The 57,671-nt window shown below is 37.9% G+C and carries 57 protein-coding genes, 1 other RNA gene, 2 riboswitches and 1 other annotated feature (1 of these 61 running past the window's edge); of the genes, 39 read left to right on the top strand and 19 right to left on the bottom strand.

Features of this window, described 5'->3' with window-relative positions; all coding sequences use genetic code 11:
• Both P4V41_RS13375 and P4V41_RS13370 read left to right on the top strand, forming a co-directional pair.
• On the top strand, positions 1 to 40 hold the 3' end of the coding sequence (locus tag P4V41_RS13375; RefSeq protein WP_328085538.1) for an ABC transporter permease. It extends 1,211 nt beyond the left edge of the window; only the last 40 of its 1,251 coding nucleotides appear in the window; its start codon lies off the left edge, out of view; its stop codon occupies positions 38 to 40.
• A 55-nt stretch (positions 41 to 95) separates the two neighbouring features.
• On the top strand, positions 96 to 284 hold the full coding sequence (locus P4V41_RS13370) for a hypothetical protein (protein ID WP_328085537.1): 189 nt from the start codon (positions 96 to 98) through the stop codon (positions 282 to 284).
• A gap of 120 nt (positions 285 to 404) precedes the next feature.
• Here P4V41_RS13370 and P4V41_RS13365 read toward each other — a convergent pair whose 3' ends face one another.
• On the bottom strand, positions 405 to 1,340 hold the full coding sequence (locus tag P4V41_RS13365; RefSeq protein ID WP_328085535.1) for a sigma-70 family RNA polymerase sigma factor: 936 nt from the start codon (positions 1,338 to 1,340) through the stop codon (positions 405 to 407).
• Positions 1,341 to 1,493: 153 nt separating this feature from the next.
• Between P4V41_RS13365 and P4V41_RS13360 the strand changes: the two genes are divergently transcribed.
• Positions 1,494 to 2,270: a serine hydrolase gene (locus tag P4V41_RS13360; protein ID WP_328085533.1), complete on the top strand. Its 777-nt coding sequence runs from the start codon at positions 1,494 to 1,496 to the stop codon at positions 2,268 to 2,270.
• An 11-nt stretch (positions 2,271 to 2,281) separates the two neighbouring features.
• Positions 2,282 to 3,211: an aminoglycoside phosphotransferase family protein gene (locus tag P4V41_RS13355; protein WP_328085532.1), complete on the top strand. Its 930-nt coding sequence runs from the start codon at positions 2,282 to 2,284 to the stop codon at positions 3,209 to 3,211.
• A 21-nt stretch (positions 3,212 to 3,232) separates the two neighbouring features.
• On the opposite strand, the gene P4V41_RS13350 is transcribed toward P4V41_RS13355, so the two are convergent.
• Positions 3,233 to 4,144, bottom strand: a complete 912-nt coding sequence (locus P4V41_RS13350) for an NAD(P)-dependent alcohol dehydrogenase (RefSeq protein WP_328085530.1) — start codon at positions 4,142 to 4,144, stop codon at positions 3,233 to 3,235.
• 150 nt (positions 4,145 to 4,294) lie between these two features.
• Here P4V41_RS13350 and P4V41_RS13345 point away from each other — a divergent pair, with 150 nt between their 5' ends.
• From P4V41_RS13345 to P4V41_RS13325, 5 genes are all read left to right on the top strand, one after another.
• Positions 4,295 to 4,429, top strand: a complete 135-nt coding sequence (locus P4V41_RS13345; RefSeq protein WP_328085529.1) for a hypothetical protein — start codon at positions 4,295 to 4,297, stop codon at positions 4,427 to 4,429.
• A gap of 120 nt (positions 4,430 to 4,549) precedes the next feature.
• Positions 4,550 to 5,029, top strand: a complete 480-nt coding sequence (locus P4V41_RS13340; RefSeq protein ID WP_328085528.1) for a DUF5662 family protein — start codon at positions 4,550 to 4,552, stop codon at positions 5,027 to 5,029.
• Between the two features lie 81 nt (positions 5,030 to 5,110).
• A complete protein-coding gene (locus tag P4V41_RS13335) occupies positions 5,111 to 5,617 on the top strand; it encodes a sigma-70 family RNA polymerase sigma factor (RefSeq protein ID WP_328085526.1) in 507 nt (168 codons plus the stop codon).
• The gene (locus P4V41_RS13330; protein ID WP_328085525.1) at positions 5,601 to 6,644 is read left to right on the top strand and encodes an anti-sigma factor; all 1,044 of its coding nucleotides are present in this window, start codon (positions 5,601 to 5,603) and stop codon (positions 6,642 to 6,644) included. Before P4V41_RS13335 ends, P4V41_RS13330 begins: the two co-directional genes overlap by 17 nt.
• On the top strand, positions 6,629 to 6,934 hold the full coding sequence (locus P4V41_RS13325; protein WP_328085523.1) for a hypothetical protein: 306 nt from the start codon (positions 6,629 to 6,631) through the stop codon (positions 6,932 to 6,934). The genes P4V41_RS13330 and P4V41_RS13325 overlap by 16 nt, the downstream gene beginning before the upstream one ends.
• Positions 6,935 to 6,973: 39 nt before the next feature.
• Here the strand turns inward: P4V41_RS13325 and P4V41_RS13320 are convergent, their stop codons facing one another.
• The gene (locus P4V41_RS13320) at positions 6,974 to 8,629 is read right to left on the bottom strand and encodes an ABC transporter substrate-binding protein (RefSeq protein ID WP_328085522.1); all 1,656 of its coding nucleotides are present in this window, start codon (positions 8,627 to 8,629) and stop codon (positions 6,974 to 6,976) included.
• A gap of 100 nt (positions 8,630 to 8,729) precedes the next feature.
• Between P4V41_RS13320 and P4V41_RS13315 the strand changes: the two genes are divergently transcribed.
• Positions 8,730 to 9,995 (top strand): MFS transporter, encoded by a 1,266-nt coding sequence (locus tag P4V41_RS13315; RefSeq protein ID WP_328085520.1) that lies wholly within the window; start codon positions 8,730 to 8,732, stop codon positions 9,993 to 9,995.
• Positions 9,996 to 10,279: 284 nt separating this feature from the next.
• Here P4V41_RS13315 and P4V41_RS13310 read toward each other — a convergent pair whose 3' ends face one another.
• The gene (locus tag P4V41_RS13310) at positions 10,280 to 10,600 is read right to left on the bottom strand and encodes a hypothetical protein (protein WP_328085518.1); all 321 of its coding nucleotides are present in this window, start codon (positions 10,598 to 10,600) and stop codon (positions 10,280 to 10,282) included.
• A 209-nt stretch (positions 10,601 to 10,809) separates the two neighbouring features.
• On the opposite strand from P4V41_RS13310, the gene P4V41_RS13305 reads away from it, so the two are divergent.
• From P4V41_RS13305 to P4V41_RS13295, 3 genes are read left to right on the top strand one after another with little or no spacing between them, the layout of a single operon-like run.
• On the top strand, positions 10,810 to 11,052 hold the full coding sequence (locus P4V41_RS13305; RefSeq protein WP_328085517.1) for a zinc ribbon domain-containing protein: 243 nt from the start codon (positions 10,810 to 10,812) through the stop codon (positions 11,050 to 11,052).
• A 24-nt stretch (positions 11,053 to 11,076) separates the two neighbouring features.
• Complete coding sequence (locus tag P4V41_RS13300; RefSeq protein ID WP_328085516.1) at positions 11,077 to 11,367, top strand: hypothetical protein; 291 nt, start codon at positions 11,077 to 11,079, stop codon at positions 11,365 to 11,367.
• 24 nt (positions 11,368 to 11,391) lie between these two features.
• On the top strand, positions 11,392 to 12,009 hold the full coding sequence (locus P4V41_RS13295; RefSeq protein WP_328085559.1) for a pyridoxamine 5'-phosphate oxidase family protein: 618 nt from the start codon (positions 11,392 to 11,394) through the stop codon (positions 12,007 to 12,009).
• An 83-nt stretch (positions 12,010 to 12,092) separates the two neighbouring features.
• Here the strand turns inward: P4V41_RS13295 and P4V41_RS13290 are convergent, their stop codons facing one another.
• Both P4V41_RS13290 and P4V41_RS13285 read right to left on the bottom strand, forming a co-directional pair.
• Positions 12,093 to 12,878 (bottom strand): aminoglycoside 6-adenylyltransferase, encoded by a 786-nt coding sequence (locus P4V41_RS13290; RefSeq protein ID WP_328085514.1) that lies wholly within the window; start codon positions 12,876 to 12,878, stop codon positions 12,093 to 12,095.
• 212 nt (positions 12,879 to 13,090) lie between these two features.
• Positions 13,091 to 14,428 (bottom strand): FAD-binding oxidoreductase, encoded by a 1,338-nt coding sequence (locus P4V41_RS13285; RefSeq protein ID WP_328085512.1) that lies wholly within the window; start codon positions 14,426 to 14,428, stop codon positions 13,091 to 13,093.
• Between the two features lie 281 nt (positions 14,429 to 14,709).
• Here P4V41_RS13285 and P4V41_RS13280 point away from each other — a divergent pair, with 281 nt between their 5' ends.
• From P4V41_RS13280 to P4V41_RS13265, 4 genes are all read left to right on the top strand, one after another.
• Complete coding sequence (locus tag P4V41_RS13280; RefSeq protein ID WP_328085510.1) at positions 14,710 to 16,899, top strand: FUSC family protein; 2,190 nt, start codon at positions 14,710 to 14,712, stop codon at positions 16,897 to 16,899.
• 298 nt (positions 16,900 to 17,197) lie between these two features.
• A complete protein-coding gene (locus tag P4V41_RS13275; protein ID WP_328085508.1) occupies positions 17,198 to 17,686 on the top strand; it encodes a dihydrofolate reductase in 489 nt (162 codons plus the stop codon).
• Positions 17,687 to 17,761: 75 nt separating this feature from the next.
• Positions 17,762 to 17,978: a binding site (T-box leader), on the top strand.
• Positions 17,979 to 18,021: 43 nt separating this feature from the next.
• Positions 18,022 to 18,465 carry an HIT family protein gene (locus P4V41_RS13270; protein ID WP_328085507.1) on the top strand — a complete coding sequence of 148 codons (444 nt, stop codon included), beginning with the start codon at positions 18,022 to 18,024 and terminating at the stop codon, positions 18,463 to 18,465.
• A gap of 6 nt (positions 18,466 to 18,471) precedes the next feature.
• On the top strand, positions 18,472 to 19,275 hold the full coding sequence (locus P4V41_RS13265) for a protein phosphatase 2C domain-containing protein (RefSeq protein WP_328085506.1): 804 nt from the start codon (positions 18,472 to 18,474) through the stop codon (positions 19,273 to 19,275).
• A gap of 38 nt (positions 19,276 to 19,313) precedes the next feature.
• Here P4V41_RS13265 and P4V41_RS13260 read toward each other — a convergent pair whose 3' ends face one another.
• On the bottom strand, positions 19,314 to 19,685 hold the full coding sequence (locus P4V41_RS13260) for a cyclic-phosphate processing receiver domain-containing protein (RefSeq protein WP_328085504.1): 372 nt from the start codon (positions 19,683 to 19,685) through the stop codon (positions 19,314 to 19,316).
• A 368-nt stretch (positions 19,686 to 20,053) separates the two neighbouring features.
• Here P4V41_RS13260 and P4V41_RS13255 point away from each other — a divergent pair, with 368 nt between their 5' ends.
• The 17 genes from P4V41_RS13255 (at position 20,054) to P4V41_RS13175 (ending at position 39,309) form a co-directional block, all read left to right on the top strand.
• Positions 20,054 to 22,336: a DEAD/DEAH box helicase gene (locus tag P4V41_RS13255; RefSeq protein WP_328085502.1), complete on the top strand. Its 2,283-nt coding sequence runs from the start codon at positions 20,054 to 20,056 to the stop codon at positions 22,334 to 22,336.
• Positions 22,320 to 23,585, top strand: a complete 1,266-nt coding sequence (locus P4V41_RS13250) for a ribonuclease H-like domain-containing protein (protein WP_328085501.1) — start codon at positions 22,320 to 22,322, stop codon at positions 23,583 to 23,585. The genes P4V41_RS13255 and P4V41_RS13250 overlap by 17 nt, the downstream gene beginning before the upstream one ends.
• Before the next feature lie 410 nt (positions 23,586 to 23,995).
• Complete coding sequence (locus P4V41_RS13245) at positions 23,996 to 24,556, top strand: DUF1273 domain-containing protein (protein WP_328085500.1); 561 nt, start codon at positions 23,996 to 23,998, stop codon at positions 24,554 to 24,556.
• Between the two features lie 81 nt (positions 24,557 to 24,637).
• Positions 24,638 to 24,952, top strand: a complete 315-nt coding sequence (gene gpsB, locus P4V41_RS13240; protein ID WP_137789389.1) for a cell division regulator GpsB — start codon at positions 24,638 to 24,640, stop codon at positions 24,950 to 24,952.
• A 75-nt stretch (positions 24,953 to 25,027) separates the two neighbouring features.
• Positions 25,028 to 25,436, top strand: an RNA gene (gene rnpB, locus P4V41_RS13235) — RNase P RNA component class B.
• A gap of 133 nt (positions 25,437 to 25,569) precedes the next feature.
• Positions 25,570 to 26,718, top strand: a complete 1,149-nt coding sequence (locus P4V41_RS13230) for a class I SAM-dependent RNA methyltransferase (protein ID WP_328085499.1) — start codon at positions 25,570 to 25,572, stop codon at positions 26,716 to 26,718.
• Between the two features lie 456 nt (positions 26,719 to 27,174).
• Positions 27,175 to 27,354, top strand: coding sequence for a hypothetical protein (locus tag P4V41_RS13225; RefSeq protein ID WP_328085498.1), 180 nt, complete (start codon positions 27,175 to 27,177; stop codon positions 27,352 to 27,354).
• A gap of 95 nt (positions 27,355 to 27,449) precedes the next feature.
• Positions 27,450 to 28,970: a carboxypeptidase M32 gene (locus P4V41_RS13220; RefSeq protein ID WP_328085497.1), complete on the top strand. Its 1,521-nt coding sequence runs from the start codon at positions 27,450 to 27,452 to the stop codon at positions 28,968 to 28,970.
• A 232-nt stretch (positions 28,971 to 29,202) separates the two neighbouring features.
• Positions 29,203 to 29,616 carry a CoA-binding protein gene (locus P4V41_RS13215; RefSeq protein ID WP_419181315.1) on the top strand — a complete coding sequence of 138 codons (414 nt, stop codon included), beginning with the start codon at positions 29,203 to 29,205 and terminating at the stop codon, positions 29,614 to 29,616.
• Between the two features lie 226 nt (positions 29,617 to 29,842).
• The gene (parE, locus tag P4V41_RS13210; protein ID WP_419181314.1) at positions 29,843 to 31,783 is read left to right on the top strand and encodes a DNA topoisomerase IV subunit B; all 1,941 of its coding nucleotides are present in this window, start codon (positions 29,843 to 29,845) and stop codon (positions 31,781 to 31,783) included.
• Between the two features lie 13 nt (positions 31,784 to 31,796).
• Positions 31,797 to 34,241 (top strand): DNA topoisomerase IV subunit A, encoded by a 2,445-nt coding sequence (gene parC / locus P4V41_RS13205; protein ID WP_328085494.1) that lies wholly within the window; start codon positions 31,797 to 31,799, stop codon positions 34,239 to 34,241.
• Positions 34,242 to 34,554: 313 nt separating this feature from the next.
• Positions 34,555 to 35,061, top strand: a complete 507-nt coding sequence (locus P4V41_RS13200) for a metal-dependent hydrolase (protein ID WP_328085493.1) — start codon at positions 34,555 to 34,557, stop codon at positions 35,059 to 35,061.
• 83 nt (positions 35,062 to 35,144) lie between these two features.
• On the top strand, positions 35,145 to 35,660 hold the full coding sequence (locus P4V41_RS13195; RefSeq protein ID WP_328085492.1) for a type 1 glutamine amidotransferase domain-containing protein: 516 nt from the start codon (positions 35,145 to 35,147) through the stop codon (positions 35,658 to 35,660).
• A 111-nt stretch (positions 35,661 to 35,771) separates the two neighbouring features.
• Positions 35,772 to 36,587, top strand: coding sequence for an EcsC family protein (locus P4V41_RS13190; RefSeq protein WP_328085490.1), 816 nt, complete (start codon positions 35,772 to 35,774; stop codon positions 36,585 to 36,587).
• Positions 36,588 to 36,787: 200 nt separating this feature from the next.
• Positions 36,788 to 37,021: a hypothetical protein gene (locus P4V41_RS13185; protein WP_328085488.1), complete on the top strand. Its 234-nt coding sequence runs from the start codon at positions 36,788 to 36,790 to the stop codon at positions 37,019 to 37,021.
• A gap of 84 nt (positions 37,022 to 37,105) precedes the next feature.
• Complete coding sequence (locus P4V41_RS13180; RefSeq protein WP_328085486.1) at positions 37,106 to 38,599, top strand: amidase; 1,494 nt, start codon at positions 37,106 to 37,108, stop codon at positions 38,597 to 38,599.
• A 155-nt stretch (positions 38,600 to 38,754) separates the two neighbouring features.
• A complete protein-coding gene (locus tag P4V41_RS13175) occupies positions 38,755 to 39,309 on the top strand; it encodes a cysteine dioxygenase family protein (protein ID WP_328085485.1) in 555 nt (184 codons plus the stop codon).
• Positions 39,310 to 39,361: 52 nt separating this feature from the next.
• On the opposite strand, the gene P4V41_RS13170 is transcribed toward P4V41_RS13175, so the two are convergent.
• Both P4V41_RS13170 and P4V41_RS13165 read right to left on the bottom strand, forming a co-directional pair.
• A complete protein-coding gene (locus P4V41_RS13170) occupies positions 39,362 to 39,985 on the bottom strand; it encodes a sterol desaturase family protein (protein WP_328085484.1) in 624 nt (207 codons plus the stop codon).
• Positions 39,975 to 40,673, bottom strand: coding sequence for a GntR family transcriptional regulator (locus P4V41_RS13165; protein ID WP_328085482.1), 699 nt, complete (start codon positions 40,671 to 40,673; stop codon positions 39,975 to 39,977). The genes P4V41_RS13170 and P4V41_RS13165 overlap by 11 nt, the downstream gene beginning before the upstream one ends.
• A gap of 223 nt (positions 40,674 to 40,896) precedes the next feature.
• On the opposite strand from P4V41_RS13165, the gene P4V41_RS13160 reads away from it, so the two are divergent.
• From P4V41_RS13160 to P4V41_RS13150, 3 genes are all read left to right on the top strand, one after another.
• Positions 40,897 to 42,396 (top strand): spore germination protein, encoded by a 1,500-nt coding sequence (locus P4V41_RS13160; protein ID WP_328085481.1) that lies wholly within the window; start codon positions 40,897 to 40,899, stop codon positions 42,394 to 42,396.
• Positions 42,393 to 43,604: a Ger(x)C family spore germination protein gene (locus P4V41_RS13155; RefSeq protein ID WP_328085479.1), complete on the top strand. Its 1,212-nt coding sequence runs from the start codon at positions 42,393 to 42,395 to the stop codon at positions 43,602 to 43,604. The genes P4V41_RS13160 and P4V41_RS13155 overlap by 4 nt, the downstream gene beginning before the upstream one ends.
• Positions 43,605 to 43,751: 147 nt before the next feature.
• Complete coding sequence (locus P4V41_RS13150; RefSeq protein ID WP_328085478.1) at positions 43,752 to 44,867, top strand: endospore germination permease; 1,116 nt, start codon at positions 43,752 to 43,754, stop codon at positions 44,865 to 44,867.
• Here the strand turns inward: P4V41_RS13150 and P4V41_RS13145 are convergent.
• Complete coding sequence (locus P4V41_RS13145; RefSeq protein ID WP_328085477.1) at positions 44,861 to 46,693, bottom strand: terpene cyclase/mutase family protein; 1,833 nt, start codon at positions 46,691 to 46,693, stop codon at positions 44,861 to 44,863. The genes P4V41_RS13150 and P4V41_RS13145 overlap by 7 nt on opposite strands.
• Before the next feature lie 149 nt (positions 46,694 to 46,842).
• Here P4V41_RS13145 and msrA point away from each other — a divergent pair, with 149 nt between their 5' ends.
• On the top strand, positions 46,843 to 47,367 hold the full coding sequence (msrA, locus tag P4V41_RS13140) for a peptide-methionine (S)-S-oxide reductase MsrA (protein WP_328085475.1): 525 nt from the start codon (positions 46,843 to 46,845) through the stop codon (positions 47,365 to 47,367).
• 84 nt (positions 47,368 to 47,451) lie between these two features.
• On the opposite strand, the gene P4V41_RS13135 is transcribed toward msrA, so the two are convergent.
• The 3 genes from P4V41_RS13135 to P4V41_RS13125 form a co-directional block, all read right to left on the bottom strand.
• Positions 47,452 to 48,159 carry a DUF421 domain-containing protein gene (locus P4V41_RS13135; RefSeq protein ID WP_328085474.1) on the bottom strand — a complete coding sequence of 236 codons (708 nt, stop codon included), beginning with the start codon at positions 48,157 to 48,159 and terminating at the stop codon, positions 47,452 to 47,454.
• A 135-nt stretch (positions 48,160 to 48,294) separates the two neighbouring features.
• Complete coding sequence (locus tag P4V41_RS13130; RefSeq protein WP_328085473.1) at positions 48,295 to 48,471, bottom strand: hypothetical protein; 177 nt, start codon at positions 48,469 to 48,471, stop codon at positions 48,295 to 48,297.
• Positions 48,472 to 48,540: 69 nt separating this feature from the next.
• The gene (locus P4V41_RS13125; RefSeq protein ID WP_328085472.1) at positions 48,541 to 49,302 is read right to left on the bottom strand and encodes an SDR family NAD(P)-dependent oxidoreductase; all 762 of its coding nucleotides are present in this window, start codon (positions 49,300 to 49,302) and stop codon (positions 48,541 to 48,543) included.
• A gap of 109 nt (positions 49,303 to 49,411) precedes the next feature.
• On the opposite strand from P4V41_RS13125, the gene P4V41_RS13120 reads away from it, so the two are divergent.
• Positions 49,412 to 49,780: a MerR family transcriptional regulator gene (locus P4V41_RS13120; protein ID WP_328085471.1), complete on the top strand. Its 369-nt coding sequence runs from the start codon at positions 49,412 to 49,414 to the stop codon at positions 49,778 to 49,780.
• Between the two features lie 75 nt (positions 49,781 to 49,855).
• On the opposite strand, the gene P4V41_RS13115 is transcribed toward P4V41_RS13120, so the two are convergent.
• From P4V41_RS13115 to P4V41_RS13090, 6 genes are all read right to left on the bottom strand, one after another.
• On the bottom strand, positions 49,856 to 51,202 hold the full coding sequence (locus tag P4V41_RS13115) for a GntP family permease (protein WP_328085470.1): 1,347 nt from the start codon (positions 51,200 to 51,202) through the stop codon (positions 49,856 to 49,858).
• 15 nt (positions 51,203 to 51,217) lie between these two features.
• Positions 51,218 to 52,756, bottom strand: coding sequence for a gluconokinase (gene gntK, locus P4V41_RS13110; protein WP_328085558.1), 1,539 nt, complete (start codon positions 52,754 to 52,756; stop codon positions 51,218 to 51,220).
• 43 nt (positions 52,757 to 52,799) lie between these two features.
• On the bottom strand, positions 52,800 to 53,534 hold the full coding sequence (locus tag P4V41_RS13105) for a GntR family transcriptional regulator (RefSeq protein WP_419181313.1): 735 nt from the start codon (positions 53,532 to 53,534) through the stop codon (positions 52,800 to 52,802).
• A 280-nt stretch (positions 53,535 to 53,814) separates the two neighbouring features.
• Entirely contained in the window at positions 53,815 to 54,600 is a 786-nt protein-coding gene (locus P4V41_RS13100; protein WP_328085468.1) for a polysaccharide deacetylase family protein, read from the bottom strand.
• A 131-nt stretch (positions 54,601 to 54,731) separates the two neighbouring features.
• Entirely contained in the window at positions 54,732 to 56,045 is a 1,314-nt protein-coding gene (locus tag P4V41_RS13095) for a homocysteine synthase (protein WP_328085467.1), read from the bottom strand.
• Positions 56,046 to 56,158: 113 nt separating this feature from the next.
• A riboswitch (SAM riboswitch) is annotated at positions 56,159 to 56,263 on the bottom strand.
• Between the two features lie 42 nt (positions 56,264 to 56,305).
• Entirely contained in the window at positions 56,306 to 57,205 is a 900-nt protein-coding gene (locus tag P4V41_RS13090) for a sulfite exporter TauE/SafE family protein (RefSeq protein ID WP_328085466.1), read from the bottom strand.
• Between the two features lie 212 nt (positions 57,206 to 57,417).
• Positions 57,418 to 57,523, top strand: a riboswitch (SAM riboswitch).
• Positions 57,524 to 57,671 lie beyond the last annotated feature (148 nt).

Below are 57,671 nucleotides of genomic sequence, written 5' to 3'. Positions count from 1 at the left end.
TGCGACACCAAGTGAGATCTGGAAGTGGCTGCGTTACTAAACAGATTATTTACGAAGACTCATTAAATTAACACAATAAGAAAGGAGTTATGGCGATGACAAAATTATCTTATAGCGGTTTGAAGTATGGTGAAACTAATGTTCAAATAAAGATATTGGTGGATATACAAAATGATTGGTGTGAAATTACACACACCAATCAAGTGTCACAAGTAATGAATAAAACAACAGGTGAATATATCCAAGTGAATCGAAATACTTTAAAGTGTAAGGTTGTTTCATAATTCAAATCTATTAAACTTTTTTGTGACTGAATATATCAGTCACATTTTTTTTGAATTTCAAGTGTCTTTATGGTTGCATATTTAGTCTTTTATCTAGAAGAGCATTTTTTACGAAATTTATCATTTCTCTTCCCAGTTAAGAGGAGGCTTAATTAATTGTGGCTTGTATCCCAATTCTTTTGAGGCAGCCACAATGAACTCTTTTCTAAAGAAGAAGCTTCTGTGGTAAACAATCTTGTTATTTTCGACTTCTTGATATTGAATATCGTGTACAAGCTGACCTTGATCTGACTCAGCCAACACCACAATAACACGTTTACCCCATAGCTCACATTCGATAGCATGATGTCCCGGTAATCCAAATGCAAGTGAACCGTTTCTGATTTCTTCCTTACTCACTTCTAAAAATCCTAATGACGCTTCATAATGTGCTTGGTCACTGATCAGTGAAAGCATTCCTTCTAGATCACCATGATTAAAAGCTTTTAGATAAGCTTGAATAATCTTTGACCTTTGAGGTGAAGCTGTATATTTCGATTTAATAGATTGATGTTTAGTATTTTGTATTTTGCGTTTCATTCTTCGTACTGATGCATACACAGCACCAGGTGTTGTTTTTACAATACTAGCTATTTCGTTCCCATGAAAACGAAAAACTTCTAATAAAAGAAACACTGCTGTTTGTCTAGGGGTAAAAAGCTCATCTAACTGTTGAAGAGCTTCTTCTAACTCCAGATTGTCCGACAATTCTTCAAATGCTTCATTTTCTTCCGATAAAACGCCAAGTGTTCGTTTTTCTTTTCTGCAGAGGTCGATCCATGTATTGGTTGCAATGCGAAATATATATGATTTTAAATTGGTAGGATGCCATCTTGTATAAAGTCCTCCTAATACTTTAAGCAGTGTTTCTTGATACAAATCCTCACCATCCCAAGGTGAACCTGTGAGGTATCTGCAATAGTTCCATAAAGGTTCACTAAAATCACATATTTCTTCATCAAGTCTTTGTCTTATTTCATTTGATTGCTCTTGAAGTGTTTTTGTTGTTTGAAACATTTAAGAAAATTCCCTCCTTTTTTACCGTTCACTATGTATAACGAATTTGATATAGAAAATTATACGCTTCTTTGGAATTTTTTACAGAAAAATTCAATTATGGTATGGTTCAATTGGATAGAAATTACAAATGTAATGGAAGGAGTAATAGATATGGAAAGAGTTGTAACATCACTAAAGACTGTTGAATCCGATCAAGTAGGCATAATCATCTATTCAACGAAACTGCAAGAAGTTGTATGTTCATTTAATTCTAACTTGATCGTTCCCCTAGCTTCAGCTGCAAAAGTAGTTATTGGATATTGTGTAACAAAATGGGTCGAGAACGGATTGTTTCATTGGAACGACTTGATCGAGGATTTTCAACTCGATAAAGAGGAGAACAGCACCGTTTTATTTCCTCATTTTCAAGGTAGAGCTTCTTTGTCCTTAGGAAATCTTGTTGAAGTGATGATTGCTTGTCACGATAGTAAAGCTGCTGATAGCGTTGTGAAGTTTTGTGGAGGATGGGAGAAGCTAAATAGAGAGCTAAGTAGAGTGTATAATCACATAAATGTAACCTCTAATCCACGAGATGTTGAAAATCGTGGAGAACTTGGTGAAGTGCTTCAAGTTTTGAAAACGGTCTATAAAGCGTATCAAACTGAACCCCATTTATGGTTACCTGTTATGAACGGTCTAGTTCGTCCTCAAGATCACCTTGACGGAATACCAAACCATATGTTGAATCACATGAGCGGTGGTTTAGAGAACTTAGTAGTGGATATAGGAATTTTAGGAGTATTTCATCAATATCCGTTGCTCTATGTACTAGGAGTCAATAATATTCCGAATCGTTATTCAAGCACCTTATCTGATGAAAGAATAGTAGAGTCTATGAAGTTGTTGTACCACGAATATAACAAACAAAAAAAAGAACAGATGACATAAGGAGAGATGTGATGAGTTACAAATTTCCTGATACATTCATTAAACAGATTACAAGTGTTCATGGAGAAAAGGCTAGTGAATGGTTAAGTCATTTTGACGAGATACTCGCAGACTGCGAAAAAAACTATGATCTTCACATCCAACAGCCTTTCAATCTTTCATACAATTTCGTCGCTCCCGCCTCGAGGAGTGATGGAAGTGAAGTGGTTTTAAAAATTGTGGTTGATCAGAAAGAATTTGAAGCCGAGCTACGCTCACTTCAGCTTTTATTAGGTGAAAGTACAGTTAAACTATTAGCGTTTGAGAGGGAACGAGGCATTATGATTCTTGAACGAATACAGCCAGGGCAAACTTTAGCAGAAATAGAAGATGATGATAAGGCTACTTTAATTGCTGCCAATGTGATGAAGAAGTTAATGATACCTGCCCCAGTTAATTCTAATGTTCCGAATGTTCTTGATCGTGAAAATAGTTTGAAACGAATCTATCAAAATTACAACAGTTATCAACCTGTTTCAAAAGCAACCATAGAAGAGGCATTATTCATTACTGAAGGATTAAACACTTCTATAGAGAAGCCATATTTACTTCACGGTGATCTTCACCACTACAATATACTAGGAAATGGAGATTCTTGGACTGTCATCGATCCAAAGGGTTTGATAGGAGACCGCGAATATGAGGTTGTTCAGTATTTACTGAATAAGTTACCTGAACATGGAGTGGAAGAGATAACAGAGATAACAGAAAAACGAATTGATATTTTTGTAGATGTACTAAATTTGAATAAAGAACGAGTTTTGTTACGAGCCTATTCACATGCTGTGTTAGCAACCTGTTGGACAATTGAAGATGGTCAAGTGCATAACAACTTTTTCAATACTATTCAAGTTTTCAATAACTTAGTGAGAAAATATATACATAAAGGCGCACTTCTCTAGATTGAGAAGTGCGTTTTTTGATTAAACCACTCTTATAACAACGCTACCTTTCTTACGGCCAGTTTCAACATATTCATGGGCTTCTGACACTTGATCTAGCATATAATAACGATCGATGACGGGTTTCATTTGACCTGATTCAATTCGTTTTCTTAAGAATTCCAGATCCTCTGTACGCTCTTTAGCTATACCCTGGCCATCAACTGTTACAAATTTCCCGTTTTCTTTTAATGCTTTCTGACACTTAAAAGTTGATATCTTGCCTACAGCATCAAAAATGATGTCGTATTTTTTATGTGATTTTGTAAAATCCTCGTTTGTATAATCTACGACATGATCAGCTCCTAATGATTTAACCAGCTCTAGATTGGTTGGACCGCACACTGCTGTTACTTCAGTATCAAAAAACTTTGCAAGTTGGACAGCGGCTGATCCTACAGCTCCAGAGGCACCATAAACCAAAACCTTTTGTCCGCTTTGAATCTTTCCTTTTCTTAAGAAATGCAGCGCTGTAGTCCCTCCAAAGGGAATGGCAGCGGCTTCTTCAAAAGTTACATTCTGAGGTTTATGTGTGACAATTCCGTCTTCACGTAAACATGTGTACTCTGCGTGTGCGCCAAAACTCATCCCAGTCATTGCATAAACTTTATCTCCTTTTTGAAAACGTGTAACGTTCTGACCGATTTCTTCTACAACACCTGCTAATTCAACACCTAAAATCGGTTTTCTAGGTTTTCTTATACCAAGGAATAATCGCATCGGCACCCAATACAATAGAGGACTCTTAAAGCCACGAACTCTGACGTCCCCAGTTGTTACTGTAGTAGCATATATTTTGATGAGTATCTCGTTCTCTTTGGGAGTTGGTTTTGTAACTTGTTGTAGGCTAAGTACTTGTGGCGTACCATACTTCAGACATAATACAGCTTTCATAGTGAGCCTCCTGTTAAATTCGTTTATACATCTTATGTTGATGATTGAATTAAAAATGCTTTAGAAGTTAGAAGGTATAGGAAGGAAATATAAGTTTTTTAAGGAATGAAATATGAATCATAGATTTAAGACATAAATGGAGGACAACTTATGAATAGTCTAAAGAGTTTTTTCTTTAAACGATCCAAAAACAATGTCGGAGAGCTTTGTGGACTTATTGTGATCCTAACGATCATTCAATTTGTGGATTTTACTGCAATTGCTAATGTTTTCATATCTGTTTGAACGAATGAAATACAAAGAAACACCATTGAAACGAACTGGACTACTAATGTATTGAAATAATCATTTTTACGTTGATTCTGTTTTATGGAAGTAAAATATTTAATTAGTGGGTGAAGAATTATGCCAGCATACGGAAAATATCTACTATATATTTTAGAACATAAGTTAAATGTGTTTATAGAATGCTGGAAGGTAGGACTTTATGTTCAAGCGTTTACACATGATCTATCTAAGTTTCATCCTGCTGAGTTTTTTACATATGCAAAGAAATTTTATTCAAATGAGAATCCCAGTGAAGTGGAATGGCAATATGCTTGGCTTCATCATCAACATCACAATAAACATCATTGGAATTATTGGGTAGTTGATCAGCTTAAAAAAGAAGCGGTACCGATTCCCCGAAAGTATGTACTCGAAATGATCTGTGATTATAAATCTTTTTCAAGAAGATGGGGAAAGAAACGATCCGGACCACAAATTTCAGATCGTTTGATCGCCAATCTTCTAACGGATCGTGTAATTCTGCATCTTGACACAAGGAAAGAATGTGCACAATTAATTGAACAGATGGAACCCGAGAATGCTCAGAAATCAATCTGAGTATTTTTTTTGAAAATAATTGTAAAATATTGCAACTTTTCGTACGGTTAAAACGTGGTTGATATGAAAGGGGGAGCGGTTGTGCAACTGGAGGATGTATATAAACACTATATGAATGATCTGTACCGCTATTTGTATTCTCTTTCGAAAAATCACCATGTTGCGGAGGATTTGGTGCAAGAAGCATTTTACCGAGCATATCTAATTTTGGCAGACTATGAGATTAACAACATTAAAGCTTGGTTGTTTAAAGTTGCGTACCATGCATTTATAGATCATCAAAGAAAGAATAAAAAATCAATTCTTACTGATGAGATTAAAGAAAATGTAGATATGAGAGAAAATACACCGGAAAGTAAGATGTTAGAAAAGGAGTCATTTTTATTATTAATTGAGGATTTAAAGTGTTTAAAAGAAATCGAAAAACAAGCTGTTTTGCTGTGCGATTTGAATGAACTTAGTTATCAAGAAGCAGCTGAGATTTTAAATATAAAGTTGAACACATTAAAAAGTCATATTTCAAGGGGTAGAAAAAAGCTAGTGGAACGTGTTAAGGAAAGGATGAACCTAGATGAGCGACGAGCATAAACAGGATCAAAATAATGATGAAAATCTATATAAAGCTTACATGATGAAAACGAAGAACGACATACATACCTCACCATCTCTTTCTGAAGAAGAACAAAGAGAGATCATTCGAGTGGGATCAAATACAGCTCGAAATGCAACCGTTATGATTAGCTTGGCGATCTTACTTCTAATGTTACCCATCATGACATTAATCACTTATTTGTATTATGGCATTGGTGGTAAAGCAAACACGATGATCGATGTAGTAGGAAAGACGATCTATGTAACTGAACCGAATGTAAGTTTAGAAGAGATGGAAATAGAAAATGAGATTGGTTTGTTTTCCATGAATGTGACCTTTGATACGTTTAAGCGTATCGGTAGTGAAGATTATCTAGCTGAGAAGGTGGATGTTTATTTCGGATTAGATGAGCCAAAATTCCCTGAAAAAATATCATTTTTAGAGCAGCTTCCTCCGATGGGTTATGGAATTGATGTGGTGAAAGATGGCCAGAAGATGTATCATCCCGATGCAATGATTCCATTCAATACAATTGAAGCAGAAGATGTGTTGAATAACCTTCCCGACGGTACAGTTGCCGAAGCTTACCTTTCGTTTTCAGAATTAATGAAGCCTAATGAAATTGAAAAGGCTTTACCGAAAGAAATGGAGGTAAGATGGTTAGCTGTTGATACAGGATTAGAAGCAAAGCAACTGGACAAAGAAGGTGTTCCGATCACTCCAATTGGCTATCCGGCACAGGTGGATCCTACAACTTGGTCACCTTTTGACGGGGATCAAACGAATGAGGAAGTATTTCTTGATATATTAAAATTTTTAGAGAAAAATGAACAAACGGCTGAAATTGTATCACAGATAAAATCTCTTGAAATACAAGATCGCCGTAAATATGTGGAAGACAATGGGATCCAGGTTTATGGAGCAGTTGTAACAGGACCTGTTCCAGAGTTGAGAAAATTAGAACAAGTGAAAGAAGTCCGAGCAATAAATGTAGGGGAGGTAAAATTATGGAATTGGAAATAAAGAAAAAAAGTAAAAGAAAACTGCAGACTTTAACAGGATTTATTTCTTTTATCATTGGCTTACTCGCACTTACTGTATTAAATATAGGGCTATTAATAGAAACGGTGGATATTCCTGAGTTGTTTCTTTTTCCATTGCCTTTTCTTGGTGTTTTCTTAGGGGTGATAGGGGTGTTTACGAAGAATCGTTCCAAACAATTCGCTTGGTGGGGAATAGGCGTAAATGTATTTATCCCGATTTTTTTCGTGCTCATGATGGGCCTGTCATGGACAATAAACGCTAAACCCTAAGGTGGGGAAAGGATCTGGTATATCAGATCCTTTTTTATTTTACTGATCAAGGGTAGGACGTAACCAAAGTTTAGAAAAGTCTACATATCCAAAATGCTTGATATTCACATTCATTAATTCAGTTGAAAAAGGAATATACCTTTTTTGATAATAAAGTGGAATCATAATAGCTTCATCAATAAGCTCTTTTTCGACTGCAACATTCAGATTCGTCCATTCTTCAAACGATGTGTGAACATATTGAGAAATTCGTTTTTGCCACCTCTTGTTTTTTCCTAAAATTAAAGGGAGTGGAGCAAACCCGTTTGTTAAGAAAAAATAGAAAGATAGATCTTGATTCAACTCGAAAATTTCACCATGTATAAACATGTCTGTTTGGTCAGTTAGTTGTTTATTAAAAATAGCGTCTTCAAAAGATACTTTTATAACTTTAACTGGAACGTCATATTGAGCAAATGTGTCGAGAAGCCATCTTGAGGCTTTTTCTGTATGTTCAGCTATCCTGATGATTAGAGGTTCTGTAAATTCGGGTCGGACTGCTGTCGGTATTGAATAGGGTAGGCGGTTTCCGATTATGCAACTGTTGTCGTTCGGTATGGCTCTTGACTCATACTCTGGTATTCTATGACGATTCATTGCGAGAATTTGGTGGATGTATTGGCGCACTTCTATTTTAGCTATCTGTGATCCTTTACGGTACGCATTCATGATTAGTACACCAAAGCCCGAATCGCTCTCTACTTGAAAGGTTTCATGATGATCTGGTTCTAAAGATGAATGATAAACGATCGGAAAATCTTTTGGAACTTTAACGAATTCAACAGCATCAAGCAATGGCCGCTCTTGGAAATGTTCTTTAAAAGCCGTAAGAGTAGTTTTTTGGTCGGTGTCTTCTTCTACCAAGAACCCTCCAGTCCCATATATTTTACCTTTGCTTTCTTTATAAACACTTGAAGTCATCATGCTTAACAAGGGAAGAATGTAGCTGCAGCCTCTGCTATACACAATATCAACCACGAGTGGAGCTTTTGAAACAATTTCATCGATCGGTGTCCATAAATCTTTGTTTTGCTCATGAAATCGCAATTTTTCTAAACAGTTAATAACATCTGTTGCTGTTAAAACAGATCCGTCGTGGAAACAAACGTCTTTTCTTAAATAAAGCCGTAGTTTTGTAGGTGAAACATCCCAGCTGTGAGCAAGTTCTGGCATGATCTCTCCTTGATCAGTTAACGAAACGAGTCGGTTAAAGACATTTGATACCATATTTGCACTATGTGCATCTGCTGCATCTAATGGATGAAGCGTCCTAAACGAATAACGTTTTGGCACGACGAGTTTGTCTTTCGCTTTTTGTACAAAACCAAATTGCGTATGAAATTTGTTCATCAACCTTAACTTTGTATCCGTTGACCAGTCATACATTAAGTATTTGCTGCTTATTTCAACTGGTTCGTGATCCAACATTAAAAGCACTTCATCTTCAAAGTTTTCTTCAATATTCTTTTGCCATTGAAGATGAGATACATTTCCTCGACCACGGCCCGGAGTAAAGGTTAACCATCCTTCATCATGCCATTTCTTTAAATATCGAGTAGTTTGTTTCTGGCTGATCTGAAGTGCTTCAGCAATCTCTTCTGTTCGAATATGACCCGACGGAAAGTATCTCCATAAAATGAGAAGTTTGTTATCCATGTTCTCCTCCAGTATAAAAGTAGACATGTTTTATTTAATTGTCCATTTTTATCATTTGTAGTCTAGTTTAATATTACAATACAAAGAAGGAGGGGACAACATGGGATGGAGAGAATACCCCCAAAATATTAAAGTACGGTTGATCACATCGTTCTTTAATCGTGCCGTTTCATCGGCCGTCATGCCATTTATGGCCTTATTTTTTGCTACTGAAAAGGGAAAAGTTTGGGCAGGAACATTTTTAATTTTAACGGTTGTCATCGGATTCGTTGTCAATTTGATCGGTGGCTACATATCCGATCGTTTTCCAAGAAAGAAAGTGTTGATGACGACTTCTTGTTTAAACGCAGTCATGTTTTTACTCATGACCGTTAGCTTGCTGCCGGAACAAAATTGGATCCTGCTCTTTGCATTCGCTTATATTGGATTCACTGTTACAAGCAGTCTAGGCAGACCTGCCATGCATGCGATCATTATGGATTCGACCACACCTGAAAACAGGAAAGAAGTATATACGCTTGATTATTGGATGATTAACTTGTCTATGGCGATCGGAGCTGCATTAGGTGGATTGCTGTACGTGAGTCATCAGATTGAACTTTTCGTGTTGCTAACGGTAACGTCAATCAGCATTCCCATTGCTTATGGAATATGGCTGCGTGATGAGTTCACTGGTTTTCTGGAAAAAACACACGAGAATGTGTTTCTGGACTTGTTTCAAAACTATAAAGTGGCTTTAAAAGATTCTGCATTCGTGAAAGTAGTTATTGGTGGAACATATATCTTTTCAGCAGAATTTACACTAAACAGTTATATCGGTATTCGTTTGGCTGAAACCTTTGAATCTTTCCATATTGGCAATTTCGAGATTACAGGAGTTCGGATGCTCAGTATGCTAAACATTCAAAACATGTTGATGGTCGTATGTTTCACGTTCTTGATCAATCGCGTTATGGATCGTTTTTCTAAGAAGAATGCTTTATTGATTGGGTTGTTGTTATATGGTATCGGTTATGTGACTGTTACTTCAGCAAACGCTTGGTATGTGTTACTTCTATTTAATGTTATCGCTACAATGGGTGAGTTGATCTACTCTCCGATTAAAGAAGCGGAAAAAGCTAACATGATTCCTAGCGATAAGAGAGGATCTTACTCTGCTTTTGCGAATGTTTCATTTAGTGGAGCAGATATGCTAGCTCGTTCAACGATCATCCTAGGCGCATTTTTAGTACCGGTGATGATGAGTGTATATATGGGTGTGGTTATCATGATCGGCGCGTTTTTCATGTATTCTGGACTCTTTTTGAGAGAAAAGGTATCGGAAAAAACTGTGAAGAAAGAGATAGTTGCTCAAGTCGTGAAGTAATCGTAGTTGGAATTGAAGAAGTTCGGGGTTGTGAATAGAATAGCGTCCACCTCAGACGAACGAATCTAACCTATGAATACTTGAAATGAACATCAATTATTAATTACGAGGTAACTTCCATTAATTACGTGGTAAATCTGATTAATTACGAGGTAAATCAAAATAATTCCGTAAATAAAAATATTTATCCGATTTTCGACAAACCTTGACAAACACGTGGAGCTTATACCAGCAATAAGAACAAAAAAGAAGCTTGGAATCATCTCCAAGCTTCAATTTCATTATTACGAATTTGATTCTTTTACAGAAGCGATCTCAATCTTTTCTACAAACATGTTGAAAACGCTGCGTTTTTCTTCGAGCTTTTTCAGCTGTTGCTTCAAATCATTGTACTTTTCCTCAAAAGGCTGTTGATATGTCTTCTTGATGTTCTTGATCATTTCTTCATTGATCGTTGATTGGATGACTTGTTTGGTGATTCCAAATTTATAAGAATAGAGTTGAAGCTCTGTTTTCACTTTTTCGTACTCTTCGTCTATTTTTTTCTTTTGTTGCTCAATCTCATCTTTCCATTCAAGTAGAGCATCCTTTACATACGGCTCCATGTTTTGCCTCCTTACAGTGTTCGTGCTTCTGTCATTTCTTTTTTATGTACTCTATACACTATTAAGAGAGAGGACTTTATTTATGGGGGTAATTTCATTCGTTGACTAAATTTTTCCATCATCATATGATTGAAACAATTAAGGGTAGAGCAGTGAATGCGTGGTATTAATACCCCTCTATCAACGATAATAAAAAGGAGATGTTTATCATGAGCAGAGTTGAAGAAGCAATTAAAAGTAAATTTAAATGTAACAAGTGCAGTCATTCACGGTGCAGAACGAAAGAACTTGCAATGACAGGTTCAGGTCTTAGTAAGTTTCTAGACATACAGCATAACCATTTTTTATTTGTGTCTTGTGAAAATTGTGGATTTGTAGAGATTTATGATCCGAATGTTCTTGAAGGAAAGAAAGGGCAGTTAGGCTCGGTACTTGATCTGTTATTTGGATAAAACACAAATGAGGTGTTGTGAAGCATGCCGGTATTTGGATGGCTTTTTGTTTTAATCGTTTTCTGCGGAATCATTATTGGCTCTTTGGTCCATAAGTATCGTTACCGCAATATGAATCTCATTTACACGGCATTTGGCCAAGAAAACTATTTCAATGTCATATCTAAACTCAACGCAGATGGTGTGCCATATAAAGTGAGGATTCCGGGTCAAGCATTTGGTGATAGAGAAAGATATGTAATCGACAACACGCAATACGATATTTATGTCAAAAAAGTTGATCTTCGTATAGCAGCGGATGCTCTTCGTAAATAAGGGGATGGAACGGTAGTGAAAACAATGAGTTATGTAGTAAGTCAAGAAGAACTAAGACAGATGCTTGGAACCCCAAGTCTAAGGGGACAGAATAAAGTCATTCCTAGAATGGATGAACATTGCAAAGACTTTATTTCCCATTCACCGTTTGTGATCATTGCTACTTCAGATCATGAAGGGAACTGTGATAGTTCTCCAAGGGGTGATGCTCCTGGATTTGTATACGTATTGGACGATTATCATCTCGTTATTCCAGATCGACCAGGTAATAAGCGAGTAGATTCGATGTTTAACATTCTATCAAACCCGAAAGTAGGATTGCTTTTTATTATTCCAGGTATGAATGAGACGCTTCGGATAAATGGAGAAGCTGCTATTATTAAAGACGAAGAGATACTCGAAAATATGGCTGTATCCGGCAAAATCCCTAGCCTTGGAATTTTTGTAAAAGTAGAACAATGCTACATGCACTGTGGTAAAGCGTTTAAGCGATCCGGACTTTGGGAACCTGAAAGTTGGGCAAAGAAAGAATCACTTCCGAATGCTGCTAAGATCTTAGCAGCTCACGTTAATCTGCCTGAAATGACAGAAGAAAGAATAGCAAGTGATCTCATTGAGGGCTATACAAACAAGCTGTACTGATTAATATTCTTATAAGAGATTTGACAAAAGCACTGTTTGCACAGTGCATTTTGTCATCTTCGGAATTGTAATAAACTTCTTCCTTACACAATATTCTTATCTTTCAACAGGAATATAAAATTATCATCCTTTGAATAGATAGAACTTTGCTTAGCGGTATCTAAAAATAGTTCTTTTAGTATAGAAGCAGATTCAACTAAACAATTACCCGTAATATCTTTCGGATAAGTTGAAAGATATTTCTTTAAAAAGTCACTTTTTAATGAGTCGTACGCTTTAAACTGATGAAGTTTCTTATCCTCATTTAATGCTTGTACGATTAACGTGTAATCTCTCATCGACTCTAGCATCTTAAGTGCATATACGAGATTATTGCGTTTCAACTCTTTGTCTAATCTTATGTAACAATAAACAAATTCGAAAACAGGATCTTCAAAAGTAGCATACTTTATAGGTTTGTTAGAAAACGCACGATTCTCTATTTCCATCATCTCTGAAACTAACCCTGTCTTATCCAAAACTACTTTCCACAACGGAGATCTTACACTTAATGAACTTCTTGAAAGAATTGAAATATTGAATTCCAACGAGTTTCCTAAAATAACAATCAATAGATAAATATTTTTTGAAAACTGCTTCTCTTTGATGACAACGGGATTCAAATCCTTGTAAAATTGTTGAATATTATCTCTCGCTCCAATGACTTCATCCTCAGTTGAAGTAGCTACCATTAAATCAATATCCGAGAATTCATCTTTGTATCCCGTTACACCAGAACCTAATTGAACAACTCCTTCAACCATAGGCAACACATTTAACATATCGATCGTACGCTGAAAATAGGAATCCCTTTCTTTTGGAGTATACATTAGTCACCTCATATTATTTATGATTATTAATTTTAACATTATTTGTAAAGTATCGTTGTGTTTTTTATGCAACCCACTTTTTAAAAGATTGTTGCTTTTCAATCCTGTGCCACTTTGATAGCTTATTGGAGAGTTTACGAAAGCAGTCTGTGTAAAATAACAATAGTTACCCGATTATCAAAATACCGGATAACTATTGCAATTATTAGTTCTTAATAAAGTGGTGGTACACTCTGAGGATGGTTAAATACATTCTCAGGATCATATTTTGTTTTTACTCTTTGAAGTCTAGCAAAGTTTGTTTCCCAATAAGCTTTCCCGAAGTTTTGAATGTTTTCATCTGGGACGTTTACATAAGAACCTATCGTATAAGGTTTTAACTTCTGACGCACAGACTCGACTGATGCAAGGCTACTCGCTTCCTCAGATTTATTGACCCACGTTGCGTTCCATTCTGTGTAAAACAACGGATCACGCCAATAGAAAGCTGTCTTGTCTTTTGGCACTCTGCTGATTGCACCGCCCCAGTTGGTAAAATAAAAATTGGATTCTGTTCCAGGTGCTTCTTCTAAAAATTGTTTCATTACCTTTATCGGTTCTTCTGGCCAAAGATTAGTAGCCCATGATGATGAGAATTTAAAGTTTTGATCAGCATAAGGTGGCTCAGGTGGATCAAGGAAATCAATACAGTCTGGGTAGAAGAGCGTTTCAATGACAACTTCGGAAGGTGACCCAGCTTTAAGTAAAGGTTGTATGATTTGAATCAGTTCAGGTCTTGAACCTAAGAAAAGGCCGGTTACCTGACATAATCCATTTACTTTGCTGTAGATCTCTATATAACTGCCTAATCGTGAATCTACAAACGGCATTAAATTTTGCCATGCTTCAAATACAGTTTCGAGCTGTTCCCAAGGCCAAATAATGTTAAAGACCGTTGCTGTTTCAGGTGCAAGATGAACTTTAAACGTATATTCGGTATTGTATCCAAACGTACCCCCACCGCCTCCTCTAGAGGCCCAAAACAAGTCTTCGTTGCAAGTTGGACTGGCTTTAAGAATCCGGCCATTCGCATCTACGACCTCTAGTGAAAGAAGGTTATCTGATATTACTCCAATTGTACGTGAAAGTAACCCGAATCCCCCGCCAGTTGTGATGCCTCCAATTCCAACGGTTGGACTATCGCCAAAGACAGCCATAAAGCCTTCTCGAGCAAGACCTTTTACAAGAGGTCCTACGCGAATTCCTGGTTGAACAGTAGCGATTCCCTTTTTCTTATCTAAGTGCACTTTATTCATATCACCTGTGTCGATAACTATGCCACCCTTTACAACATTGAACTCTTTATCTAGCGCATGTCTGCCACTTCTCACTCTTAAAGGAACATCGTTTTCTCGAGCCCACTTGATCGCATTACTAACATCACATGCATTTTGTGCAAAAACAAAAACAAGAGGATATGTGTTGACGTAAGGATTCCAGTTTCTGACGGCTTCATTGTAGCCAGGGTCACCTTTAAAGATTATTCTTCCTGTTAACTCTGTAGATCCCATCAATTTCCACTCCCGGCAAAGACGTATTTGTAGTCATATAAATGTATGCAGGGAATGAATAGTCGGTTAAAACCTTTTATAAAGCCGAGCTTAATTAGAAAAACACAGAAAAGGAGTGCCTTAGAAAAACTATGGATATTGAGTTAAAAAAAGTGGTGGATAAGGGAATGCTATAACTAAAAATACATATCTGAAAATGGTTTATATAAAGCAGTTCTTTTGGTGATAAACATCTCACATGATATCATTTTCAATTATAGTTTTAGAAATGGGGGAAAATCGTGCATCGATTATATAACAACCACCAGTGGTTGGCGAAAATGGTAGCAGCTGATCCTGGATATGTGCGATTGCAAAAAGCGGGAAGAGCGACTGCTAGTTTAATTCTTGCTGTATTCACTACCCTTCTAATCATGCGATTCACCGTTCACTCTGGAGGCATCACACCGGCTATTGTTTCCGGTATGCTTGGGTTGATGGGCATCATGATCGTAATGGATGATACAAAACAAGAGATGAGAGTAACCACGTTATGGCTAGGCGTTTCAGCTATGATGGGTATTACAATCGGTTCTCTTGTCGCTGGCAATACGTATTACATAGACGCAGTGTTAGTGTTAAGTGTGTTTAGCAGTTTTTATTTCTCAAGATTTGGTACACGTTATTTTTCCTTGTTCATGATCTTCTTTATGACGATTTATTTTTCCTCTGTTTTAAAGTTATCCAGTGACCAGTTGCCCTGGTTTTATGTTGGAATCTGGCTAGGTGTAGCTTATGCCTTTATTCTTAATTTCTTCTTGTTTCAAGATACAGCGAAGAATTTAAAAAGAAGCATCCATTCGTTTCACATACAAAGTAATCTGACTCTTAACCTCTTGATCGAAGCGATGCAAGATAAAGAATCAAGCCTTAAACGTAAGGAAGAATTAGAGAAGAATGTTTTGAAGTTAAGAGATTATGCTTTAATTGTATCCGGATATATCACCGAGAATGATGTTAAAAAAATATGGCCAGGCCTCTTGCCGAATCAACTTCGTCTATACGTGTTTGATACGGGAATGTTGATTGAAACATTAGTCGATTCAGTACGAGGGTTGAAGACGGCAGATGCTCTACAAGTTGAAGAGATCAAGCAATTGCTCATAGCTGTAACGGTTGCTGTTCGTGATGCTGAAGTACTCGCTCCACATGTGAAAGAACAAAATATTCTTCCGGCTGAAAAATCGGTTCAGCAACTTCGTATGTTAATCATGAAGCTTTTTGAACGAGAAGAACCTCCCCAAGGGTGGATCTATCTTATCCGCCGGATTGAATCGATCGCTAATCACGTAATAGAAGGTGCTGTAACGATACAGCAATCTCTTTATTCTCAGTCTGAGGATAAAAAAGAGGTAGAGATCGTTGATAAAGTTGGCGATAAAGATGAGAAATCTGAAGACAAAGCTCTAAAGCCCTCAACTAAAAAAGCGTATCAAGCACTTGTAGCAGGTATTCTATCTATTATTGTTGGTCTGATCATCTCACCTGCACAGCCTTATTGGGTTTTGCTTACCGCCTTTGTCGTCCTACTTGGAACGGAGTCCATCGGACGGATTTATACGAAAGGATATCAACGTTCTTTAGGCACGATCATTGGAGCTGTTATCGGTTTTGTCCTTGCTAAATTTCTTTCCGGACACACCGTTTTGGAAGTAATCTTTCTTTTTGTTGTTGTTTTTTTTGCGTTTTATTTAATGACCGTTTCCTACACGTTAATGAGTGTGTTCATTACTATGCTTATTGCTTTTATGTACGACCTTCTATTAGGTGGAATTACTTTTTCACTCATTGGAGCTAGAGTACTGGATACAATCGCAGGGGCATCGATTGCTTTAGCTGTTTCTTATCTGATCTTTCCTAAGAAAACAAAAGTGAAGGTAGCTGAATCTATTAACGAATTCTTAGAAGAACTGGCTCCTTTTGTCGCCGAATATGTTAGAGGATTTAGAGAGGATGTAAATGTTAAGGATTTATCAGAAAGTGCGTTTAAGCTGGATACGAAACTTCAGACGATCAGGGATGAAGCGCAATCCTTTCTCCAACGCCCAGGATCACCAATCTATGCTGATATGGTCAGTTGGATGACCAGGTTGGCTGCCATCAACTATTATGCAAAACATTTGGTTGCTTCTGCTTACAGAAAAGGTTTTGATTACCCAGAAGAATTACTAGAGGGATTTATTCAGATCGAGACGAAACTAAAGAACAACATAGATTCTTTATCTGCCCTTCTTACTGAGGTTGAAGGGGAGTATGTTTTACAATCATTAGAAGAAGAACGGGAGAAATTTGAACGCCTTGCTCCTAACCGAAAGCAATCTCAGCGTGATCTTATACATCACCTTTATTATGTATGGCGCATCAATCAATCCATAGTTGAGTTAGGGAAAGAGTTAGGAGGAATAATGGAGAACCACAATATTAATAAGTAATGGTTGTAAGATGGAGATAAAACAGACAATAAGACTGTGTTGATTAATCGTAATATGTATGAGTCAGGCAAGATGCAGTTAAGCTATAGAACGGTGTATAACGGAGCAGCAACTTTTAGATTAGAGTTGCTGCTCTTCATGATTTATGGGGTAAGTTGGAAGGATTTACATAAAACATAAAGAAGTTAGTTTGAGTATAAATAGGAGGTAGCTTTTTAATGAACTCATGGAAATCAATAGATATTAAAAAAGCATCTCAAGAAGTTTTGCAAACCTCAAAAGAAAGGTAAGGTCCGTAATGTATTTTTCGATGATAGCTGCGATGGACGAAAATAGAGTGATAGGTAAGGACAATGATCTGCCTTGGAGGTTACCGAAAGATTGGCAGTATGTTCAAAAGATTACAATGGGAAAAACCATTATTTTAGGTAGAAAAAACTTTGAATCTATTGGAAAGGCTCTGCCTGGCCGAAAGAACATTGTACTTACGAGGAAAAGAGATTTCTTACCTCAAGATTGTATGGTTGTCCATTCTATTGACGAGGTATTGAAGGCGTGTGCTGGTGATGAAGAAATCATAATCTTTGGAGGAGAGGAAATCTATAGGCAGTTTATGCCGATGGTAACTAAAATGTATCTTACAAAAATACACCATGCTTTTGAAGGGGATACTTTCTTTCCAGAATTTAATGAAAGTGATTGGAAAGAGGTTTCTAGAGTCAAAGGAATTCTGGATAAAGATAATCCTTACATCTATTATTTTCATCAATACATAAGGATAGTATGAGAGATTAAATATCAGAAAAAACAAACTTGACGGAAATTTCTAACTATCTTATCATTAGTAAAAGTTTTCCATCATTTAAACGTGATGATAAGGAGTAGTAGGGAGTGTTTGTTGTTTAGAGAGCTGCAGATCGGGTGCAATGCAGTCAACTAATATCCTGAACTTGCCTTGGAGTGGACAGACTAAAATAAAGTCTGTACGGTTAACCACCGTAATCAGGTTCTGAGGTTTGCATGGCTTTTTGCGAACGAAGAAGAGTGGTACCACGTTAGGATAGCCTATCGTCTCTTTGTGAGATGATGGGCTTTTTTATTTTGTTAAGGGAGAGATGAAAAATGAGTGAGGATTGTTTTATTTGCGACAAACATAAAGGCACAATTAATACAGCTGGTGTGAAAATCTTTGAAGATGAACTTGTTTATGTGAGTCATATTGATAAAGGTGTACGCCCATCGTACCTAGGTCATATTATGATCGATCTGAAGCGACACGCACCAAGTCTTGGTGATCTGACAATTGAAGAAGCAAATGCATTTGGTCAAATCATGGCACGAGTGAGCAAAGCAGTTAAAGTAACAGAGAATGCAGAGCACATTTATGCGCTAGTATCAGGAAATTCTGTTGCTCACCTGCATATGCATATCGTTCCGCGTTATCCCAATACACCAGAGGAGTATTGGGGACCTAATGAAGTATATAGTTGGGCAGATGCTCCTTTTGGAGAGAATGAAGATATAGTAAAAGTATGCGAACGTGTGAGAAATTATTTGGGGGAGTGAATGAATATGAAGAGTACTAATATGACTTGGGTTGGAAGCAATAAAACATTCATAGATGAATTAGATATAACACGAGTACAAAACGTTACCGTTGGCAGGTTTGGAGGCAATTCTGGAGCAGGTTCAAATAAAAATGAAGATGGATGCTTAGTATGGGGAAACGAAGCAGAAAACTGGGAGTTTACAATGGTGCTTGATGGTCATAAGACAGCCAAAAGTGTTGAACTGGTCATAAATCACTTTGAAAAGAATGCGATTGAAATTAAGTCTGTTCTCTCTAAATCTGCAAGTGTAGCTCTTAAAAAGCTAGATCATCTTATACTCGATATCTTTCAAGAACCTGACTTTATGGAATCTTGCCGAAAAACAACGGGTGAAACAGCTTGTTTAATCGTTGTTCGAAAAGAAAAATATTTGTGGTGGTTTTCAGTGGGGGATTGTATTCTTCATCTTTTCCATCCTGAGCTGATTGCGCTAGGTGAAAGACAGCTTGTACAGCGAAGTTTTTACGAGTGGGTTGGTGAAGTGAATACATTTGAACTTCCGGTACCTTGTTATAGTACGGGGAAAAAAGAATTGAGAAAGGGAGTTAACCAAATTTTCATGACTACTGATGGACTAACTGAATGTCCAGGTGTACCTTATGAAGATGCTGTAGAGGTTCAAAGGGTATTGAGCGAAATCCGATTGGATGAAGCTGTTCGATTCCTATTAGAAGACATAAGAAGAAACCAAGTAAGAGATAGCACGACCATCATCTCGTGGTCTGTTGATATAGAGGAAACAGCTAGTTTGCCAAGTGATTTGTAAAGCCGCTTCCTCCTATTCACGTTTTTGTTTGGGATCTACTATTTAATATCACTATAATGTTGAAGAACGCGTGGTGGGATGTATTTTAGTGGAAGTGGGCGTAAGGAAACAATAATTGTGTGGGGCATGATTAAATCTTTTTGCGCTTGTTTGAGGCAGTTGTACATGTTCTTGCCTCCAACAGAGTTGGCAGAGTGTATGGTTATTCGGTTCGCAAATAACTTTTCATTAACCATCATTTGTACGAGCATGAGACCATTTCTTGTTCTGCTCAATAAATCATGATCTAATGATAGATGCTCAATGTCATGGTTCCTGAGAAGTTTCATACATTCATCTATCGTTTCTACGAAGACATAACCTTCAGGGGGACTACGATAATCATCCAAAAATACACTGATCTTTTCCATTTTCTTGCACTCCCTTCCATTAACGGAGGGTGACTAAGAAAAGTCGAAGGCCCTAAGTTATTTTAATATATCAATTATAACACATTATTCCAAAGTAAGTTTTTCAAGAGATTTTATGGTAACTACAACACCTTCAATGATCAGTTGGAAGAATGGTGAATATTTGCTCAAATTAAATATTAAATCATTAAATTCTTCAACAATTTCCTTTTTCCTCCACGATTAGCATGTTTTTATCAAAAATTAACAAATGAAACTTACTATTGTTTGATTTTGTTGAAAGATCTCAATCAGGGCTTTAACATTCCGTAGAAGTCCTTGTTTCTTTACGAACAAATATTCGTTAAAATAGAAGCGAGGTGGTAATCATGTTTCAAAAAAAATCAATACAGCAAGTGATGGACGTATTGCGAGAGCCAGAGCTAGCTAAACAAATCGTTCATTGGAAAACGATCGAGCCACGAGAAGCGGTTTCTGTGCCACTTCCTGACTCTTTGCATCCAACTATTCAATCTGCTCTTATTCAAAGAGGGATTTCTTCCTTATATATTCACCAGTTGTCTGCCTATGAAGCAGCTTTACGGGGTGAGAGCTTTGTTGCTGTTACACCTACCGCCTCTGGAAAAACGCTCTGCTATAACCTTCCTGTTTTGCAAGAAGTCGCTAATAATCCAGAGGCAAGAGCTCTGTATTTATTTCCAACAAAAGCATTGGCGCAAGATCAGAAGTCTGAGATGAACGAACTGATCGAAGAGATGGGATTAAATATTAAAAGCTATACGTATGATGGAGATACACCTGCAAATATACGACAAGTCGTAAGAAAAGCCGGAAACATTGTTATGACGAATCCAGATATGCTTCATGCTGCTGTTCTCCCACATCATACCAAATGGGTATCGCTGTTTGAAAACTTGAAATATGTGGTGGTGGATGAGCTTCATACATATCGAGGGGTGTTCGGCAGTCATGTAGCTAATGTGATACGTCGTTTAAAGAGAATTTGTAACTTTTATGGCAGTAATCCCATTTTCATCTGTACATCCGCAACTATTGCGAATCCAAAAGAGCTCGCTGAGCAGCTTACTGGAAACCCGATGACTCTGATCAATAACAACGGAGCACCGGCCGGTCGTAAGCATTTTCTCTTTTATAATCCACCTGTTGTGAATAAACCGCTTAACGTAAGGCGAAGCGCTACACTTGAAGCTAGAAATCTTGCGAAGCTATTTTTGGAAAACCATATTCAAACAATCGTTTTCGCACGCAGTCGCGTTCGTGTAGAAATATTGCTTACTTACTTGCAAGAACTTGTAAAAAAAGAGTTTAGTACAAAGTCCATTCAAGGTTATAGAGGGGGATATCTTCCTAAACAGCGACGCGCCATTGAAAAAGGACTTCGTAACGGAGAGATCATGGGAGTCGTTTCAACAAACGCATTAGAACTTGGAGTTGACATAGGTCAGCTTCACGCTTGTATTTTGACAGGTTATCCAGGATCGATCGCTAGTGCGTGGCAACAAGCTGGACGTGCGGGACGTCGTCAGGATGAAAGTGTCGTGATCATGGTTGCTTCTTCATCACCACTCGACCAATATGTGATACAGAATCCAGATTACTTTTTTGAACGATCACCAGAATCTGCGCGAATGAATCCTGATAATCTCATTATTTTAGTCGATCATCTAAAATGTGCATCGTATGAACTCCCGTTTCAAGAGGATGAAAAATTTGGTGATCAAGAGATACAGGATGTTTTAGAATTTTTAGTTGATGAGCAAGTGCTCCATAAAAGAGGAAAGCATTTCTATTGGATGAATGATTCTTTTCCTGCTCATAACATTTCGCTTCGCTCTGCATCACAGGAAAACGTTGTTATCATCGATCAAAGTAATGTGGCTGACGTAAAAGTGATTGGCGAGATGGATCGTTTTAGTTCGATGACACTTCTTCACGAAGAAGCGATCTACCTCCATCAAGGCACACAATATCAGGTTGAAAAGCTCGATTACGAAGAAAAGAAAGCGTTCGTTCGGGAAGTGGATGTTGATTACTTTACAGATGCAAACCTTGCCGTCTCGCTAAATGTGCTAGAAGTAGACAAAGAAACGACTGATGAGAAAAATGGAAAAGCCTATGGTGATGTTATGGTTGTTGCAAAGGCAACCATCTTTAAAAAGATAAAATTTGAGACACATGACAATATTGGCTCAGGTCCGATCCATCTTCCGGAAGAAGAGCTGCACACTTCTGCAACTTGGCTAACATTTGAAAATAAGGATTTAAGTGAAGAGAAACTTGAAGCGGGTCTTCTAGGGATTGCTCACGTATTACGACATGTCGCGCCATTATTCGTTATGTGTGATGCAAATGATCTTCACGTGGTACCACAAGTTAAAGCGGTTCATAATCAACAGCCTACAATTTTTATTTACGACCGATACCCAGGGGGAATAGGTCTAAGTGAAAAAGTGTATGGCTCTTGGGATGTTGTTCTTGACCAAGCGCTCTCTATGATACAACGTTGTCCTTGTGAAAGTGGCTGTCCGTCTTGTACAGGAACCTTGGAAGAAGGAAATAACAGTAAAAGCCTAGCTGTAAAGCTGATTTCTCAAATTAAAGGAGCAACAGAGCATGTCGATTCAAAATAAGCTAAATCGACTAACAAAACATATGGTAAATCCGGTTTCAATCCCACCAGTTCAGAGCAAGCAATCCCTTGAAAATTCATCAGGTAAAAGAATTAATCATGCGGATTATTGGGAGAAATTTGGTGCTTCAGCTTATTTTTTCGAAGATGATTATTGTATCATTCGAAAAGTAAAATATCCTCTTGACACAAAGTGGGGTAGTTATCGGTTTTCAGATGTTTTGGACGCTGTGTCTCAATGGCAAAATATTGATGCTAAACATCCTTTACAGGCAAAAGATTTGGATGCCACTGACCTATTGTTCTTTGATACAGAAACTACTGGTTTGAGTGGTGGCGCAGGGAACACTATTTTTATGCTAGGGATGAGCCAGATCAAAGGTAATCACGTTTTAGTACACCAATTCTTTCTGCCAGGGCCAGGATCTGAAGTAGCTCTTTATCATTACTTTTTAAATCATGTGAAGGAACTTCGCAATTTAGTAACGTATAATGGTAAATCCTTTGATTGGCCGCAGGTAAGAACGCGGCACACTTTAATTCGAGATTATGTGCCCTCTTTGCCAGAGTTTGGTCACTTTGATCTGCTTCACGGAGCGAGGAGGCTTTGGAAAGACACGTTACCTGCTGTTAAGCTCTCTGTCGTTGAAAAAGAGATGCTAGGTGTGAACAGAATTCATGATACACCTGGTTATCTTGCGCCTATGCTCTATTTTCAATATTGCAATGAGGGAGATCCATCGCTTCTAGAAGGTGTCTTTCAACATAATGAGTGGGATGTTCTTTCTCTTATCACGCTTTATACTCATATGTCTGGTATTGTGACAGGCAATTGTTATCGAACAGAAAGAGAAACATATGAGACAGCAAGATGGTTTGAAGCATTGAATCAAAAAGAACAAGCGATATCTCTTTACCAAGAAGTGCTACAAACCGGTGATTCACTTGTATCCCAATCCAAAAAATCATTAGCTGCTTTATATAAAAAATGTAATGGTTTAGAGGTTTCTGTTCGATACTGGTTAGAATTACTTGATGAGAATGATATAGATGAAGAACCCGCTATAGAGCTTTCTAAATATTATGAGCACATCAAAAAAGATTATGAAAAAGCTCTTCATTTTGCAGGACTGGCTTATTCAAGATGGAAGGGTAAAAAACGTTTAACGAAAAGGAAAGAAGAACAGGAAAAACAGGCTCTTACAAAAAGAATCGAACGATTAGAACAACGCATCATCCAATATTCGTAAAAATTCGTCAAATTTATGAATTCTTGCAAAATATCTCTTCTCAATCGTCATTGTTTTTTGTAGAATATAAGAGGACATGAAAATGTTCTTAATAAAATAAATTCCTCCTTTTTTTATTGCCCGGGTAAGCGCAAGAAACGCCATAAAAACTTATATTTCTACTAGGTTTTCGTCAAATTTCTATGACGTTCGATTGTTTTCGCGCAATAACCGAAATTAAGAATAGGGAAATATATATTTTAAGCTATGGAGAGATGGTAAGTGAAGCAGTGGATTGTTGTTCTATTTTTTGTAATCGTCGGGTTAACAGTAATGATTGGCAATCAAATCAGTCACACAACACAAAACTTTTAATGAAGCCCCGGCTATGATAGAGCCGGGTGCTTTTCATTAATAGGAGGTATTTTCTCATGCTTCAAACACTGCTTGTCAGTGGCTACAAAGCTCATGAACTGGGCATTATTAGTGATAAACATGAAGGGGTATACTACATAAAGAAAGCGCTCGGGCAAAAGTTGATCTCTCTTGTTGATGAAGGTTTAGAATGGGTAATCATCAGTGGGCAGCCTGGTGTTGAAATGTGGGCTGCAGAAGTGGTTTTTGATCTTCAAGCGGATTACCCCGATCTAAAACTTGCTGTTCTTACACCGTTCTTAGAGCAAGAAACTCGTTGGAAAGAAAATGTTCAGGAAAAATATCATGAAATATTAGCTGGCGCCGATTTTGTTGATTCGGTAAGTCGCAAGCCATACGAGTCACCAGGGCAGCTTCGAGCTAAGAATCAATTTCTTGTGCAAAAAAGCGATGCTGTCTTGCTTCTATACGACGAAGAAAAAGATGGTTCACCGAAGTATTATTTAGATGCAGCCAAACAAAAGCAGGAAATGGACAATTCGTACGAAATATTTTATATTACTCCTTATGACTTGGATGTTCTTGTACAAGAGGAACAATACAATCGTAATGAATAAAAAATCTAAAGTCGAAAAAAATTGACATTTAGGTCATGTAGTGAAAAAATAATTTTAGAATCTTTGTGTGAGGTGATTCACATGAGTGAACAGCGATTTCATTTAACGGCGAAAGAAATTTTGGAAAAAGACTTTAAACAAGGCTTTCGTGGCTATGATCAAGACGAAGTAGACAAATTCTTAGATCTTATTATTAAGGATTATGAAAATTTCCAAAAAGAGTATGATGCAGTTGTGCAAGAAAACAATCGACTGCGTAAGGAAGCTCAAAATTCTACTGATCATCAGCAAACACGCAGAATGTCTGCAGTAACTTCAAGCACGACGAACTCTGATATTCTTCAACGTTTGTCTAACTTGGAAAAACATGTTTTTGGCAGTAAATTGTACGATTGATTCCAGTTATTATCCATTTGTTTTTATCCATTCAGCATGCTATAATGAATCTTGCTTTTAAAAATTAAATCAATAGCGTTCGGGTAATCGCTGGATCTATTTTTTAGGTTTAGAGGAAAGTCCATGCTCGCACGGATCTGAGATGACCGTAATGATCGTGCCTGGCCAAAAAATAAGCCAGGGTAGCTTGGTTCGCTCTTCTGAGCATACTGGGCTAACGGCAGGGAACGCACCTAAGTCCTTTGGATATGGTGTTAATACCTTGAAAGTGCCACAGTGACGTAGTCCCAATGGAAACAGAGGGAGTGGAACGCGGTAAACCCCACGAGCGAGAAACCCAAATTATGGTAGGGGAGTTTCCCATTTCGGAAGTGAACGATTGGGAGAACAAGAAGCTAAGGCTTTTTGTAGATAGATGATTACCACCGGTGTACGAGGCTACCAGCCGTTTGTAGTACTAAGGAACAGAACATGGCTTACAGAACGTTATTGGTACCTAAATTAAAGCTGAATGAGGGCCCCGTTTACCGGGGCTTTTTCTATTTACATAAAAAAGTGTCCTGAAATAAGGGTATACTTATAATTATAAGAATCGATGAAATTAAGGAGTTCATATTATGACACAATTAAGACTGTTGGCAACAGCAGCAATGGGATTAGAGGCTCTTGTTGCCAATGAGGTTCGCGCGCTAGGATTTGAAAATGTGAAAGTTGAAAACGGGAAAGTTTATTTCGATGGTGATGAGAAAACATTAGTAAAAGCTAACTTGTGGCTAAGAACAGCAGATCGAGTAAAATTAGTGGTTGGTGAGTTTAAAGCAGAGACGTTTGATGAACTTTTTGAGCAAACGAAGGCACTTCCTTGGGCTGATTTTATTCCTGAGGATGGAGAGTTTCCTGTAATCGGTCGATCTGTAAAATCAAAGTTATTTTCTGTATCTGACTGCCAAGCAATCGTGAAAAAAGCAGTAGTTGATAACTTAAAAACTGCTTATAACCGTAAAACGTGGTTCCCTGAAGATGGAGCATTGTATCGAATCGAAGTGGCGATTCATAAAGATATTGCTACATTAACCCTTGATACGAGTGGTACAGGTCTACACAAGCGTGGTTACCGTGAGTTGCATTCAGGAGCGCCTATTAAAGAAACGATGGCTGCAGCTTTAATCATGCTAACAAATTGGACACCAGACAAGCCTTTCGCAGATCCATTCTGTGGATCTGGAACATTGCCGATAGAAGCTGCGATGATTGGTCAAAATATTGCTCCAGGACTAAATCGTGAATTTGCTTCAGAAAAATGGAACTGGATCGATAAAAAGGTTTGGTATGAGGCAGTAGGAGAAGCTCAAGATGTTGCAAAATATGACCTGCCTCTTGAGATTCAAGGATCGGATATTGATCACAAAATGATTGAGCTATCTAAGAACAATGCAAACGAAGCTGGGTTCGAAGATTTTATCACCTTTAAACAGATGCAAGTCCGTGATTTCACGACTAGAAAAGATTACGGTTGCCTTGTGACGAACCCGCCATACGGAGAACGACTAGGTGAGAGGGAAGAAGTAGCACAAATGTATCGCGACCTAGGCATGGCGATGAAACCGTATGATACATGGAGTGTGTACGTGATTACTTCAAACGAAAAGTTTGAAGAATATTATGGCCGTTCAGCAACAAAAAAACGTAAGCTGTACAATGGAGATTTAAAGACGGACTATTATCAATACTTCGGAAAACGTCCGCTTAGACAGAAGCAGAGCTGATGAGTGCGTTTTGAATATGTGGCGTGGGAGCCAGTGAGTGTCGAAGCTTGTAGACTCGCGGATAAAAGCCCGAAATTTGTGGATTGAGAAGCAAAACTTGTGGATTGAGCTATAAAATTTGTGGATACAAGGAGAAAACTTTTGGATTCATCTCCCCATAACGATAAGGAAGGCTGACTTTTTGATTGAGTCAGCTTTTTTTATGTGAATCATACAACTAATAGAAACAAAAACCATAATAATTTCACGTACCGTACACATCTAAGATATTTCTATGCAAAAAACATAGGGAAATAGCAATTTTAACCCAAAATTTAATAAAACTACACATTCTCGTTGCTACATTAATTAATCAACAATTAAAAGCCCTCACCACCAATTACTGAAACAAAGTTTAAAGACCTAATAAACACGTACATACTATGCCTAACTATAAAATAAAGGCAGGTATTTATTATGTACTCTCAATTCAGCCATTTAGATAGCATTCGGAAGGCATATCAAAACATACATCCACACCTTGAGGATCATCATAAAGCTGAAATTCAAAATATCCTTCATCAATCGGTTGGTCACGTAAACAATATTGATCCGGCCTTTGCTACGTATGCAGAATTATTTAAAGAAGATTTTTAGAAAAAAATAAAATCGACCAGCAGGACTTTTTTATTGCGTCACGAATTCTTATAGCGGTATGTTTTTAATGAAACCGTGAAGGGATGGAAGAGTAAATGACACAAACAAAAGTAACTGTTGAAAAAGAATTCTTAGATTATGTGAAGAAAATGGTTCATATCAATGAAGCGATCGGCCTCATGTATTGGGATTTGCGTACAGGTGCACCAAAAAAAGGTGTTGAGCAACGTTCTGAAGTAATCGGAACATTATCTTCTGATGTATTTGCGATGTCTACTTCTGAGGAAATGAAGAGTTATATCGAAGAACTTTCTAAATCGGAAGTACAAGACTCACTATCTGATGTTACGAAGAAAACGCTTGAGGAAGTGAAAAAAGATTACGAGCGTAATGCTAAGATTCCTCCAGCAGAATTTAAAGAGTATGTTATTTTACAATCGAAAGCAGAAACTGTGTGGGAAGAAGCGAAGAACGCATCAGACTTCTCCTTATTCCAGCCATATTTAGAAAAGCTTGTTGATTTCAATAAGAAATTCATCGGCTATTGGGGCTATGAAGGAAATAAATATAACACTCTCTTAGATATGTATGAACCTGGTGTAACAGTTGAAATCTTAGATGAGACGTTTTCTAAACTTCGAGATCGAATCGTTCCTCTACTACAAAAAGTTACTGAAGCAGGACAGCCAGATACGAAGTTCTTATTTGAGCATTTTCCTAAAGAAAAGCAAAAAGAATTCAGTCTGCATGTTTTAAAAGATATGGGTTATGACTTTGATTCTGGTCGTTTAGATGAAACGGTTCATCCGTTCGCGATCGGATTGAACCCAGGTGACGTTCGTGTAACAACAAAGTATATGGAAAATGACTTCCGTACGGCTGTATTCGGAACCATCCACGAAGGTGGACATGCACTTTATGAGCAGAATATATCAGATGAACTTGTCGGCACACCACTTGCTACAGGTACATCTATGGGTATTCACGAGTCTCAGTCTCTTTTTTGGGAAAACTTCGTTGGTCGTCATTTTGGATTCTGGAAAAATCAATACAACATGTTAAAGACCGTTTCCGGTGCCCAGTTTAACGGAGTTGAACTTGAAGATTTCTACCGTTCAATTAACGTAGTAGAGCCTTCGCTCATTCGTATTGAAGCTGATGAGATGACATATCCATTGCATGTTATCGTTCGTTATGAAATCGAAAAAGGTTTGTTTAACGACGAAATCGAAGTAAAAGACCTTCCACGCATCTGGAATGAGAAAATGGAAGAATATATCGGTGTAACTCCGAAGAACGATGCGGAAGGTGTGCTTCAGGATGTTCACTGGTCAGGCGGAAGCTTTGGTTACTTCCCATCCTATGCCCTTGGCTATATTTATGCAGCACAGCTTAAAAATGCGATGCTAAAGGACATTCCAGATTTTGATGCTCTTATGGAGTCTGGTAACCTTCTGCCGATTAAAGAGTGGTTAACTACGAACGTTCATCAATATGGCAAGATGAAAAAACCGATTGAAATCTTAAAAGACGTAACAGGTGAGGGACTTAATCCAGATCATCTGATCGCTTATTTCGAAAAGAAGTACAGTGATATTTACCGCTTAAAGAACTAATCTCATCCAACCGGCGGACTCGAATATAGATATCGAGAATGCCGGTTTTTGACTCTATCAGAAAATGTAAATGTTTGTCACGTTGATTTATCTCTCGTTGCAATAAGTTTAATTTCTTAGTATAAGTTCAACTAAGGCTGTCTTAAATAGGTGTCTGCCAAGTTTTCTTTATGAAAATGTTTCATTTGTACATATTTTGTCTAAAACTATATAAAAAAGACACTAGGAGGAAATATCGATGGGAGCTGCAACGACACAAGATATCCAAAACCTGTTAAAATTAAGAAAGCGTATTGCTGTAGTTGGTCTATCTGATCAACCTTTTCGCACATCTTATATGGTTTCAGAATATATGCAGAATGCCGGTTACGAGATTATCCCTGTAAATCCTAATGTCAGAGAGGTTTTAGGGCAAAAGGCGTTTTCAACACTCGAGGAAATCGAGGGTCATGTTGATATTGTTAACGTGTTTAGGCGCAGTGAATATTTGCCTGAAGTTGCACGTTCTGCTGCGAAAATTAAAGCGGGTTTCTTTTGGGCACAATTAGGTCTTTATAGTGCTGAAGCAGAAGAGATTTTGCAAAGTGCGACGATTCCTTATATTATGGATAAGTGCATTAAAGTGGAACATGCTATGATACGGTAGTAATGAACCACCCGCAATCAAACGGGTGGTTTTCCCATGTTTATCATGTAACGTCACTTTTAAATTAGAAAATATTCTTTTCGACACTAAAGGTTTTCAGTTGATATACCGAGAAATAAGAGGAGAATATACAGACAACAGTAGTATAGAAACAAACGTTCTGCTATTATAGTAGTACTGCAGAACGTGAAAGGAGCAACACAACTTGGCTAGTAATAAGTCATTAATGGAGTATAACGATGATGCCATACAGGTGCTCGAAGGTTTAGAAGCCGTTCGAAAACGTCCAGGTATGTATATTGGTAGTACGGATGCTAGAGGATTGCATCACCTTGTATATGAGATTGTAGATAACGCCGTTGACGAAGCTTTAGGCGGATTCGGTGATTACATACATGTGAAAATTCACAAAGATAATAGTGTGTCGGTATCTGATGATGGTCGAGGAATGCCAACAGGTATGCACAAACTTGGAAAACCAACACCTGAAATCATATTTACTGTTCTTCACGCTGGTGGAAAGTTTGGTCAAGGGGGGTACAAAACATCTGGAGGATTGCATGGTGTAGGTGCTTCTGTTGTAAACGCACTTTCTGAGTGGTTGGAGGTAACGATTCATCGTGACGGTCAGACTTATCGTCAGCGTTTTGAAAATGGTGGAAAGCCTGTAACTACACTTGAAGTGATCGGGAATACACGTAAGTCTGGAACGACCGTACATTTTAAGCCAGACCCAACCATGTTTTCTACGATCAACTATAACTATGAAACATTAAGTGAACGTTTACGTGAAGCTGCTTTCTTGTTAAAAGGAATAAAGATTGTACTTGAAGATGCTCGTAACGGTGAAAAAGACGAATTTCAGTTTGATACAGGGCTTGAGGCATTCGTTAAATATTTGAACGAAGACAAAGATTCCCTGCACACTGTTGTGAGTTTTGAAGGCATACAAAACGAGATTGAAGTGGATTTTGCATTTCAATATAACGATGGTTATGCAGAAAACGTATTATCGTTCGTAAATAATGTTCGAACAAAAGACGGCGGAACGCACGAATCTGGTGCGAAAACGGCGATCACTCGAAGCATTAACGAGTATGCTCGAAAAACAAACATGTTAAAAGAAAAAGATAAAAACTTAGATGGATCTGATATCCGTGAAGGTTTAACAGCTGTTGTTTCCGTACGTATTCCCGAAGAATTTTTGCAATTTGAAGGGCAAACGAAGAGTAAACTAGGAACAAGTGAAGCACGTTCTGCTGTGGATGCGGTCGTAGCGGTTAAGCTAGCGTATTTCCTCGAGGAAAATCCTGCAATTAGTGAAATGCTCATCCGTAAAAGTATTAAAGCCGCACAAGCACGTGAAGCAGCACGTAAAGCACGTGAGGATGCTCGAAACGGTAAAAAGAACAAACGTAAGGATTCCATGTTAAGTGGAAAATTAACTCCAGCTACATCTAAAAACCCTGAACGTAACGAACTATATCTTGTTGAGGGTGATTCTGCAGGAGGTTCTGCTAAGCAAGGACGAGACCGTAAATTTCAGGCTATTCTTCCGCTTCGTGGAAAAGTAATCAACACGGAAAAAGCAAAGCTTGCTGATATCTTTAAGAACGAAGAAATCAACACAATCATCCATGCGATTGGAGCTGGAGTGGGCTCTGATTTTACTTTAAAAGATGTGAACTACGATAAGATCGTAATCATGACTGATGCGGATACAGATGGAGCGCATATCCAAGTTCTATTACTAACGTTCTTCTATCGCTACATGAAGCCGCTAATTGAAGAAGGAAAAGTGTTTATCGCACTTCCTCCTCTTTATAAAGTTAGTAAAGGGGCAGGTAAGAAAGAAGTCATCGAGTATGCTTGGGATGAGGACGAGCTTAGAGAAGCACAGAAAAAAGTCGGAAAAGGCTACATTATACAGCGTTATAAAGGACTAGGTGAGATGAACGCTGACCAGTTGTGGGAAACAACGATGGATCCCGACACACGTACGTTGATCCGAGTAAGAATTGATGACGCTGCCCGTGCTGAAAAACGTGTCTCTGTCCTAATGGGAGATAAAGTAGAACCACGACGAAAGTGGATTGAAGAACACGTTGCATTTGGCATAAACGAAGAAACTAACATACTAGATAACGAGAACTTGTCAGCATTCTGAGGAGGTTTAAAGATTGTCACTGCTTGAGAAATTTAGAGAGCTGCCGTTAGAAGACGTAATCGGCGACCGCTTCGGAAGATACAGTAAATACATCATTCAGGAGCGTGCATTACCTGATGCAAGAGACGGCCTGAAGCCCGTTCAGCGCCGTATTTTATATGCAATGTTCGCAGAAGGAAACACGAACGAAAAACCATACAGAAAATCAGCAAAAACGGTCGGTAACGTAATCGGTAACTATCACCCACATGGTGATTCTTCCGTTTATGAAGCAATGGTCCGTATGAGTCAGGACTGGAAAGTAAGAAATGTCCTGATTCAGATGCACGGTAACAACGGTAGTATTGATGGAGACCCTGCAGCTGCCATGCGTTATACAGAAGCTAGGCTATCTGCAATTGCTTCTGAACTGCTCCGTGATATTGATAAAGAGACAGTAGAATTCGCACCAAACTTTGATGATACAACTGAAGAGCCGGTCGTATTGCCAAGCCGTTATCCGAATCTATTAGTCAATGGATCAACAGGTATCTCTGCAGGTTATGCGACAGATATTCCACCACATCACCTTGGTGAAGTAATCGATGCGGTTACAATGCAGATCGATAACCCAGACGTTTCTCTTGAAGAATTAATGACTGTGATTAAAGGACCAGATTTCCCAACTGGCGGAATCGTTCAAGGTCTAGATGGCATTAAAAAGGCGTTTGAAACAGGAAAAGGCCGCTTTATCATTCGCGCAAAAACGGAGATCGAGAGCTTAAAAGGCGGACGTCAGCAAATCGTCATCACTGAAGTTCCTTTTGAAGTCAACAAAGCGAACCTTGTTAAGCGCATGGATGAGTTGCGTTTAGATAAAAAAGTAGATGGTATTGCGGAAATCCGAGATGAGACTGATCGCACGGGTCTACGAATCGTGATCGAGCTTCGTAAGGACGGTAATGCAGAGGGAATTCTAAACTATTTCTTCAAAAATACCGATCTTCAAGTCTCTTATAACTACAACATGGTAGCGATTCACAACAAGACACCTAAACTAATGGGTTTGAAGGCTATTCTTCATTCTTACATTCAGCATCAAAAGGAAGTTGTCACTCGCCGAACACGATATGATCTAAGAAAAGCAGAAGAACGTTCACACATCGTTGAAGGCTTGATTAAAGCTATTTCAATTTTAGATGAAGTAATCGAAACGATCCGTGCTTCTAAAGATAAGCGAAATGCAAAAGATAACATCATTGAAAAGTTTCAGTTTACAGAACCACAAGCTGAAGCGATTGTTACGTTACAGCTTTATCGTTTAACGAATACGGATATTACGACGCTTCAATCTGAAGCTGAGGAATTAGCGAAAAAAATTACGTATCTACGTTCCTTATTAGACAGCGAGAAGAAGCTGTTTAACGTTATTAAAAAAGAGATGGCTGAGGTTCAGAAGAAATACGCTGATCCACGCCGTACAATCATTGAAGCGGAAATTGAAGAAATCAAGATTGACATGGAAGTAATGATTCCGTCTGAAGATGTTATGGTGACTGTTACTGAAGACGGATACGTTAAACGTTCTAGTGTTCGTTCATACAGTGCTTCAAATGGAGAACCGCCAGGCATGAAGGATACCGATTCACTTCTAATGGCGTCTCAGCTTAACACAACAGAAACGCTTCTCATGTTTACGAACAAAGGTAACTACGTTTACCTGCCTGTGTACGAGATGCCTGAAATTCGCTGGAAAGACATGGGGCAGCACTTAGCGAGTCTAGTTGGTCTAGATAAAGATGAAAAACTGATCAAAGCATATCCGATTAAAGAGTTTGCAGAAAATCAATACCTCATCTTCTTTACTAAGCAAGGTATGGCGAAGAAAACAGAACTCAAATCTTACAAAGCAACACGTTATAATCGTCCACTGATGGCAGTTAAGCTAAAAGCAGATGATGAAGTCGTAGATGTATCGTTAACAAACGGAAAACAAGATGTTTTCATTACGACTCATTTTGGACTAGGATTATGGTTTGCTGAAGAAGAAATCTCGATCGTAGGACAAAGAGCGTCAGGTGTTAAAGGAATTAACTTGAAAGCTGGTGACCATGTAGTTAGCGGATTTGCGCTTCCCGAAGATCCAGAAAAAGCACAAGTTGTTATCGCTACACAACGTGGTGCACTTAAAAAGATGAAGATTTCAGAGTTTGAGAAAACAACACGTGCTAAACGAGGGCTTGTCATGGTGAGGGAGTTGAAATCAAACCCTCATCGAATTGTTGGTATGAAGTTAATTACAGAAGATGATATACAGTTTATTTTAGAAACAAGTTCAGGAAAAGTTGAGACAATTTCTCCATCGAATTACAAACCAGCTGATCGATATAACAATGGTTCGTTTGTTGTGGATACAGGGGAAACGGGATCTATAACTCGAATAAAAGCATTGGTTTCAACCGAACAATCAAAAGAGTAGCTCTTGCTGCTCTTTTCTTTTTTTAAAAAGTTGTTTTCTTAAACTTTGTTGCATTTGGAAGTGTTGATTTCCGTTCCAGGCTGCTCGCTTTCCACGGGGCAGGCGGTGAGCCACATTCGTACGTTTCACTTTTAAGTGTCTCACCTGCCCGCCTGTCCCGTAGGAGTCTCGCATCTTCCACTCCGATCAACTTATCGATGAAGAAAATAAAAATATCAAGATCAACAACCATTTAGAATAAGAGCCTGTTTTTACTTAAGAAAGAAAAAACAAGAGGAAAAGTACACAACTAGAGAAATGAGAGATACATAACATGAAGAGCAACACACATTTACTTGGAGGAGTTGTAGCAGGGGCTGTTTACAAGGCTTTTACAGATTTGCCTCCAGAAACTCTGCAGCATGAACTGACTTTTTTTGGTGCGGCTGTTCTTGGCAGCTTGCTTCCAGATCTTTGTCATCCAGGATCCTATTTAGGAAAGAAAACGGTATTTTTATCTAAAACAATTTCTAAGACTTTCGGGCATCGTACGATTACGCATAGCTGGTTTATGATTTTAGTATTATTCTTGTTGCCACAATGGATAGATTGGCGTTATGAACAAAGTTTAAGCACCGGATTGGTGGTAGGGGTACTTTCACATCTTATTTTGGATGCTGCTACATCCAGAGGTGTTCAGCTTCTTTATCCGCTACCCATTCGTTTTCGTTTTCCTGTTTACACGAAAACAGGTTCAAAAACAGAAACAAATATAGCTTCGTTACTCGGTTTAATAGCAGCTGTATTGATGATTCACCTTTATATCGTATCCTTATTTTAAAACATGAACTTAAAAAAGGGTTTAATTTACTTCCTCAATGGTAATACAACAACTGTATACAAAAAATGAGGAGTGGTTAATTAATGGCAAAAATTGCAACAGTACTCGCAAACATGTTTGAAGATGTAGAATATACGGAACCCGCAAAAGCGTTTCGGGAGGCTGGCCATGAGGTAACCGTTATCGGCTCAGAAAAAGGTGCAACACTTGAAGGGAAACAAAAGGAAGCTCAAGTCACAACAAATGCCGCCATTTCAGAAGTGTCACCTGGGGATTATGACGCTCTTTTCATTCCGGGTGGATTCTCGCCTGACATTTTAAGAGGTGATGACAAATTCGTACAGTTTACGAAACATTTTGCTGATGAAGGAAAACCTGTATTTGCAATCTGCCATGGTCCGCAGCTCTTGATTTCTGCAGAGGTGTTAAACGGAAGAAACATTACAGGATATAAGTCCATTCATGTGGATCTTAAGAACGCTGGAGCAACGGTTAAGGATGAAGAGGTAGTCGTTTGTGGAGGTAATCTTGTAACGAGTCGCCAACCAGATGATATTCCCGCCTTTATTCGAGAGTCATTAAATGCACTGCAACAATGAGTTGATAGAAGATGAACCGTCTAGAAACCCTAGACGGTTTTTTCTCTGTTTGAAACTAAATTCAACTCACGACGTACAATAAGTATGAAAATATAGATGGGATGAAGAACGATGGAATCAAGGGAGTATTTATTAAGTGAATTAAAACAGATTGAGAAATGGGAAAAGGATCAAAAGGGGTTATGGTTCTGGGAGAGAATTACACGCTTGCCCTTTAAACTGCTAGATAAAGTAACACCAAAATTTATTCAAAATAAAATTGGAACACTTCTCGATGAGATTGGTGGATACATACAAAATGGTGGTCAATACCTATCTAAAGAGAAATCTGTTTTTCAGTTCTTTGAAAAACAAACAGGTAGAACGATTAATGAATTAGCAGACTTTAAAACAATACCAGTAGAAGAAATGAAGAAGGTTTCTTTAGAACTAGCAAACAAACGAAAAAGTGCAGCAACACTTCAAGGAGCCAGTACTGGAATAGGAGGAATCTTCACTCTAGCGGTTGATATTCCTGCTATATTAGCAATCTCTTTAAAAACTTTACAAGAAATCGCGATCGTACACGGTTATGATCCGAACGATAAAGAAGAACGGGTCTATATCTTAAAATGTCTCCAATTCTCTACTTCAGATTATGTAGGTAAAGAAGCGATTCTTAATGAACTTGCTGCAATCAATAAGGACGAGATGAAATCAAGAGAAGTGGTTTCTCAAATTCAAGGATGGAGAGAGGTCACATTAACGTTTACAGAATCATTTGGTTGGAAAAAGCTGTTTCAGATGGTACCTATAGCAGGAATTATTTTTGGAGCGTTCGCCAATCGTTCGATGATTAGTGATCTTTCAGAAACAGGTACCATGCTTTACCAAAAGAGAAGGATTGTAGAAAGACTAGATTGTAATATCGTAGAATCGCTAAACTAGTGAAAGTAAGATATGCGAAAAAGACATTTTCTAATACGATGGAGAATGTCTTTTTTATGTGGTCTTGTCATCTATTTTACAAACAATAGAGAATCGTAATTCAATTTAGAAGGACTAATGAACTTATATGTTGAAAAGTACATCTAATACACATAAGAAATATATGTAAATATTAGAATTCAAGCAGGTGACAAGGGAACATGGAACATATTGATAAAAGAAACCGGTTAGAAGGAAAACCTTTTAGTTATCGAGAAACAAAAGATCACAACGTATTTTTAGATTATTACGGAAAACAAGTAAAAATTCTTAAAGGAAAAGAAGCAGAAAAATTTTTAAATCGAATTAAGGCAGCAGACAGCGAAATGGCAGAGCAGTTGATCATGGCTAAAATAACCGGAAATTTCAAAAGGGGTAATGAACGTAAAAAATGACATGACATCTTCACCTTTTAGATGCACAAATTCTATTAAACAATGATTTTAAAGCATATCCATCAAAGTTCAGGAGTGAAGTGGATGAAGGGGTTCAATTACCAAGATTATGATGGAATAGGGCTTGCAGAGTTAGTTAGAAAGAAAGAAGTTCAGCCGATTGAATTGGTTGAAGAGTCCATCAAAAGGATTGATTCTGTAAATCCCAAAATCAATGCTGTTATTTACAAGATGTATGAGAAAGCAAGGGTGATGGCTACCAATGAACAAAGTGGCCACTTTGCAGGTGTACCGATGCTGTTAAAGAATATTTCACAAGAAGTGGAAGGTGAACCGATTACTGCTGGCTCAAAAGCGTTCCTTACTTACCGGGCAAAAGCAGATTCTGAGTATGTGCGAAGATTAAGAAATGCAGGTGTTGTATTAGTCGGGCAGACAAATGTTCCAGAGTTCGCGTTAGTCGCTTATACAGAACCTGTTCAATATGGAGCAACCCGTAATCCATGGAATCTAAACCATACGCCTGGAGGTTCAAGTGGAGGATCAGCAGCAGCTGTTGCTTCAGGTATGGTTCCTTTCGCGGGTGCGAACGACGGTGGAGGTTCTATCCGAATACCTGCATCTTATTGTGGCTTGTTTGGATTAAAACCAACACGAGGAAGAACCCCTGTCGGTCCTAACTTTGGTCGTTCCTGGCAAGGAGCGTCAACGGAACACGTCCTTACAAGAACCGTTAGAGATAGTGCTGCCATGCTCGATCAATTGCAAGGTCATGAGAAAGCAGGTGCCTTTCATACTCCAAAATTTGAAGGCAGTTTCCTAGACGCTGCTAGCACTCCAATTAATCGGAAGTTAAGAATTGCTATTTCTGTTTCATCTCCCATCAGAACAGAAGTTCATCCTGAATGTAGAGATGCAGTGCTTAAGTCTGCAAAAATATTAGAGTCTATGGGGCACGATGTGGAAGAAGTAGATGCTCCTGTTGATGGGGAAAAGCTAGCGAAAAGTTATTTAAATATGTACTTTGGTGAAACTGCGGCTACTTTAACGTCTCTGGAAGGTATTCTTGGCCGGAAAGTGACTTACCAAGATGTAGAACCTTCTACGTGGCTGCTTGGTTTGCTCGGAAAAGCAACTTCAGCAGAAGAATTTGTACTCAGTATTAGAGAATGGGATATTGCAGCTCTCCAGATGGAGACCTTTCATGAGACTTATGATATTTACATAACGCCTACGACGGCTTTTCCTCCGGCTATGATTGGAGAACTTCAGCCAACCGCTTCTGAACAATTTCTTATTCGTACTGTTGGTAGAATCGGGCTTGGTGGGTTATTAAAGAAGGCGGGAATCGTCGATCAGATTGCTCGAAAAAATCTATCTAGAACTCCTTTCACTCAGTTGGCGAACCTGACTGGACAACCGGCTATGTCTGTTCCACTCCACATTACAGAAGAGGGGCTACCAATCGGAGTGCAATTTATTGCAGCAAGAGGTCAGGAGAATTTGTTGCTGCAATTAGCTGGAGAACTTGAACAATCTGAACATTGGATAGATGTGCGTCAAAATCCGTTGTTTTAATACATGTATTCCTTAATTCGTCTAGCTAATGCTAGGCGATTTTTTATTCCCTCAGATTATTTTACTTTCACATAAGTGACAAGTACATGTTCATACAATAAAAGTGGTTCTTTGCTCTCTTTCATTCTTAATAATCAATAGAAGGAGGTAACAAGTTGAAAACGATTATAAAGTCAATGAACTTAATGGATTCATTAAGAAATCCTTCAAAGGAGGAACTCAAGACAGCACTCATTTCTTTAAAAATAGACCTCGAGGATATCCAAACAGAACTGAAAACCTCAGAGAGTAAACCTTATTATAGAAAACTTTTATATCAGAACGAAAATGTAGAATTATTGGTAATGAATTGGTCTCAATTAGAGTGTTCACCGCATGATCATGGCTCTTCTCAAGGTTGGATCAAAGTGCTTAGTGGTTCTTCAAAAAATACTGTTTATGAGATTAGTGAAAACGGATTGCCTTCTGAATTATTTACATCGACCCATACTAAAGACCAAGTTTTTTACGCACCTAAAAAAGGGATCCATAAGATGAAGGCTGAAGAAAATAGCGCTCTTGTCACACTCCACCTCTATTCGCCACCAATTAGTGGTATGAAAGTATATGATCTTGAAAAATGTTCCGTATGTATAGTCTCTGATGATTGCGGAGCATGGTGGCCAGATGAGCAGCGTCAAAAGATAAAAGAGATACAGTTAAGGTCTTGAGTAACAGATACGAAGTCCAATTAAAGTCAAAGTTTAATTGGACTTTTTCTATTCAATCTTTACTTCTATTTTCTAAGTCTTTAGCAGTATCACTCAATTCAACCTCTTTATCATCCTTTAAAGTCCCAAATAATACATCGATAAAGGGTGTTGAAACGCCGTACCAATAGTTCTCGTTTTTATAATGATGAAGGGTATGTGTCTTCTTAACCCATCTGCCAAACCTGGTTTTCGGCTTCAACGGCCTATGAGCCACATAATGTTTCCATTCATAGACGAAAAACATAAATAAAAGACCGATAGAAAAAGACAAGGTGTACTGAATTGATTGTGTGAAGAGAAAGAGGAGAGTGGATAAAAGAAATAGGCTAGGAATGCTATACCAAATCGGCAGGAATAACAACTTTAATTCATTTGGCTTTTTATGATGATCATAGTGTAATCTCTTTATTAGTTTGAACAGAATTGTATTTTTAGGTGCTTTAATATGAAAGAAAAAACGATGCGTGAGATATTCGCTGAACATGTAAATCAAAATACCTAGTGGAAAGAAAAGTAGAAATGTTGTTGTAACGTTCATCGTAAATAAGAAGCTAATTAATAGGATGAAAATAATCATCATAATTAAGATATCAAAATGCAGGAAAAAATCTCGATATATTCCTTTACTCTTCATTTTTATCTCCTCCACTCATCTTTTGCTTCCAGAGATCTAGACTTTTTTCCATCATGGATTGTGTTATCTTTTCAGTTCCTTCAATGTCACCGGTTAATATCGATTCCAAAAGGGCTACGTAATATTGTTTAGAAAAAGATCGTGAAGAGGAATCATCGAAGTATTTGAGTGCCATTCTGTAATAAACATCTTTAAAGCTATTCAGGATCAAACAATAGATCGGGTTAGGAGATAATTGAGCCATATCCTGTTGTAGATGATAATCAAAAAGAGCATATGAATCTGGTTCATCTTTCAATTCATCCAGAGATGAAAACAAAGATATTAGTTTTATTCGGTTGTGCTTAACCGCATCTTTTAAATATGTTGGGGTTAAAGAGACCCTAAGTTCAAGCATATACACGACAAACTCATCAGGAATTTCGTCTTGCAATTGAAGAATATTGACGATCGTCATTAAGTTTCCTTGTTTCCAATAATCATTTACCGTGGCTGGCATTCCCTTATGAAAAACGATCCAGCCATCCCGCTCCAATCGTTGCAAAGCTTCTCTAATTGTTGGTCTACATACATTATAAAGGGATGACAAATCTCTTTCAGATGGAATGGATTCATGTATGCCTAATTTTCCTTGTAGAATGGATTGTATGATTTGTTGTCCAATCATTTCAGAAGATCGCTTTTCCATGGCAAGATACACCTCATTCTAGTGGTAATACCAATCATCGATGCTGGTAATACCAAATATATGAATGCAGCTGATTTTCATGCCATTTTTTAAATGATGATGATCCTACCAACCACCTGGTTTTTCATGCAGGTGGTCTTTTTGTTATCTGTTTCTCTAATCTGCATAAAACACAAAGCACTTACAAAAGCTGAGAACATCATGATTTAGAAGGAGGAAAAAGATGAGCCAGCAATTTTTCAAAAGAAAACGTCACGATTCATCATCAACTGAAAATTATGACCATCTTCATGTATCCTCTGATCTAAAGAAGAATGTAGCAGAGATTATGAACATTCTAGGGGAGAGTATCGATGTAAAAATCGTAGAGTTTTTAGAGATGCCTATTCCTTTTAGCATTTGTTACATCGAAGGGTTGATTAACAAACAACAACTTGAATTATCCATTATTGAGCCTATAAAGCGTGCACAAATAGAAAACAAAATGTTACAACCGAAAGAACTTATCCATCAAACTGAAGTTTCAGCAATGATTCGTCCTTGTCATCATTTTGATTTAATTATTACACCAGTCTTAAAAGGTCAAGTCATCATTTTTGTAGACGGAATGACCGAGGCATATTCTATTCCCCTTGAAACGTGGGAGACACGCGGTGTAGAAGAACCTGAAGCACAAACAATGGTAAGAGGACCACGTGAAGGATTTATTGAAACGCTTCAGACCAATACAACCTTACTAAGACGCCGAATCTCAAATCCTACTATGCGCTTTAAGCCATTTGAAGTAGGAAAAATAACGAAAACAACGATTTTAGTTTCCTATCTAGAAAGCCAGGTCGATCAAGAAGTCTTACAAGAAGTAATAAAAAGAGTCTCGAATCTAAACACTGATAAAATATTCGAAAGTGGAATGCTAGAAGAATTAATCGATGAGAACGGATATTCTCCGTTTCCTACCTTTCAATCAACTGAACGACCAGATGTTGCAGCTGCCGCACTTTCTGAAGGTAATGTTGTGATCATGTTCGAGGGTACTCCGTTCGTGCTCATAACTCCAACAACTTTTATTTCATTTTTTCAAGCGGCTGAAGATTATTACCATCACTTTGATCTTTCTAGCTTTATTCGAGTGATTCGAGTTATTTCATTCATGATATCATTAGCACTTCCAGCAGCTTACATTGCTGTCACCACTTTTCATCAAGAGTTAATTCCTACTAATCTTCTCGTCAGTTTAGCAGCTCAAAGGGAAGGTGTGCCGTTTCCAGCTTTCGTCGAAGCACTCATAATGGAAACCATCTTCGAAATCCTTCGCGAAGCCGGTATTCGAATGCCGCGTCCAATCGGTTCTGCTGTTTCAATCGTAGGAGCGATTGTTATTGGTGAATCTGCGGTAGCTGCAGGACTCGTTTCACCTGCCATCGTAATCGTCGTTTCTTTGACGGCAATTTCCAGCTTCGTTTCACCTTATTATGGTTTTAGTGGTGCTGCCCGTTTGCTTAGATTCGTCCTCATGGTTTTAGCAGCAACTACAGGCATTTTTGGCATGATTTTTTTCATGATCGGCCTGTTGATCCACCTTTGTTCACTGACGTCCATGGGAAAACCTTATTTCTCACCGTTAGCCCCTTTTCAATACGGCAAACAAAAAGACAGTCTGTTGCGTCTTCCTTTATGGTGGACACAAACAAAGCTGCATAAAAGATGGGTAAAAAAATCATGAGAAGATGGAATATAGTGGCTGTAATCATCTCATTCTCATTAATATTATCTGGGTGTGCTGGTCGAGTAGAACTCAATGAACTCCTAATCGTATCGTCTATTGGAGTGGACTACAAAAAAAATAAAACCATCGTTCATTTTCAAGTGGTTAATCCCGGTGGAACAGCAGGTGGACAAGGTGGCGGACCATCAGGAGGATCTGGGGGATCTGTCTACACCTATACAGTTGCAGGTGAAACACTTTATGATGCCGTAGAAAAAGGAAGAAATATTCTACCTAGAAAATTACTTTTTTCTCATATTACAAGCGTTATTATTGGTGAAAAATATGCAAGAACAAAAGGTATAGCCCCTTTATTTGATTTTATGGAACGTAATCATGAAGTTCGGGATAATCTTATCATGTTTGTTGCAAAAAATTCGACAGCAAAGAGTATTCTCTCTATTTATACACCAATCTTTAAAAATCCAGGAGAATCGTTAAAGAATAGAGTAAAGTTAGCTGCCACATCTACTGGTATATCTGATGGAATTAAAGAAAAAGATGTCGTTCGTTGGCGATATGGTGAATTTAGAGACCCCGTCATTCAAGGAGTAGAAATCGTAAAGATTAGTGATAGTCAAAGTAATACATCTAACTTAGAAAATATTAATGCGAATAATAAGACTTTTCGAATAACAGGACTTGCTGTCTTTAACAAAGAAAAAATGGTGACCTGGTTGAACAATGATCAAACGAGAGGTTGGTCTATTCTCAATCAAAGAGTAAAGGATATCTTTATATTAAGTCACAAATGTGACAGCCAAAAAGGAAATGTTGGGTTCTTGGTAAAAGACGTTGACTCAAAAACAATGGTCCATGTTGAAAATGGAAAATTGAAATATGCTGTAAATGTAAAAGGGAAAGCCATATTACAAGAATTAACTTGCGCAGTTGATGTTGGTAATCCAAAAAGCTTAATTAAGATGGAAAAACGAGTTAATGAAGAGTTAGCAAGCCACATAAAAAGCACGGTGAAAAAAGCACAGAAAGAAAAGACGGATGTGTTTGGATTTGGCAAGATACTTTATAATAAGTACCCGGATGTCTGGAAGAGGTACAAGGAAAATTGGAAAGAAGAGTTTTCTGATGTGGAGCTAGAAACGAATGTATCTATAAAACTTGAAACTGTAGGAGCGAGGGTTGAAACCATTCATGAGCAAAAATAATTCATTTCGCATTACACTTATCGCTTTTTGGATTTTTTCAATGATGAATTTGGCAACATTCCTCTCTAATAAGCAATGGCTACCTTTTTCTGAATGGATTGATGCCATATATTCACCACTTTATAAACTGATGTTTGGAGGGTAAACATGAACCATACTATCAATCGATGGCAGCTTGTTTTAATCGTAATCAGTTTTATATTGGGTAGTTCCTTATTAATGGCGCCAAACTTAACAGCTTTTTTCTCAAATCAGGATGCGTGGATTTCAATGCTGTTTGCGGTAATAATCGGTTTACTCTTAAATTTAACATGGATATTGATTCTGAAACGATATCAGTTTCGCTCTATTTTTCGTATAACCGAAGTAGCTGGAGGTAAGGTGGTTGGTACTATATTAAATATCATAATCATCTTTTATGCGCTCCATTTAGCTTCCTACGTGGTTAGAAATCTTAGTAACTTTATGATTTCAAACGTTATACCAGAGTCAAGTCCATGGACTTTTCAGATTATGATCATATTACTTGCAGCATATTCCTGCTTTTATGGATTAAATAACATCGGTCGAGTCAATGAGTTCTTAACTCCTTTTATGATTCTCTTTTTTATTTGTTCCTTAGCCCTTACTACGAATCAGTTCAGATTTTCACACCTGCAGCCTTTTTTTGAACAAGGGATGTTAAAAATTTCACAAGGCGCATACACAACGACAGGTTTTCCTTTTATTGAGATTATTCTCTTAGGGAGCGTTTTCACATATGTGAAAAACAAAGATAAACTCTCAAAAAATTATCTTGCTGGTATCCTGTTTGGAGGATTAGCTCTTATATTAACCGTATTTATTGCTGTAGGTGTTGAAGGAGCTTATATGGTCAAAAGGCAAAGTTATCCTACATATGAGTTGATGAGAGATATTTCTATCATAAATATTTTTGAGAGGGTAGAAGTTATCATTGGTGTTGTATGGATATTTGGAATCCTTGTTAAGATTGTTATTTGTTTATTTACAGCATTGAAGGGGTTACAGCATCTATCTAAGTTTCCGAACTATCATCCTTTTTTACTGCCTGCTGGATTATTAATCTGGGCTTTGAGTAACCACATCCATACGAATGCAATGGAATTCACGGATTTTGTAGGACGCAATTGGACGCTATGGTGGTTAACCTTATATCTGATTTTACTTGTTGTTTTAGGTATAGGTATTTTGCGAAAGAAAGATAAGAATATCGATCAGCATGCAGATGATTCTTCTCAATAATACTTTTTATAAAAGTGTGAGAGTGAAAGTAACGGCCAAATTTTATCATAGCTATGGTATTGGATATAAAAAGCGTCAGGCAAGCCGGCTCCAGTTGGGTAGCTGGCTCCTTCTTGTTTAGATAGCAGCCATGTAACAGCTCTTTTCATACAGAGATCAGGTTGATCAGAGATTGCCGTTAATGTGTTAAGCGCCCAAGCTGTTTGAGATGGTGTACTTTTGTTTAAGCTAACATACTTTCTCTTAGAATTACTTTTACATGATTCACCCCAACCTCCATCTTCATTTTGTATAGATAGCAACCAATTTTTCGCTTGTTGAATTTCTTTAACATCCGGATGAACACCACATGCGATTAAACCTGTAACGGCAGCCCACGTCCCATAAAGATAACAAACTCCCCACCGTCCATACCATGAACCATCTGACTCCTGATTGGCTAGTAGCCAGCTCACACCTTTTTTTATTGAGAGATGACTTAGATCAAAGCCATGGTGATTTCCTAAGAACTCTAAAGTTCTGCCTGTAATATCTGGAGTGGAAGGATCGATCAGAGCGTCTTTGGCGTGCTTAATGGGCAGGCTTCCAATTAGATAACGATTTGTATTCTTTTCAAACGCTGCCCATCCACCGTCATCGTTCTGCATAGACAGAAGCCAAGCAAGCCCTTTTTCATAGCTTGAATAATAAGTAGTGGGGATGCTACAGTATTGCGCGATCGTACGGAGTGCTACTTGAGTATCATCAAGATCTGGGTGCTGTGTATTACCAATTGAAAAGCCCCAACCACCTGGGGTTGCATCTGGATTATGAACAGACCAATCACCATATTTATTCTGTTGTTGAGTAAGTAGAAATCTCGCTCCTTTTAATATGTGAGCGTTTGTATTTGGCACACCCGCTTCTAGCAATGTATACAGAATAAGAGACGTATCCCATGTAGTGGAAGGTGAATTCTGCAGATGTAATGTTCCATCAACCTCATAAAACATCTTCATTAATCCCTTCAGAGCATTTTGAATAATGGGTGATGATTGATCAAATCCTTCTGAAAGCAGACCATACACCATGAAAATCGTGGTTAACCCATAACTAAGAAGTGTTCCATCTGGTTCGATATGATTTTGTATATAAGACATAATGTTGTCTTTCTTCGTTTTCATGTAAGAGTCTCTAATGTTCAACAAGGAGAATAGATTTATCCAATCTTCTATGTTAGTACCTTGGTCTGGTTTTCCTATTAGTACGGATAAATCAGGTGTATAGCTTGAAGTTATTTTCTTTTTACCTTCAATCATCAACAGTACAGGAGCAAAGTGGGCTCTAGCATAGCTGCTAATATCATAACGGGTAATGGGAGAAGTAAGGGGCAGTGAAAAGAGAATGGCTGGATCGATCGGCAGCTTTGGCCAGTGATATAAACCGTTCATGGCTAAAAAGACTTTTGTTAAGAGGTCAGCATTTTTTAATCCTCCATTATTTATGATGAATTGTTTGGCGTGTTGAAGTTGTTCTTCAGTTTGTGAGTGGTCCTTGGAATACATAAGAGCTGTATAGGCTTGGATAGTCGCTGACAAATTCGCAGGCTCTTCATCAGGGTATACACGCCATAAACCATCTTGTGACTGTTTGGAAAGGATCCGATCGGCAATCCTTTTTATAAGGTTTTCATTTTTGTAATCTATGTTTCGTAATAAAATGAGCATGTAAGCATCTGTAATTAAAGAATTCTCAAAACAAAAACGCCAAGTCCCATCCGTTTTTTGGAGAGATAGAAGCTCATTACATCGTTTGTATATTTCTGATTCAATTTCTTTAAAGTTCAAATTTCTCACCGCACTTTATCCATAGTGCTTACAGTGTATGAAGCAAATGGGTTATCCTATGAACAGGGAAGTGCAATCTCTGTTCTTTTTTCATCTATCACGATAAAATCTTGTTATGCATTTAGTTTTTGTTTTTAGGAGGAATGATTTTGAGTAACAAAGAGCTAGCAACATTCGCTGGAGGGTGCTTCTGGTGTATGGTTAAACCGTTCGATGAGCTCCCTGGCATTCATGGTATCGTATCTGGTTATACAGGTGGTGAGCTTGAAAATCCAACATATGAACAGATTAAAACGGGTGAGACAGGGCATCGTGAAGCGGTTCAAATCACATTTGATCCGGAGGTTTTTTCGTACCAAAAATTGTTAGATCTGTATTGGCCGCAAATTGATCCAACGGATGATGAAGGTCAGTTTATCGACCGTGGAACTCAATATAGAACCGCGATCTTTTATCATACTGAAAAACAAAGAGAACTTGCTGAACAATCTTTAAAGAACTTAGAAGAAAGCGAAAAGTTCAAAAAGCCGATTGTTACAGAAATTTTACCAGCAAGCGTTTTTTATGAAGCTGAAGAGTATCATCAAGATTTTTACAAGAAAAACCCAAAAGCATATAAAGAAGAGCGGGAAACATCAGGCAGAGACAATTTCATTGAGCAAAACTGGAAGTAAGGAAACTATAATATTATTATGTTAACTTTAAAAGAGACTTCAATTAAAAAGTAACTTTTAAAGCAAAGAATGTAATGGAATGGATTATTCTATATCCATAGGAGAGTGTAGTTTATCATCATGAATATCTATATACAGCTTATTGCTAGTAGTAAGTAGTGCATATACTACACTTTCAATTGTAAGATTACGTTTCTTGAGTTCTGATAGCAGCCATTCTTTAGAGATATTATTTTCTTTTAAGTTGTTTATTAGAATCTCACCATCCATCATCAACTCGACAGGAAGCTTCACTTCTTGTTTAAAGATATGTAAGTCTTTACGGGTAACAGCAAGGTGCGCTTCTTTTTTCTTTACAGAGAGAAGTCCATTATTCTCAACGAGTGCATAGTCAACATCTTCGATTGAAAAGATATCCTTCTGTCTTAGCTGTTGATTTAAATAATCAAGGGTGTAACGCATTTTTCTCATGTTATGCTCTAATATTTTTCCGTTCTCAATAACTACAGTAGGATCTCCTGCTACGTACTTTCGAGCTTTTTTACTCTTTAATGAAAGGAAAGCAGAAAGATAGATCAGAAGAACAAAGATAAAAAACACGAGAAAGATATAACGTGCTTTTACTTCTAGAGCAAATGCTAAGTTTGCTGTAACTGAACCGAGCGTGACGACAGCGATAAAGTCAAAGATTGTCATTCTTGATACGGTTTGTTTACCTAATATACGTGCAGCGAGAAATATGGAAAAAAAGGCGATTATGGATCGAATAATAACATCAGCATAAGGATTCACGTGTGCCACATCCAATAGAATCTATATTTAAGGTACATTATCCTTTCTATCCAACTTATAGTAGTTTAAGACGAAAATTTTCTTTAAGAAATTTACAAAACGCACAGGAATAATCCAGTGCGTTTTTGTAATTCATTATTTGTTTTTCTTATATTGATTTAACACATGAACCATACCTTCTTCAATAAGTTCATTAGCTGGTTTATCAAGCTTTTTAGCTAATGCTTTAATCTCCGTATATAACGAATGACTCAAAGTAGTGTTCACATTTTTTCGATCATGGTTCTTTTTTCTTATCTCACTTGTATACATGGGCATTCCTCCAGAAGGAGTTTCTTTTACTTGTGTTCAGTCTATCACAACAAGAACCAGATGATGTGACTAGTTTTTTTGTCTTGATACATATGGATAAATCGGATCTTTTAGATGGAAGTCATAGGTTTCTCCATCAACGATACCTACCACTTTTTCGCTATCATATAAGCTAATCAAAAACCCTGCCATTTCTTTAGCTGTATGGTATTTTGGCATAGCACCTTCATATTCAAATTCCTCAAGGTCCATGGAACGCTTCGCAAATTCTGTTTCAGTAGCAGCCGGAGCCAATACTTTAGCTTGCATGGCTTGTCCTTTATTTTTTAATTCCTGGGCAAGTCCTTCTGTAAAGGCACTCACATAAAATTTGGATGCGCAATACGTTACAGCATCTGCAACAATCGTGTAGCCTCCGCCAGAAGATATGTTGATAAGTTGTGTTCCTTCAACATTGGCATAATCTCTAACATAAAGTGAAGAAAGAACAGTTAAAGCTTCAATGTTTAAATGAAGCATCGTCTCAATTTTATATAAATTTTGCTCTCCAACTGAAGCAAAGTTCCCAAAGCCCGCATTGTTAATCCAAGTTTCAATCTCATAATTCTTAAGACTTTCGTAGAAATCATGTGCATTAGATGTAATTGATAGATCAACTGTGAAAACAATAACATCGAGATCTGGATACATAGACAGAACGTTTGATTTAAGATGCTCTAATTCTTCTGTTCTCCGCGCTGCAATAATTAAATTCTTACCTCTAGCAGCAAATGCAAGTGCTGTTTCGTATCCAATTCCAGAGCTCGCTCCCGTGATCACTGTGTATTTCATTAATGACACTCCTTAGATTTATTGTTTTGGTAATCGTTCTTGAATTTTATTATACTGATTAGAGTAAACTCTAAGTCAAGGAACTAGATATCAGTTGGAGTGATAAAACATGTATACCATTGGAGAAGTTGCTAAACTCCTTAATATTAGTACCCATACACTGCGATATTATGAAAAAGAAAAAATCATTACACCAGAACGAACGAGTCAAGGTGATCGACGTTATTCAGAATCTCATGTTCAATGGCTGCGTTTTGTCATTAAACTTAAAGAAACAAAAATGCCGCTTGTTCAGATTAGGGAATATGCTTCATTATTTGTACAAGGAGAGCAAACTACTCATAAGAGACTGAGCTTATTAAAAAATCACCAAGATCATGTTCAGAATCAGATACAAGTATTAATGGAAATTGATGATATGTTGCGTAAAAAGATATCAGCATATGAAGAATATCTTCGGAAACAAGATTTCAGCTAGACATAATAAGGTGCTATTTAAATGACGCAGAAAAAACCCTATCGAGCATAAATCGATAGGGATTTCTTACATTTGTTATACAAATAGATTCAATAATAGTATAAAGCCTAATCCGGCAACTGAGATAATGGTTTCTAATAGTGTCCATGTCGCAAACGTTTCTTTCATACTTAAGCCAAAATATTCTTTGAACATCCAGAAACCTGCATCATTAACGTGTGATGCTATTAAACTACCAGCACCTGTTGCAAGTACGACTAACGCAAGGTTAACATCGGTCTGACCTAATAACGGAATAACTAGACCCGCTGTTGTTAATGCGGCAACTGTTGCAGATCCTAAAGAGATTCGAAGGATGGCTGCAATAATCCATGCAAGTAAGATTGGAGAGAATGTTGTATCTTTAAACAATTCTGCTACATAATCACCAACGCCACCGTTGATCAATACTTGTTTGAAGGCACCGCCTCCACCAATGATTAATAGCATCATTCCGATATGTGTAATAGCTGTCGTGCATGAATCCATAACCGTTTTAATCGGTATATTTCTTGCTAATCCCATCGTATAAACGGCTACAAGTAAAGAAATCAACATGGAAGTTGAAGCATCACCAACAAAACGAATAATTTCAAATGTCTTTGAGTCATCAATACCCATTGTGTTCTGTATAAGTGTGATTACAGTAGCGATAGACATTAATATAACAGGAAGCATAGCTGTAAACACTGAGATACCAAATGAAGGTGTATCTTCTAATTTAAATACTTTTTGTTCGCCGAGTGAAGCAATGTTTCCTGTCTTGTTGAATGAGTCAGGAACAATTTTCTTTGCAATCTTTGTAAATATTGGTCCTGCTAGAATAACTGTAGGAATCGCAATAATAAATCCATAAAGTAATACTTCGCCAATATTAGCACCAAATTCTCCTGCAATTACAGTAGGGCCCGGGTGAGGAGGTAAGAATCCGTGTGTTACTGAAAGAGCTGCTACCATTGGAATACCTAGATAAAGAATAGAAACGCGTAATTGTTTTGAAATGGCAAATACGATTGGAATTAATAAAACTAAACCTACTTCAAAGAATAAAGCGATACCAATAATGAACGAAGCAACAACTATCGCCCATTGGATTTTCTTTTCACCGAATTTTTCTATAAGGGTAATTGCAATTCGCTGTGCACCACCGGCATCAGCGATTAGCTTACCTAACATGGCACCTAGACCAAAAATTAACGCCAAATGTCCAAGTGTTCCACCTAAACCTGCTTCAATCGATTTAACAATTTCCCCAAGTGGCATACCTAGAGCTAATGCAACACCAAATGATACGATGATTAAAGAAATAAATGTGTTTAATTTGAAATACATGATCAATAATAACAATGCTAAAATTCCACAAGCTACGATAAATAATGGCATGATAAATCCCCCTGATTAATTTTCTCTATGAATTAAACTTCTTTGGTACGCTGCAATACGTGCATAATCTTCTTCAAGTTTTCTTGAAAGACTGATAAAGATGGGTAACAATTCTCTATATTCTTGTACAGCTTCTTCATTTGGAGAGTGAGTGTGAGTACTCCCGATCATTTTTGAAGCCGCTTCAAATGATTCTATTTTTCCTGTTGCATATAACCCTAAAATACATGCACCTAAGCAAGAACTTTCGTAAACCTCTGGTACCGCTACCTCTGTATCAAAAATATCTGACATCATCTGCCGCCATGTTTCTGATCGAGCAAAGCCTCCAGTTGCCTGGATTCTGCTAACAGGTTCATCCATACATTCAACTAAAGCCAAATACACGGTATATAGATTATAGAGGACACCCTCGAGTGCAGCCCTTATCATATGTTCTTTTTTATGAGACAACGTTAGACCGAAGAACGATCCTCGAACATCTGAATTCCAAAGTGGAGCGCGTTCACCAGCGAGATAAGGGTGAAACAATAAACCGTCAGCTCCAGGTCGCACACGTTCTGCTATCTTAGTTAGAATTTCATAAGGATCTATTCCTAGTCGCTTTGCTGTTTCAAGTTCTGAAGCAGCAAATTCATCCCGAATCCAACGTAGGACAACACCACCATTGTTAACAGGCCCACCGATGACCCAATGATTCTCTGTTAGTGCGTAGCAAAAAATTCTGCCTTTTTCATCTGTTTGCGGCTTATCAATGATCGTACGTATAGCACCACTCGTACCAATTGTCACTGCTATTTCGCCTTTACCAATCGCATCTACACCAAGGTTTGACAGCACGCCATCACTTGCTCCAATGATAAATGGTGTTTTCGGATCTATGCCAATCTGCTTGGCTATATCTAGTTGACAATCATTGAAGATCGTTGTTGTAGGGACTAGGGTAGATAATTGATTACGATTAACTCCTGCAACACGTAAAGCTTCTTCATCCCAATCCAGACTTTTCAGATTCATCAGCCCCATCGCTGAGGCTAGAGAATGATCTACAACATATTCATTAAATAGGCGCTGAAAGATGAACTCTTTAATCCCAATATACTTTTTAGCTCTTGCTGCGATTTCAGGCTGATCATTTACGATCCAAGCGATTTTACTTAATGGACTCATCGGGTGAATCGGTGTACCCGTGCGTTTATAGATCTCATGACCGTTAAGTTGAGTTTTTATTTTTCGTGCCCAAGCTTCACTCCGATTATCTGCCCATGTGATGCAAGGTGTTAATGGCTGATCATCCTCATCCATTGCAATCACGCTGTGCATGGCACTGCTAAATGAAATGAACGAAATAGCGCTAGATTGAATAGAGGAACGTTTGATAACATTTGTAAGGGTTTGCAAAACCGTTCGGAAAATTTCTTCTGGATCTTGTACCGCTGTAGAAATATCAGGCGTGTGAAGCGGGTACCCGATATTTTCTTGTGAGATAATTTCTCCGTTTTCATTAAACAAAACTGCTTTAGTACTAGTAGTTCCGATGTCGACTCCTACCATATAGCTTTTTCTATGTTGTGTACCGTCGATATCTGTCATTTATTTACTCCTTTTCTTGCTCCCTTGCTTTCGATAGCATTTGTTGTGACATCCATAAATCATCTACTTTTCCTTGAACATCATCAAAATTTTGATGAAGTGATTGAATCATGATCTCTCTATTTTTTGATGAGATCGCATCAATATAGAGTTCATGGTTTTTCATGATTCGAGATAGGTCATCATACTTTTCATTAAAATGCATTCTCATGGATAATAAAATGAAGCTTTCCATAACTGGTTTTGTGTTATTCCAGATCATTGTGATGTAAGAATGATTGATAGATCGAATGATTGTTTCATGAAACAAGACGTCCTGAAGAGCAAACTCATCAGCATCTTTGTACTTAATTGCAATTTGCATCATCTCAAATATTTTTGTGAGTTCTCTAACTACTTGAGCGGTGTCGTTTTTAACAAGTCGTTCAAACACGAACGTCTCAATAAGCAACCGAACATCATAAATTTCTTCTATTTCTTTTTCAGTTAAGCCAACCACAACTGCACCCATTCGCTCTAAACGAATTAAATTTTCATTCGATAGAACCTTAAGTGCTTCTCGTATAGGAGAGCGGCTCACATTATATTCAGCAGCTAATTTATTTTCAGAAAGAGTGGTACCGCTTTCAATCAGTCCCGAGATAATCCTCATTCTTAGTTCACACGCGACACGTTCACCAGTAGAAGCTTTGGAAAGCCACTTTTCAGGATAAAGAAAATCATTCGTATCGTTCAACATAATAACCTCCTTTTGTAGAACGAGTATACTTGTATACAAGTATTATAGTATAGTGATTATAAAATGCAAGCGCTTTTATTTAATCGTAAAAAAACAGACATAGAGATGAATGATTTTATTAATTAAAAGCGGAGAGAGCTGTAAAGGCGGGGGACAGGTGTGTTAGTCATTACTATAGAACGAATTGGTGCTTCACAAACTTTCATAAACAACAGAAGTTACGGAAACAGCCCATAGAAAAGAACAATCTTAATAATGAAGAGATTGTTCTTTTCTTTATCTATTCAATTAATAAAGGCACTTCTTCTTTCTTCATTTCAGTTTCGTGAAACTCATCATATCGTGGGTGCATTTTTAATAGTTCATCAACCGTTACAATTTCATATCCCATTTGTTTGAGCTTAGGAAGAATGATTTTTAGTGCAGCAACTGTTTGACTTCGGTTCCCACCAGAATCATGTAAAAGGATGATATCGCCATTCTTTAGATTTGTCAGAATATGCCTTGCAATCCTATCGGCACCTGGATTTGTCCAGTCACGAGGATCTTGGTGCCAAGACCATAAAATAATCTTATAACCTTCTTTTTTTAAAACTTTTAAACTGTTTTCTGTAACCGTTCCGCCTGGAGGACGAAACAACTTTATATAATCAGTATGGTGAGCAGGGTCTAGAAGGTGCTCTGTCTTTCTTGTTTCATCTACAACTTTATGCCTTGAAATTGCATGAAAACTAGGGTGATTATACGTATGATTTCCGATCTCATGTCCTTCATTCAGTTCCCTTTTAACAATATGGGGATATTTCTCAACCCGTTTACCAATCAGAAAGAACGTTGCATGAACACCTTCTTTTTTTAGCACATCTAGGATTTGTGACGTGTATACTGGGTCTGGTCCATCGTCGAATGTGATCGCTACTTGTTTCTTATTTGTAGGAACTTCCCAGATTACATCACCATATTTTTCTACTTCAAAACGATTTACAACACCTGCATATACCCGAGGGACGGAAAAAAGAATATGACATATAAACATGGAAACAATCACTCTTACAATGGTAGACATATTGAGCCCTCATTCTAAAATTTGTTACCATTAGTATTTGTATGGAGAAACTCATTTATTACACATAACGTTTGGCAGCTTGCAACAAAAAAAGCTGCTCAAAGGATTCTTTGAACAGCTTAAACATTGATTTATAATCCACTTGGAGAAAGTGAGATCGCTTTTAGAGCGTGGTCTAAGTCATAGATTAAATCATCTACTGTTTCAATTCCGATTGAAAGGCGGATTAGTTCTGGACTCACCCCAGATTTTCTTTGTTCTTCTTCAGATAATTGTTGATGAGTGGTGCTAGCTGGATGGATGATTAATGATTTTGAATCTCCAACGTTTGCAAGGTGAGAGAAGATGCTAACATTTTCAATCAACTTTTTACCTTCCTCTACTCCACCTTTAACTCCGAATGTAAGAATCGCACCGGCGCCTTTTGGAAGGTATTTTTGGGCGAGTTCATAATAAGGGCTGCTCGGAAGTCCTGCGTAATTTACCCAATCTACAGATGAATGACTCTCTAAGAACTTGGCTACTTTCAATGTATTTTCAACATGACGTTCAATACGAAGGGCAAGTGTTTCCAATCCTTGAATGAATAGAAAGGAGTTGAACGGTGCGATAGACGAACCTAAATCTCGAAGCAGCTGAACACGTGCTTTTAATATATAAGCAAGTGGACCAAATGCATCCGTATACACAATTCCTTTATAGCTTGGATCTGGCTCAGTCAAACCAGGGAATTTCCCATTGCTCCAATCAAATTTTCCAGAATCTACGATAACACCACCGACAGAAGTACCATGTCCCCCGATGAACTTTGTTGCAGAATGAACGACGATATCCGCTCCATGTTCGATCGGACGACAAAGGTAAGGAGTTGCCAATGTATTATCAACAATAAGAGGTACCCCCGAATCATGTGCGATGTCAGCAATAGCTTGAATATCTGCAACATCTATTTTCGGATTTCCGATTGTCTCGATGTAAACCGCTTTTGTTTTTTCTGTAATAGCATCTCGAAACGATTGAAGATTATCTATCTCAGCAAATTGTGTATGGATGCCGAGCTTGGGGAGAGTAACAGAGAACAGGTTATACGTTCCACCGTATAAAGAGGTAGAAGCTACGATTTCATCACCTGAGCCAGCGATGTTGAATATTGCATTCGTAATGGCAGCCTGACCGGATGCAAGAGCAAGTGCACCAACACCGCCTTCAAGCTTCGCGATGGTCTGCTCAAACGCATCTTGCGTTGGATTCATCAAACGAGTATATATGTTTCCGAATTCTTTTAGGGCAAACAAGTTCGCTGCGTGCTCTGTTGAATTGAACTGATAAGAAGTGGTCTGATAGATCGGAACAGCGCGAGCTCCTGTAGTAGGATCTACTTTTTGACCTTCATGTAAAGAAATCGTTTCAAACCCGTACTGTCTTTCTGCATTTTGATCAGTCATTTTCTAATCTCTCCTCATGTTTTTTTTATATCCAATCGCATTCAGTTTCAACTTATCCCAGAAAAAAAGACCTCTTCCAAAAGAAGAGGTCCCGATGATTTCACCCGATCGAAGTCTCATCTTTCAGAACATTGAATGTTCTGCTGAAATTAGCACCATGCGTTTCCGCTGGTTGCCGGGCATCATAGGGTCAGTCCCTCAGCCTCTCTGGATAAGAAGATTTGAATATTGAATTAAGATTTATAATACATACGTCCTTTTCAATAGTCAACAGAATTATTAAAAAATTTCGTATTTTTATTTTCAGGATTACTTTTAACTGCATAGATAACTCCAACCGCCCAAAACGCAGCAAGTACAAAGTAGATCGAGAACAACATGTTATGTGAAACACCTAGAGTATGAAGAAGGGTGCGGGTATTGGTGATAATAATCAATCCACCCACTAGTACCCCTAGTATGTGAGAAGGAATGAGGCGCACTAGCCATGCAGCAATGGGAGCCGCAACCACTCCTCCTAACATTAACGCTCCTACCCATAACCATTCTACTTGTTCCCATCCGAGAGCAATAAAAAATCCGATTGAAGCAGAAACAGCTACAGCAAATTCGCTTGTATCTACTGAGCCGATCACCTTTCTGGTTTTCATATCTTGTTTTGCCATTAGGACCGGAGTGGTGACTGGACCCCAGCCACCACCACCGGTTGCATCTAGAAATCCTGCTAATAATCCAAGTGGGATAAGTTGTTTCTTTGTAAAGGGTTTACCATTTGTTGTTGCTTTCTTCTCTCCAAGTTTAAACAGAAAACGATATAAGATATAAATTCCAAGGATAATTAGAAAGATAGAGATATATGGCTTTATAAAATCTCCAGGCAGGTTGCTTAAAAAACAAGCACCAACAAAAGCGCCGATAGAACCCGGCAGAATTAAGCGAAGAACAACTTGCCGATCAACATTTCCGAATTTAATGTGTGAAGCGCCGGATGCTGCAGTCGTTACGACTTCCGCAAGATGTACGGAAGCAGATGCAGCCGCAGGAGCAATGCCCGCTACTAAGAGCAGTGATGTAGAAGTAACACCATAAGCCATACCTAGTGAACCATCGATCAGCTGTGCAAATAGTCCAATTAAAGCTAATACAATTAACTTTTTCATAACTTCCTCCTCAAAATAAAAAGGCCCTTAACAAGTGATGTTAAGAGCCTTCGGTTTTCCGATCAGCGATACGGATTAAATTTTAGTTAATACTATATGTTTCTAAAACATAAAAAGTCAACTGTTTGTTGAAATTTTTTGTAAAAATAGAAAAATGAAAAAATAGGTCTTGATATCCACTTCAGATATGGTATGATTTTATAAAATTTAAACTCTTATCCAGAGTGGTGAAGGGAACTGGCCCGATGAAACCCGGCAACCTGCGATTTGTAAGGTGCTAACTCCAGCAGAATGTATTTACATTTTGGAAGATAAGGTAATATGTTTACCTCCACTATCTTTCCGAAATGGGAAGGTTTTTTTATTGCTCTTGAAAGTAGTTGATTTCCGCTCCAGAATGCTCGCTTTCCTGGGGGCTTGCGGTGAGCCACCTCGACACTTTGTGTCCTTAGGTGTCTCACATGTC

Source organism: Fictibacillus nanhaiensis (assembly GCF_036213205.1).
Classification (GTDB): Bacteria; Bacillota; Bacilli; order Bacillales; family Fictibacillaceae; genus Fictibacillus; species Fictibacillus nanhaiensis_E.
This window is presented reverse-complemented; position numbering and strand designations above follow the sequence as displayed.

Excerpts from the sequence above, each read along its gene's own strand:
- P4V41_RS13370 (WP_328085537.1), top strand. The coding sequence starts at position 96 with ATGACAAAATTATCTTATAGCGGTTTGAAGTATGGTGAAACTAATGTT.
- P4V41_RS13365 (WP_328085535.1), bottom strand. The coding sequence starts at position 1,340 with ATGTTTCAAACAACAAAAACACTTCAAGAGCAATCAAATGAAATAAGA.
- P4V41_RS13360 (WP_328085533.1), top strand. The coding sequence starts at position 1,494 with ATGGAAAGAGTTGTAACATCACTAAAGACTGTTGAATCCGATCAAGTA.
- P4V41_RS13355 (WP_328085532.1), top strand. The coding sequence starts at position 2,282 with ATGAGTTACAAATTTCCTGATACATTCATTAAACAGATTACAAGTGTT.
- P4V41_RS13350 (WP_328085530.1), bottom strand. The coding sequence starts at position 4,144 with ATGAAAGCTGTATTATGTCTGAAGTATGGTACGCCACAAGTACTTAGC.
- P4V41_RS13345 (WP_328085529.1), top strand. The coding sequence starts at position 4,295 with ATGAATAGTCTAAAGAGTTTTTTCTTTAAACGATCCAAAAACAATGTC.
- P4V41_RS13340 (WP_328085528.1), top strand. The coding sequence starts at position 4,550 with ATGCCAGCATACGGAAAATATCTACTATATATTTTAGAACATAAGTTA.
- P4V41_RS13330 (WP_328085525.1), top strand. The coding sequence starts at position 5,601 with ATGAGCGACGAGCATAAACAGGATCAAAATAATGATGAAAATCTATAT.
- P4V41_RS13325 (WP_328085523.1), top strand. The coding sequence starts at position 6,629 with ATGGAATTGGAAATAAAGAAAAAAAGTAAAAGAAAACTGCAGACTTTA.
- P4V41_RS13320 (WP_328085522.1), bottom strand. The coding sequence starts at position 8,629 with ATGGATAACAAACTTCTCATTTTATGGAGATACTTTCCGTCGGGTCAT.
- P4V41_RS13315 (WP_328085520.1), top strand. The coding sequence starts at position 8,730 with ATGGGATGGAGAGAATACCCCCAAAATATTAAAGTACGGTTGATCACA.
- P4V41_RS13310 (WP_328085518.1), bottom strand. The coding sequence starts at position 10,600 with ATGGAGCCGTATGTAAAGGATGCTCTACTTGAATGGAAAGATGAGATT.
- P4V41_RS13305 (WP_328085517.1), top strand. The coding sequence starts at position 10,810 with ATGAGCAGAGTTGAAGAAGCAATTAAAAGTAAATTTAAATGTAACAAG.
- P4V41_RS13300 (WP_328085516.1), top strand. The coding sequence starts at position 11,077 with ATGCCGGTATTTGGATGGCTTTTTGTTTTAATCGTTTTCTGCGGAATC.
- P4V41_RS13295 (WP_328085559.1), top strand. The coding sequence starts at position 11,392 with ATGAGTTATGTAGTAAGTCAAGAAGAACTAAGACAGATGCTTGGAACC.
- P4V41_RS13290 (WP_328085514.1), bottom strand. The coding sequence starts at position 12,878 with ATGTATACTCCAAAAGAAAGGGATTCCTATTTTCAGCGTACGATCGAT.
- P4V41_RS13285 (WP_328085512.1), bottom strand. The coding sequence starts at position 14,428 with ATGGGATCTACAGAGTTAACAGGAAGAATAATCTTTAAAGGTGACCCT.
- P4V41_RS13275 (WP_328085508.1), top strand. The coding sequence starts at position 17,198 with ATGTATTTTTCGATGATAGCTGCGATGGACGAAAATAGAGTGATAGGT.
- P4V41_RS13270 (WP_328085507.1), top strand. The coding sequence starts at position 18,022 with ATGAGTGAGGATTGTTTTATTTGCGACAAACATAAAGGCACAATTAAT.
- P4V41_RS13265 (WP_328085506.1), top strand. The coding sequence starts at position 18,472 with ATGAAGAGTACTAATATGACTTGGGTTGGAAGCAATAAAACATTCATA.
- P4V41_RS13260 (WP_328085504.1), bottom strand. The coding sequence starts at position 19,685 with ATGGAAAAGATCAGTGTATTTTTGGATGATTATCGTAGTCCCCCTGAA.
- P4V41_RS13255 (WP_328085502.1), top strand. The coding sequence starts at position 20,054 with ATGTTTCAAAAAAAATCAATACAGCAAGTGATGGACGTATTGCGAGAG.
- P4V41_RS13250 (WP_328085501.1), top strand. The coding sequence starts at position 22,320 with ATGTCGATTCAAAATAAGCTAAATCGACTAACAAAACATATGGTAAAT.
- P4V41_RS13245 (WP_328085500.1), top strand. The coding sequence starts at position 23,996 with ATGCTTCAAACACTGCTTGTCAGTGGCTACAAAGCTCATGAACTGGGC.
- gpsB (WP_137789389.1), top strand. The coding sequence starts at position 24,638 with ATGAGTGAACAGCGATTTCATTTAACGGCGAAAGAAATTTTGGAAAAA.
- P4V41_RS13230 (WP_328085499.1), top strand. The coding sequence starts at position 25,570 with ATGACACAATTAAGACTGTTGGCAACAGCAGCAATGGGATTAGAGGCT.
- P4V41_RS13225 (WP_328085498.1), top strand. The coding sequence starts at position 27,175 with ATGTACTCTCAATTCAGCCATTTAGATAGCATTCGGAAGGCATATCAA.
- P4V41_RS13220 (WP_328085497.1), top strand. The coding sequence starts at position 27,450 with ATGACACAAACAAAAGTAACTGTTGAAAAAGAATTCTTAGATTATGTG.
- parE (WP_419181314.1), top strand. The coding sequence starts at position 29,843 with ATGGAGTATAACGATGATGCCATACAGGTGCTCGAAGGTTTAGAAGCC.
- P4V41_RS13200 (WP_328085493.1), top strand. The coding sequence starts at position 34,555 with ATGAAGAGCAACACACATTTACTTGGAGGAGTTGTAGCAGGGGCTGTT.
- P4V41_RS13195 (WP_328085492.1), top strand. The coding sequence starts at position 35,145 with ATGGCAAAAATTGCAACAGTACTCGCAAACATGTTTGAAGATGTAGAA.
- P4V41_RS13190 (WP_328085490.1), top strand. The coding sequence starts at position 35,772 with ATGGAATCAAGGGAGTATTTATTAAGTGAATTAAAACAGATTGAGAAA.
- P4V41_RS13185 (WP_328085488.1), top strand. The coding sequence starts at position 36,788 with ATGGAACATATTGATAAAAGAAACCGGTTAGAAGGAAAACCTTTTAGT.
- P4V41_RS13180 (WP_328085486.1), top strand. The coding sequence starts at position 37,106 with ATGAAGGGGTTCAATTACCAAGATTATGATGGAATAGGGCTTGCAGAG.
- P4V41_RS13170 (WP_328085484.1), bottom strand. The coding sequence starts at position 39,985 with ATGAAGAGTAAAGGAATATATCGAGATTTTTTCCTGCATTTTGATATC.
- P4V41_RS13165 (WP_328085482.1), bottom strand. The coding sequence starts at position 40,673 with ATGGAAAAGCGATCTTCTGAAATGATTGGACAACAAATCATACAATCC.
- P4V41_RS13160 (WP_328085481.1), top strand. The coding sequence starts at position 40,897 with ATGAGCCAGCAATTTTTCAAAAGAAAACGTCACGATTCATCATCAACT.
- P4V41_RS13155 (WP_328085479.1), top strand. The coding sequence starts at position 42,393 with ATGAGAAGATGGAATATAGTGGCTGTAATCATCTCATTCTCATTAATA.
- P4V41_RS13150 (WP_328085478.1), top strand. The coding sequence starts at position 43,752 with ATGAACCATACTATCAATCGATGGCAGCTTGTTTTAATCGTAATCAGT.
- P4V41_RS13130 (WP_328085473.1), bottom strand. The coding sequence starts at position 48,471 with ATGTATACAAGTGAGATAAGAAAAAAGAACCATGATCGAAAAAATGTG.
- P4V41_RS13125 (WP_328085472.1), bottom strand. The coding sequence starts at position 49,302 with ATGAAATACACAGTGATCACGGGAGCGAGCTCTGGAATTGGATACGAA.
- P4V41_RS13120 (WP_328085471.1), top strand. The coding sequence starts at position 49,412 with ATGTATACCATTGGAGAAGTTGCTAAACTCCTTAATATTAGTACCCAT.
- P4V41_RS13115 (WP_328085470.1), bottom strand. The coding sequence starts at position 51,202 with ATGCCATTATTTATCGTAGCTTGTGGAATTTTAGCATTGTTATTATTG.
- gntK (WP_328085558.1), bottom strand. The coding sequence starts at position 52,756 with ATGGTAGGAGTCGACATCGGAACTACTAGTACTAAAGCAGTTTTGTTT.
- P4V41_RS13105 (WP_419181313.1), bottom strand. The coding sequence starts at position 53,534 with ATGTTGAACGATACGAATGATTTTCTTTATCCTGAAAAGTGGCTTTCC.
- P4V41_RS13100 (WP_328085468.1), bottom strand. The coding sequence starts at position 54,600 with ATGTCTACCATTGTAAGAGTGATTGTTTCCATGTTTATATGTCATATT.
- P4V41_RS13095 (WP_328085467.1), bottom strand. The coding sequence starts at position 56,045 with ATGACTGATCAAAATGCAGAAAGACAGTACGGGTTTGAAACGATTTCT.
- P4V41_RS13090 (WP_328085466.1), bottom strand. The coding sequence starts at position 57,205 with ATGAAAAAGTTAATTGTATTAGCTTTAATTGGACTATTTGCACAGCTG.